This is a genomic window from Amycolatopsis sp. NPDC049253 (assembly GCF_040678995.1).
Taxonomy (GTDB): Bacteria; Actinomycetota; Actinomycetes; order Mycobacteriales; family Pseudonocardiaceae; genus Amycolatopsis.
Map to the genome: position 1 here is coordinate 1 of NZ_JBFAQX010000042.1, position 57671 is coordinate 57671.

The window sequence follows — 57671 nt, forward strand, 5'->3', positions numbered from 1 at the left end:
GCGGCCCCACTCCTGCGGCGTCCAGGCCTCAGAGCGGTCTACGTGTTCAGCCTGCCTTGAATACTCTCGGGCAAGCTCGATGGGGTCGTTCCACAATGTCGGCGAAATCAGCAGCCAGAACCTCGCCAACGCTCGATTTGTTCCAGTGCCGACTCACGAACGATCTCATCATCAGATTTCGAGAGTCCATCCAACGCACGCCGAGACTTCTCGCCCGGGATTTCACCAATGGCCCAAATTGCCTTACGCGCCAACGCTCGACTTTCATCCCAGTTCAAGTATTCTGGAATATGGTTTGCGAGATAAATCAACACTGCAAGGGTGGTCGGATCCCGCAGGCCAGATAGAGCCTCGACCACATCCTCATGACTCTTGTGCCAGTCACTGAAACCGAGGCTCACCAAGAGAGGAATATGGACGCCGGAAATGTCAAACTGGAAGGCCACAATAAGAGCCAGTGCTACATCATCGGACGAATGAGCATCGACGGCCTCCTGAAGCAGGCTTGCACTCAAATCCGCCCCGTTTGAACTTTGCGCGAAACGCAGAAACTCTTCCCTGGTAATAGTCGGCTTGCCACGCGGGCTGTGAACTAGCCGCGCAATCAAATCGCGCATTTCCCGAACCCGCGTCACCTGTCGATCACCTCGTACCCCGAGATGCCATTATTAAAGATCTCAAGGGCTCCACTTCTCCCTAGGCCAATATTAACCACGCCGCGTTCACTCTTGAACAAGGCAACATCTTTCCGATTCCATCCCGTAAAGCTGGTCGGCATATTCGGGTAAATGTCATCCAGGTACGGTTGGTTCGGCGCTTTTACGCCGACTTCCTCCAACGCCTCAATGGTCCCTGGGGCCAAGCTGAACTTAACAAGGTTCCCCTCATACCGTGCAGAATACTCTCGACTCGGACTAATAAACGTCTCAGACGAAGCCGGAACTCTCCCCGTTTTTTGGAGGATGGCAAGGTGCTTATCCGTCATGGTCCGATGGTACGTCTCAGTCTCTGCTCCACCGCTACTGGTCCCATCGTCGGCCTGGGGTTCGCCACTGCCCTGGGCCGACGGGAGGCCGCCTGGCCAGGTGTCGGGGTTGCCGGGTTGTGCGTGGGGGTCGTAGGTGGTGGGTTGTTCGCTGGGGTTGTCGTCAACGACGAGGTTGGTGGTGATGGGCGAGTCGGATGCGCCGGTGGCGGGGGTTTTGGTTCCGTTTTGGGGAATGATGCCGGGGCCGGTGACTTGGCCACTGGGTCGGGGGTTGTCCGGTGTCTGGTAGACCCGTGCGGCAATGATTTCGTCGTGAGTCGGCACGTGGGGGGCGCTGCGAACGATCAGGAGCGGTCCACTTCGCCGGCTTTTCCCTGGGCGGTTGCTGCCGTGGTGGCCAGGGCTCACGTACCGGTCAGGCCCGGGATCGTTCGGCGAATAGCTCGGCGTGTTGTAGTAGTCCCACGGGTCATAACTGGCCAGGTACGGGCCATATTTGGGCAGATACGGACCGAACTGTCGATAAGTGCGAGGCGCTGGGGCCGGTCGGTCAGCGTTCCTATCGGCGAACGCGGTTGCCGCATCGATGAGCCCGCATCCGATGCCGGTCGCGATGGCGGCCGCGACTCCGCCACCCGCCGGGTCGCCTAATTCACCCAGCGCGAAAGCGTCACCTGCGGTGGCGAATATGTCCTCTGAACAAGCGCTAAGGATTCCATGGCCGCTGGGGTCGTAGCCGGTGAGGGGGTTGTCGTTGGCGTAGGCGTAAGGGTTGGCGGCGGCGGTGCCGGTGATGGTGCTGATGGTGTCGTGGCTGGTGAAGTCGCCCTGGGTGGGGTCGTACCAGCGTGACGCGGTGCCGACGAGCTGTGTGGCTGGGTCGGTCCAGCCGCCTTGGTAGCCGAGGTCGACTTGGGTTCCCGCGGTGGCGGCGGGGTTGCCGTAGGGGTCGTAGGCGCGGGATCCGGTCAGGGAGCTGCCGGTGGGGTTGAACAGTGCGGTGACGTCGCCGTGCAGGTCGGTGAACGTGCTGGCCGCGCTGCCGCCGGCACTGACGGCGAGGAGGTTGCCGTTGGGGTCGCGGCTGAAGGTTTGGGTGCCGTCGCCGACGGGGGTGGTGTCGGTGCCGTCGTAGGTGAGGGTGTTGGTGCCGGCGCTGGTGAGGCGGCCGAGCGCGTCGTGGGTGTAGGACGTGCTGCCGTTGAAGGCAGTCATCTGGTCGAAGGCGTCGTAGGTGTAGGTCTGGGTGGTGGTGCCGGTGGCGGTGGTGGTCTGTGCGCCGCGGGCGTCGTAGGTGTTGGTGCTGGTGGTGGTGCCGTTGGTGGCGGTGGTGAGCTGGTCGCGGGCGTTGTAGGTGTAGGCGCCGGCTTGGGTGCGGTTGCCCGCGTTGTCGTAGGCGTAGGTGGTGCTCGTGCTGCCGTTGGCCCAGGAGGTCAGGCGGTTGGCCTGGTCGTAGGTGTAGGTGTTGGCGGCGGCTCCGGCGGTGCCGGTCGTCGTTTTGGTGGTGACGTTGCCGTTGGAGTCGTAGCCGTAGGTGGTGGAGGCTTCGGTGGCCCCGCCTGGGGCGGCGATGGTTTGGCTGGCCAGTTGGTGGGCGTTGTCGTAGGTGTCGGTTTGGGTGGCGTTTCCGGCCAGGTGGCAGCAGCGATCGACGCAACATGGCATGCCCGGAGCCCTGAACCTAGGCACGACGTCCCGATGTGCGCTGCCGCGACCATTTGCCTGCTGAGGCCGGACGACGCGGCGGCGATGGCGACCGTCGTGCGTGACCTGACCCCGTCTGCGTTCATGCCCAACGCCCGGCGGGCCTGGAGTTCGGTCTTGCGCGCCCGGCCCGATCTGGTTCACCTGGTGCACCCGTTGGTGGACTGGATGTTCGATGACCCCGCGGAACGACTGGTCGAACGGTTCAAAGCATCCGTGGACGCCGCCATCGCTGCTGGTCAGCTCACGTTGACCGGGACCGAGCACCGGTACGACACGGACCTGCTCGGGCACCTGCTGACCAGGCTGAAGTCAAACACTGCGCTCCGTGGCAACGCGCAGATCTACACGCCTCCGGACCTCGCCCTCGCCGCAGCCGCCCTGGTCATCGACCGGGTCGAGCCGGGCCAGAGCTTCTGTGATCCCGTCGTCGGCACCGGCGGGCTGCTCCGAGCCGCTGCCCAGGTCATTCGCCGCCACGGCCACGACCCGGCCGACATGGTCTGGTTCGGCGCGGACATCGACCGCTTGGCCATCGCGGCGACCGCGGTCAACAGCGTGGTCTGGGACCTCGGCCCGTCGGTCATCCTGTACTGCGGGGACACGCTCGCCACCAAACTGGGCACGCGAGGCCCTCGGTGCACGACACGACGTACTCCGCATCGCCCGTGACATCGAGGCGATCAACTTCCTGAACCAGCTCTAGCCCGGAGCGTGGCGATCCCTGCGATCGGCGCCGCCCGCTGCTAACTTCCGCATTGTGACCGACCGGCGGACCGAAGCAGAGGGACAGCCCAGCAGCCCGCGGGAGACCCTCCGCTACGCCGACATGGTCGAAATCGGCACCTGGTTCGACCTTGGCCACCGTGTCATCTCGACCTGGCGCAAGCGCTACGCCGACACCCACCCGTTCCCCGAGCCCGACGTCATGGTCGGGCGCACGCCAGGCTGGGCCCGCAGCCGCCGCCCCGAGATTGAAGCCTGGGAGCACGACCGCCCCGGGCAGGGCGCCGGCGGTGGGCGGCCCCGGAAACTCGGCTCAAGCTGAAGCTTCGCTGTTCGAGTGCTGATGCTGAGCTCGTAACCTCTTCCGTGTCAGGGAAGTGCGGTCTGCGGTTCGACCTGGTGAAACGTCTCCTGTCGCAGGTCGTGGGTTCGGGTCCCTCCCGGAAGGGCGGGTTCGGCCCGGTCGCCTCGGGTTGCAGTCGCCGAGAAATCGCCAGGTTGTGACGACGCGGCGGGACGGTGCGTGGCCTGGGAGTACTTCCAGGCCACGCGCAGACTCCGCGTACCCTCCGGCCCCGCCCACGGCTGGCTGGTCGCCGAGGCGACCGCTTCGCGCGCCCGTCCATAGCGCCCGGCGGGATGGACGCACGGCCGCCGCGGGTCAGGAACGGGCGAGGAGCCCGGCGATCGTCGTCTTTAGAATCTCTCCGTACATGACGCGGAAATCGACGCGCGCGCGCTCGAGGCGCGGGTCTGAGGTGGCTTCGGCGATGGCCGGGGTCGGGCAGCTGAAGGGCCAGAGGCCCACGAGTGACACGACGGCGTACTCCGTCAAAGTGAGCGCGTCGTTCTCGGTGAGCGCGGGTACGCGGTCCCGGATCAGTGTTGCCAGCCTGGTCCGGTGTTCGAGGTCGATGAGCTTGTAGACCCGCACGGTTTCGGCGCTGACGTTGCGTTCCAGCACGTTCGGCAGCAGGCTCCACAGCTGGCAGAGGACCGGCCGCGCCGCGAGTGACCCGGCCCACGCGGCCATCGCCTGCTCGGGCTCGCACGGCGGTGCCGGCAGTTCCTCGCTGAGCGCGTCGAGCCAGGCCAGGCGTTGCCGGTTCAGGAGTTCGAGGAAGACGCCCTCGCGGGTCTCGAAGTATCGGACCACGTGGGTCTTCGACACGTTGAGTTGCCGTCCGAGCTCGCGGAGGCTGATCTCCTCCGCGGGGAGGTCGGCCAGAAGGACCTCGGCGGCATCGAGGATCTCCTGCCGCCGCAGCTCCCGCTGTTCGGGTCGTCTTGCCCGCTGAAAGGCCGGAACCTCCACGTCGTCCATCAAATCTCCTCGTACTCCGGTAGGGCCGGTTCCCCAGGATAGCGGTCCACTGAACACTTGTTAGGTGTCCAATGGACCGGTACCGTGACCATAATAGCAGTCCGCTGGACACGTACAGAGGGAGAAGTTTCCGGTGATCAGGTTTTCCGAGCTCTACGTGGGAGGGCGGTGGGTCGCGCCGGCCACCGACGCCGTACTGGAAGTGCGCTCGCCGCACGACGGCGCGCTGGTGGGGATCGCGCCCCATGCGGCGCCGGCCGACGTCGACGCGGCGGTCGTGGCCGCCCGGGCCGCGTTCGACGAGGGTCCGTGGCCGTGGCTCGACCCGAGGGAGCGGCGCGCGGTTCTCGAGCGTTTCACGCGGCTGTACGCCGCCCACGCGGAAGAGTTGGCGGCGCTGGTCACGGCCGAGAACGGCACTCCGTCGTGGTTCACCCGCTGGACGTCGGCAACGGGTGTGCTGGCGCAGACCGAGGCCTACCTGCGCGCGGCGGCGGCGCTCGACTGGGAGGAGCAGGTCGCCGTTTCGGAAGGCGGCCGCACGCTGGTGCGCCGGGAGCCGGTCGGGGTGGTCGCCGCGGTGATCCCGTGGAACGCGCCGCAGCAATCGGCGCTGGTCAAGATGGTCCCCGCCCTGCTCGTGGGCTGCACGGTGATCCTCAAGGCCTCCCCTGAGACGGGGTTGGACGCGCTCGTCCTGGCGCGGATCTTCGATGAGGCGGGGTTCCCCGAGGGGGTGATCAGCGTTCTGCCCGCGGGCCGGGAGACCAGCGAGTACCTGGTCGCGCACTCCGATGTGGACAAGGTCGCGTTCACTGGATCGACCGCGGCCGGAAGGCGGATCGCCGCCATCGCGGGAGAACAGCTCAAGCGGGTGAGCTTGGAACTGGGCGGGAAGTCCGCCGCGATCGTCCTCGGGGACGCCGACCTGCCGGCGGTCGTGGCGGGTCTCAAGGGTCTGTCGTTCGGCAACAACGCGGAGAATTGCGTGGCCCACACCCGCGTCCTCGCCCCGAGGAGCCGCTATGAAGAGGTCGTGGGCGCGCTCGCGCACATGGTGGCCGGATTGCGCGTCGGTGATCCCGCCGACCCCGAGACGTTCATCGGCCCCATGGTGCGAGCCGATCAGCAGCGCCGGGTCCGCTCGTACATCGAACTCGGCATCGCCGAAGGTGCCCGGCTCGTCGTGGGTGGCCCGGAAGTGCCGGCCGGGCTCGAGAGCGGTCACTACGTGCGCCCGACGTTGTTCGCCGACGTGGACAGCAGCATGCGCATCGCCCGAGAGGAGATCTTCGGCCCCGTGCTGGTCGTGATCCCCTTCGACGACGAGGAGGACGCCGTCCGCATCGCCAACGACTCCGAGTACGGCCTCGGCGGCGGGGTGTGGACGAAAGACTCCGAGCACGGGCTCGCCCTTGCCCGCCGGATCCGTGCGGGATGGCTCTCCGTGAACGGCGCCACCCCCACCTACGACGGTGCTTTCGGCGGGTTCAAGAACAGTGGCCTCGGCCGTGAGTTCGGTGCTACCGGTCTTGCGCAGTACGTCGAGTACAAAACCATCGCCGTCTGAGCGGCAGTGCGGGGTTGCCTCGCAGCTGCCTCAACCCTCTACTTATGCTCTAATGATAGTCCTAGTTAGCGACGCGTGGGGGAGGCGAGGTGGTCGCCCCGTGAACGAGGTGTTGCTCTTCGGGCTTCCGTGTGCGCTGTGTGGGCGACCGGCTGTCGCTTTCGCATCGACCGTGGGCACGCTGCACCGCGGTTCGGTGTGCCAGGCGAACGAAGCCGCCCCGGTAGTCGCCGCGCCGGGCGGTCGAGGAAGGGTGGCGGCGCTGCCGTGGCCGCGGTCGGAACCCCGCTGGTCTGGACACACTCTCAATATAGGTCAATGATAGGAGCAATGGTCCGAAGGACCGCGCCTGCTTGACTTGAACGGGAGCGACGATGCTCAACGAGAAGCGGCTCGACAAGAAACCGAGAGGGCTGCTCGCCGGTCTCCTCGTGGCCGTGCTGGCGTCGGTCTCGGCCTGCGCCGGCGCGGACGAGGGACCCGCGGCCACGATCCGGATCGCCGTGCAGCAGCAGAACTTCTCGACGATTCCGTTGACGCTCGCCCAGGACCTGGGCTTCATGCGAGACGAGGGCCTGACGCTCGACACCACGGTCGGCCAGGCGACCAGCACGATGACCGCGGGCCTGCTGGGGGGTTCGTTCGACCTGCAGATCGGCGGTGCCGAATTGCTGGTCGCGCGAGCTCAAGGCGCGCCGCTCGTCGCGATCGCGGGGATGTGCAACGCCCCGGTCTGGAGTGTGGTCGCGAAGCCCGGGATCACCAGCCTCGGCGACCTCCGGGGCAAGACCATCGCGACATCCGGACCCGATTCGGTGTCCACAGTGGCGTTCGTGGCCACCATGAAACACCTCGGCGTGCAGCCGGACTCCTACCACCAGATCACGGCCGGCGGGACCGCGGAGCGCTACACCGCGGTGCGCAACGGTCAGGCGGACGCCACGATCTTGTCCTCGCCGCTGGAGTTCCAGGCCGGTGAGCAGGGGCTGAAGAACCTCGGTTCGCTGACCGACGCGTTGCCGCTGTTCGTCGCGGGGTTCGTGGCGACGACCGAGGCGTACGCGGCGAAAAACGCTGCCGGACTGGAAAAGTTCTCCCGGGCGTGGGTCCGCACCCTGCGCTGGATGCACGATCCGGCCAACGCGAGTGACCTCGTGACCCGCGTGGCGCGGATCCTCAAAACCCCGGAACCGGTGATCCGGCAGGCCTATCAGTACTGGCTGACCGGTCCCCGGGCCTCGGCGTTGTTCCCGGTCGACGGGAAGATCGACCCGGCGGCCCTCGCCGGCTCGGCGCGGGCGTTCGTCGACAACGGCTCGCTGAAACCCGGCCAGGCCGACCTGACCGGGTTCATCGTGAACGACTACCTCGACCAGGCGGCGAAAAACTGATGGCGGCCGCGGAAACGTTGAGCGAGGCGCCGCGTGCCGCGGCGCGCCGGCGCTCACGCGGCCGGCGGACCGGGACGTGGGTCGGGGTGGTCTCGGTGCTCGGCGGGCTCGCGCTGTGGGAGACCGTGGTGAGCCTCTCCGGGGTCAGCTCTCTGATCCTGCCCGCTCCGTCGAAGATCGTCGAGGCGTTCGGCGAACTCGCCGCGAGCGGCGATCTGTGGCTGGATCTGGGCACCAGCCTGCGGCAGTTCGGTGCTGGCTTCGCCATCGCCGGTGTACTGGGTGTGGTGTTCGGCCTGGTGATGGGCCAGGCCCGGTACGTGCGGTACGCGTCGGAGCCGTGGGTACTGGCTCTCTACGCGACGCCGAGCATCGGGCTCGCCCCGCTGTTCATCATCTGGCTCGGGTTCGGCTTCCAGGCCAAGGCGTTCATCGTGGCGCTGATGGCGTTCTTCCCGGTCGTGATCAACACGCTGTCGGGAGTGGAAAGCCTGGCGAGGGAGTGGCTCGACGTCGCGACCTCGTTCAAAGCCGGTCCCGTCGAACGCTTCCTGAAGGTGGCATTTCCCGGTGCGCTTCCGTACATCTTCACCGGCCTGCGCCTCGCGGTGGGGCGAGGCCTGGTCGGCATTGTCGTGGCGGATTTCTTCGGGGCGCAGCAAGGGCTGGGTTTCCTGATCCTGCAAGGGGCTCAGCGGTTCCGCACGACCGATGTGTTCGTCGGCACGATCCTGCTGGCCGCGCTCGGTGTCATCCTGACTGCTCTGCTGCGCCTGGCGGAGCGCAAGACCTGCCCGTGGAGGCTCGATGTGCGCTGAAGTCGTCGTTCGGCCGAGTGCCGGTGAGCCGCGGGCGTCCCTCGGCGGAGCCGGCTTGACGCTGGCCGCAGTCGGCAAGGACTTTCCGGACCGCTCCGGGACGCCCGGCGGCGGCCTCGTCGCGCTCGATGGCGTGGACCTCACCGTGCGGCCGGGCGAGTTCATCGCAGTGGTCGGCCCGTCGGGGTGCGGGAAGACGACCCTGCTGCGGCTCATCGCCGGGATGACCGGACCGACCCGCGGATCGATCGTGGTCGGAGCCGGCGAAGTACGCGACGCGCGCACCGGCTTCGTGTTCCAGCACGCGAGCCTTTACCCGTGGCGAACGGTGCTCCAGAACGTGGCGTTCGGCCTGGAGCTGCGCGCGCGGGAGCCTCGGCGGAGCCGGCGGACGCGCGGTGCTGTGCGGGCGAGAGCGCGTGAACTGGTCGAGCTGGTCGGGCTGGCCGGCTTCGAAAGCTACTTCCCGCACCAGATCTCCGGCGGCATGCAGCAGCGGGCGAATCTGGCGCGAGCGCTGGCCATCGCGCCGGAGCTGCTGCTCATGGACGAGCCGTTCAGTGCGCTCGACGCGCAAACGCGCGAAGAGCTGCAGATCGAGCTGCAACGCATCGCGGTCGAGGCGAACACCACGACCGTCTTCGTGACCCACGACATCGGCGAGGCCCTCTACCTCGCCGACCGGGTGGTCGTGCTCACCGGCAGGCCCGGCCGGATCAAAGAGGTGCTCGAATGTCCGACGGCGCGGCCGCGATCACTGGCGTACCAGGTCTCGGAGGAGTTCCTCGGCCTCCGTGACCGCGCATGGTCGCTCGTCCACCGGGACTGAACTCGCGCGCCGCGAGCCTGGTCGCGCGCAACCTTGGCCCGTCCGCCGCTCGTCCACGAGGCTGAAGTCGTGTGCCACGGTCCGCCGCGGACAACCTTGACTTACTTGCTCCTATGATTAACCTATACGAAGACAGGCGAAGAAGCCGTGGTCGGCCGGGTCGCGGCCGCCGTGATCCGGGTAAGGGAGGACGCTGATGCTGCAGTCGGACGTCAACGAGCGGTACAGCCGCGTGGGGCCGGGCACGCCGACCGGCGCGTTGTACCGGCGCTACTGGCTTCCGGTGGCGACCGAGACCGAGATCGCGGAGAACCCGGTGAAGCGGGTGCGGTTGCTGGGGGAGGACCTGGTCTTGTTCCGCACCGACGCGGGCGAGCTGGGGCTCGTCGCCGAGCGGTGCCCGCATCGCGGCGCGTCACTCGGCTACGGCTTCCCCGACGGCGCGGGGTTGCGGTGTCCTTACCACGGCTGGAAGTTCTCGCCGCAGGGCGAATGCCTCGAGCAGCCCAACCAGATCCCGCCCTCGGCGCAGTTGCGGACTCGTGCCCGGACGACCGGCTACCCGGTCCGCGCGCTCGGCGGCTTGGTGTTCGCGTACCTGGGAGAAGGGGAGCCGCCGGCGCTGCCGCGGCTAGACCTGTTCGCGCTGCAGGAAGGGCGGACCCGCTTCCGCGACATCGGCTACGCGATGATTCCGTGCAACTGGCTGCAGATCATGGAGAACTCGTTCGACCCGACGCATGTCGAATGGCTGCATGGCCGGTTATTCAACTACCACCTCGAGCGGGCCGGCGAAGAACCGACGGTGCTCGGCGGGCATCACATCAAGATCGGGTTCGACCTGGTCGACTACGGCATCATCAAGCGCCGGCTGCGTGAAGGCCAGACCGAGGACGACGAGGACTGGAAGGTCGGCCACCCGGTCTACTTCCCCAACGTCCTCAAGGTCGGCGGTTACGGCCTCAGCTCGTTCCAGATCCGTGTTCCCGTCGACGACACGCACACACTGCACTTCTGGTACTGCTGGTACGACGTGCCCGACGAGTTCGCGCACCTGGTCGACGAGATCCGAGCGCTCCCGGACACCTACGAGGTGACGCTGCAGGACACGGACGGCACCTTCCTCATGGACACGATCGACTCCCAGGACGCGATGGTGTGGGTCACCCAGGGCGGGCTCACGACCCGCGCCGACGAGCATCTCAGCTCGTCGGACCAGGGCATCGCCTTGTACCGCAACCTGCTGCGCAGCCAGCTGCAGGAGAACGAGACCGGCGGCACCGTCATGAACGTCCGGGCCGAGGGGCGGGAAGACGAGATCATCGAGCTCCCGCAGGAGAAGAAGGAACTCGGCATCGGCGGCGGCGGACGCAATCCGCTGGCTTCCTTCCTGCGTACGCAAGGCGTGTACAGCGCGCGGCTGAGCGCGCTTTCGCAGCGCATCGACGCCGCGCTGCGGAAGGCCGGTTGAGCCGGCCGTGTCCCGGAACAACGCCGCCGCACCCCACTCCGCGCCCGAGGGTGGCTGTCCGGACGGCCATCGCGCCGCGGCGACCGGCACCTGTCCGGCGTGCGGTGAGTGGCTGCCCACGGCGTGGTGCCGAAACCCCGCGTGCGGCTGGCGATCCTCGGCCGGGGAAGGAACCCTCGACGAAGTCGTCCTGCACCACCACACCACCGGGCACTCCGTCCGCGTGCTGATCGACTGACGTTCCGGGTGCCGCCCGAGCGACCCCGGATTCCCGTGACCCCGGTGCCTGACCCGGTCACGCCATTCCACAGAGGAGCACAGCCCATGCCACGGAAGATCGTCGATGTGCACGGCCACCTCGTCGCCCCAGCCGAGTTGTACGCGTACCGGGAGTTCCTCATCGGTAGCCGTGGGCACTACGGGCGACGGCTGAAGGGGTTCTCCGAATCGCGCGAAGGCCTCGGGCACGGCCGGACCGGCGTCATCCCGCCGGAAGAGCTCAAACACTTCGCCGAAGAGCACATCGCCTGGCTCGATCGGGTCGGCACCGATGTCCAGCTGGTTTCGGCCCGGCCGTACAGCCTGATGCACTCGGAGAAACCCGCTCGCATCGTGCACTGGTGGGCCCAGGCGGTGAACGACGCCATCGCGACCCAGGTGGGGTTCTACCCGCAGCGATTGCAGGGCATCTGCAACCTGCCGCTGGTGTGGAACGAGCCGGTCTCCGTCGTGTTCGAGGAGCTCGAACGCTGCGTGACCGAGCTGGGTTTCGTCGGTGTGCTCGTGAACCCGGACCCCAGTGAGGGCCGGGCGCCGATGGACGTGCCCGGGCTCGGCGACGAGTACTGGTACCCGCTGTACGAGAAGCTCGTCGAGTACGAACTGCCGATGCTGGTGCACTCGTGCGGGTGCGTGTCGCTGCGGGAAAACCAAAGCCTGCATTTCATCTCCGAGGAGAGCACCGCGGTCATGTCCCTGGTGCAGTCCGACGTGTTCGACGTCTTCCCGGACCTGAAGGTCGTGGTGCCCCACGGGGGCGGCGCGATCCCGTACCAGGTCGGCCGGTTCCGCGGCACGTACTGGCAGGGCACCGAGCGCGGAGGGACGTTCGAACAGGCGATCCGGCGGCTCTACTACGACACCTGCCTCTACAGCGAGGAAGCTCTGGCACTCCTGGTCAAGGTGATCGGCAGCGACCGGGTGGTGTTCGGCACGGAACGGCCCGGCGACGGGTCGCACAAGAAGACCCCGACCGAGGGCTGGGCGGACGACATCGCGGGGGTGCTGCGCGGCATCGAGGGCCACTCGGAGCGCGACCTGGACCTGATGCTGGGCGACACCGCGCTGGACATCTACCCGCGGCTGCGCAAGAACCTCGAAGCGGCGGGCTGAGATGACCTCCGAACTTCTCCGAGCGGCACAAGGCAACGCGGAACGCGACGCGATCGTCGGCCTGGCTCGCGACTTCGCGCGGGAACGCGTCGCGCCACGGGTGCGGGAGTACGACGCGGCGGAAAAGCTGCCCGACGATCTTCTGCGGGAAATGGCCGAACTCGGCTTCTTCGGTGGTGTGGTGCCTCTCGAGTGGGGCGGGCTGGGGCTCGACCACGTGACGTTCGCCCGGGTCATCGAGGAGGTCTCCCGGGTGGATCACTGCCTGGGGGTGCTGATGAGCATGCCCTCGGCGCTGGTCGGCTCGGGCTTGCTGGAATTCGGCACGGTCGAACAGAAACGGCAGTGGCTCGTGCCGCTGGCCGAGGGCCGGCTCTTCGGCGGAGCCGGGGTGACCGAGCCGCGATCGGGCAGCGACGTCGCCGGCACCCAGACCCGGTACGTCCGCTCCGGCGACGGCGGGTTCGTGCTGACCGGCGCGAAAGCCTGGATCACCAACCTCGACCGGGCTTCGTTCTTCGTCACCTTCGCCACGCGGGACCCGGCGCTCGGGCGGCGCGGGCTCTCGGCGTTCATCGTGCCCGCCGACGCGCCCGGGGTGGTCAAGAACCCGGTGCACAACAAGCTGGGGTTCCGCCCGCTGTGCAGCGGTGACCTCGTGTTCGACGAGGTCGCGCTTCCCCCGGAAGCTCTGCTGGGTGCCGAGGGAGAGGGGTTCGCGGTCGCCATGAACGCAGTCGAGCGGGGCCGGCTCTCGGTGGCTTCGCGCGCGGTCGGCCTGGCTCAGTCCTGTTTGGACGCCTCCGTGCGGTACGCCCGGGACCGCATCGTGTTCGGGAAGCCGATCGGTGATTTCCAGATGGTGCAGCAGAAGATCGCGAACATGGCCGTGTCGGTCCGCGCGGCCCGGCTGCTGACCGAGCAGTGCGCGCTGGCCATGCAGCGGGGCGAGCGGGCGCGGGTCGAGGCGAGCATGGCCAAGATGTACGCCAGTGACGTCGCGCAGGCGGCGGCGACCGATGCCGTGCAGATCCACGGTGCGTATGGGGTTTCCGAGGAGTACGGCGTCGCGCGCGCCTACCGCGACGCCAAGGTCTTCCAGATCGTCGAAGGCGCGAACGACATCCACCGGGTGCTGATCGCCCGCGACGCGCTGGGCACGGCGCGGGAGCCGCGGAGATGACCGCGCAGACGACGGGCATCACCGCGGACACGGACGCGGTTCTCGCCGGTGTCCGCGCCGAGGTCCGCCGGCGCCGGCCGGGTGGTGTCGGCGAAGGCTCGGCCCGGGAACTGCTCGCACCGCTCGGGCTGCCGTTCGTTTCCGCCGAGGAGGTGGACTCGGCCGACGAGGCCGTGGCCGCGGCACGACGCAGCGGTTTCCCGGTCGTGCTCAAAGCGGTCTCGGACGCCGTGCTGCACAAGTCCGACGCCGGCCTGGTCGAGCTGGACCTCGGCACGGCCGAGGCGGTCCGCGAAGCGCACGGCCGGCTCGTCGGCCGGATCGCGGCGACCGGCGCGGCCGATGCTCGCGTGGTGGTGCAGCCGATGGTGGGTGCTGGCACGGATCTCATCCTCGGCTGGGTCCGCGATCCGGCGTTCGGCCCGGTGTTCGTCGCCGGCCTGGGCGGGGTCACTGTCGAGCTGTTCCGCGATGTCGCCCGCCGGATCGCTCCGGTCACGGCCGCAGAAGCACACGGCCTGCTCCGGTCGCTCACGTGCTGGCCGCTGCTGGCCGGCTTTCGCGGCGCTCCGGCCGTGGACACCGCGGAGTTCTGCGCGCTGGTGGCCCGGGTGAGCGCGCTGGCGCTGGCTGTGCCGGAACTGGCCGAACTGGACCTCAACCCGGTGCGGATCTCGGCCGACGGCCGGTGCACCGTGCTCGACGCGCGTGCGGTGATCGAGCAGTCCGCCGAAGTGGCTTCGCGGCGGAGCGGGTTCGACCTCGGCGCGCTGGTCCGGCCGGGGTGCGTCGCCGTGGTGGGTGCCTCGCGCGACGCGAGCCGACCCGGCGGGCGGGTCCTGGCCGCACTGCGGGAGCACGGTTTCGCGGGACACCTGCACCCGGTCAACCCGGCCGGTGGCGAGATCGCCGGGTTGCCCGCCGTCTCGTCGCTGGCCGAGCTGGGCCACGTGCCCGATCTGGTGTGCGTGGCGCTGCGGGCCGAGGCGAGTGTCGAAGCCGTCGGCGAATGCGTCCGGTCAGGCGTACCGGCGGTCATCGTGTACGCGTCCGGGTTCGGCGAAGCCGGTGCGGCGGGAAAAGCGCTCGACACGCGCCTGCTCGCCGAGGTCGCCGGATCCGGCACGATCGTCTGCGGTCCCAACACGATCGGCGTCGTGAGCTCGCACCACCGGATGGCGGCGACGTTCAGCCAGGCGGTGCACGGGCTGCCGCTGCGCGTTTCGGGGACGTGCCTCGTCGCCCAGAGCGGCGCCGTGGCGGGGAGCCTCGTGTCGCGCGAGCTCGCCGACGGCTACGGCATCGGCGACTGGGTGACCGTGGGCAATCAGTTGCAGCTCGACGTGGCCGACTACCTCGAGTACTACGCCGGCCTCGAGACGACGCGGTCCGTCGCGGTGTTCCTGGAAGGCGTGCCCGACGGGCGGCGCTTCCGCCGGGCGCTGGCAGCGGCGCGCGAACGCGGCGTGCCGGTCGCGGTCTTCAAAACGGGGGTGACGGAGGCCGGAAGCCGTGCCGTGTCGTCGCATTCGGGCGCGCTCGCCGGCAGCGGAGAGGCCTACCGCGCGGTGCTCGCTCAGGAGGGTGCGGTCCAGGTCGCGGAGATGACGAACCTGCTCGAAATCGCCTGGACGCTCGGGCACACCCCGAGACCGGCCGGTCGCCGGGTCGCCGTGGTCACCACCTCGGGTGGCGCGGGCAGCGCGACCGCCGACCTGGTGGAAGGGGCGGCGCTGGTCCCGGCCGTGTTCGGGGAGCGGACCCGGTCGCGGCTCGCCGAGGTCCTGCCGGGGTTCGCGAACGTGGACAACCCGTTGGACGTCACGGCCGAGGGCGCGTTCGCCGAAGGAGTGGTGCGCCGCGTCGTGGAACTCGTGGCCGCCGACGACGGTGTCGATCTCGTCTGCGTCGTGCTCACGAGCATCACGGGCCCGGACGCCGTACGAGTTGCCCGCCAGATAGCCGAGGCGGCCGACGGCGGCGGGAAACCGGTGCTCGTGTCCTGGCTCGTCGCGCGCTCGCTGGCCGAGGACGGCATGTCCGTGCTCGCCGAACGGGGCCTGCGCGTGTTCACCGAACCGGCCCGGATGGTGGCGGCCGCGGCCGCGCTCGCTTCGTGTCCGGCGTCAACCCACCCGAGGAGTGCGTGTGCCTGATTCCCCTGTTGTCGAAGAACTTCGCGCGCTCGTCGCGCTGTCGTGCCGGATCCTCGCGTGGACGGGCTGCGTCCGGGAGATCACCGGGCACGTCAGCGTCCGGGTGCCCGGCACCGACCAGGTCCTGGTGCGCTGCCGGCCGCGGCCGGATCCGGGCGTGCGGTTCACGATCGTCGACGACGTGCACCTCGTCGGGCTCGACTCCACCGGCGACGAACTGCCGGACGGCTACGCGCTGCCGGGGGAGTGGGCGATCCACACGGAGCTCTACCGGGACCGCCCGGACGTCGGCGCGGTGGTGCACGGGCACCCGGAGGCCTCCCTGAAGTGCGGGATCCTCGGGCTGCCCCTGGAACCGGTGATCGGCGCCTACGACCCCGGGGCGATGGAACTGGCGGTGCGAGGAGTGCCGACGTACCCGCGGGCGGTGCTCATCAGTGACCGGACTCTCGGCACCGAACTGGCCGCGGCCATGAGCGGATCCGACGCGTGCCTGCTGTCCGGGCACGGCGTGGTCGCCGTCGGCGAAGACGTCCAGCAGGCGACCGTCCGGGCGATCAAACTCGAAACCCTGGCCGAGCTGACCCTGAGCCTGCACTCGATCCCCGGCGCCACACCGAAACTGCTCAGCGTCGACGACATCGCCGCCGTGTCGGGTTTCGTCGACAGCCGCAAGGCCGCGCGCACGTACGCGCACTGGACGTGGGACTTCTACCGCCATTCACTCGGCGCCGCCGCCGACGTCACCCGACGCGATTGACCCGAAGAAGGAGACAGATGTGGCTCAGGTAGTGGGGGGCGCTGCGGTATCGCACAGCCCGCAGTTGTCCATCGACCCAGGCGGTTGGCGCGCGCACGGCGATCTCGAACTGCCGCGGCTTCCGGCGCTGGGGCTGACACCCAGCCGCCGCACGGAGGACGAGCTCGAGATCGAACTCGATCCGGTGGTGCTCGAGGACCGGTACAAGGCCTGCCAGCGGGCACTCGAGCGCACCCGCGACGTCCTGCTCGGGCTGCGGCCGGACATCCTGCTCGTGATCGGCGACGACCAGCGAGAGCTGTTCCACGACGACATCATGCCGCTGGTCTCGGTCTTCCGCGGCGAGTCGCTCGAGGACCGACCGCCGGGGTCGGCCGTTTATCCGTCCACCATGGAATCGGCGTACCGGTACTACCACGCCGAAGACGTGGACGTTTACGACACGAGCGCGGAGCTCGGCCTGCACCTGGTGGAGCGACTCGTGGAATCGGGGTTCGACGTCGCGCAGTTCTCGGAACAGCCGCGAGACCGGACGCTCGGGCACGCGTTCACCTTCGTGTACCGCCGGCTGCTGGAAGGGCTGCCGCGGCTGCCGCTCGTGCCGGTCTTCCTCAACACCTACTACCCCCCGAACCAGCCGACTCCGGCCCGTTGCGTCCAGTTCGGCCGGGCGCTGCGCGCGGCGATCGAAACCTGGCCGGTGAACCGGCGGGTCGCGCTCGTCGCGTCGGGCGGGCTGACTCACCCGATCATCGACGAGAAGCTCGACCGCCGGTTGCTGGACGCGCTCGAAACCCACGATGCCGAGGCGCTGGCGAGCCTGCCGGCCGACGGCCTGCGGGAGGGCAGTTCCGAGATCCGCAACTGGATCGCGGTCGGCGCCGCCCTGCCCGACGCGCGCGCCACGGTGGTCGACTACATCCCGGCCTACCGGTCGACGGCGGGCACCGGGTGCGGAATGGGCTTCTTCACCTGGACTGTGTCATGACTTCCGTGCGCGACAGGTTGCTCGGGCTGGACACGTGCGCGGTGTCCGACGCGCTCGACGCCCTCGGCCGGCCCGGAGCGGTGGCCGGCGTTCTGCCCGTGTGGGAAGGCTCGCGGCTCGCGGGCCGGGTCGTGACGATGCGGACGGTGCCGGCCGACGGACGGGTGAGCCGCAGCCACCTGGGCACGACGGCGATCGAACGGGCCGGCGAAGGCGAGATCGTGGTCGTCGAGCAGGCGGCCGGCCCGCCGTACCCCTCGGCGACGTGGGGCGGGCTGCTCGCCAAGGCCGCCGCGCTGAAGAGGCTCGGTGGGATCGTCGTCGACGGGGCTTGCCGGGACGTGGACGAAATCCGCGAGCTGGGACTGCCCGTCTCCGCCCGCGAAGCGATCCCGTTCACCGCAAGGGGCCGGATCGTCGAGGACGCGGTGGGCGTCCCCGTGGTGATCGGCGGTGTGACCGTCCACGAAGGGGACTACGTGCTCGCGGACGGCAGCGGTGCCGTGTTCGTTCGTGCCGAAGACGTGGGCGCCGTGCTCACGGTTGCCGAACGGTTGGCGGCCCGCGAATCGCTGATGGCCGCGGACCTGCGCGCCGGCCGGCTTCCGTCGGAGGTGCTCGGGAAGGACTACGAGGAGATGCTCGATGAGTGACGATTGGCTCGAGCGGGTTCGCCCGCTGGGCACGGCGGGGTTGTCCGACGCGCTCGACAAGCTCGGCCTGCCAGGCGCGGTGCCCGGGATCGTGCCCTTCGACCCGGCGTTCACGGTGTGCGGCCGGGTGTTCACCGGACAGTACGAGCCCGTCGACGGGCTCGGCGGCACAGTCGGCGACTACATCGACGACGTGGCACCGGGGGAGATCGTGGTGCTGAGCAACGACGGGCGGCTCGACTGCACAGTGTGGGGCGACATCCTCACCGCGGTCGCCGCCGCACGGGGCATCGGGGGCACGGTGATCGAAGGGGTCTGCCGGGACGTGGCGGACAGCCTCGCCATCGGGTACCCGGTGTTCGCGCGTGGCCGCAGCATGCAGACGGGCAAGGACCGGGTCCGGCTTGCCGGCACCGGCCGGCCGGTCCGGCTGGGTTCGGTGCTCGTGCACCCCGGCGACGTGATCCGGGGCGACGCGGACGGCGTCGTGGTGCTCGCCGCGGAGCAGGTGGAACGAGTCCTGGACGTCGCCGAGGCGATCGAGGACGCCGAAGGCCGGATCCGGGCCGCTGTGGCGGAAGGCGAACGACTCGACCGGGCGCGGGCCCGGATGGGTTACCACGCCCTCCAGACCAGGGCGGGTGCCCGATGACCGTTTCCACCACCGGCCTCGGTGAGTTCGGCACCGCGACGCTTCACGAGTCGGGTGCCACTCCGCTGCCGCCTCAGCTGAGGCCGCTCGACCCGGCGTGGCGGGTCGCGGGGTGCGCCTTCACCGTCCGGCTCACCCCGGGCAACAACATCTGGCTGCATCGAGCGCTCTACGCCGCCGCGCCCGGCGACGTGCTGGTCGTCTCGACGGGCGGTGCTCCCGAATTCGGCTACTGGGGCGACATCCTCACCGCCGCGGCGATGCACCGCCGGCTCGGTGGTCTCGTGCTCGACGGCTGCGTCCGCGACTCGGCGGAGCTGCTGCGGCTGGGGTTCCCGATCTTCGCCCGCGGACTGTGCGTGCGCGGCACGGGGAAGGACGCGACGGGCGGCGATCTCGACATCGATATCACCCTCAGCTCGGCTGTGGTCCGCCCCGGCGATCTGGTCGTCGGTGACGCCGACGGCGTGGTTGTGCTCGCTCGGGAGCACGCCACGGCGGTGGGCTTGCGGGCCGAACAGCGGGACCGGAAGGAAGCCGCCGTCCGGGAACGGATCGCCGCCGGCGAGTCGACGCTCGAGATCTTCGGGTTCCGATGAGCGCGCGCGGGCTCGGCATCGTCGGCTGGGGCGCCGCGGGAAGGCTGATGGCCGAGGCCGTCTCCCGGACCTCGCGGTTCCACCTCGCTGGTGTCGCGGACGCAGACCCGGCGACGAGGGAGCGCGCGGCCCAGGAAACCGGCCGTCCCGCATACGCGAACGCCGAAGCGCTGGCGGCGGCCGAAGACGTGGAGATCGTGTACGTGGCGACGCCCACGGCTTCGCACGTGTCGGACATCCGCGCCGCGGCTGAGCACGGCCGACACGTCATCTCGGAGAAGCCGCTCGCTGCGACGTTCGAGGACGCTCGGCGAGCGGTCGAGTCGACCGAGCGGGCCGGCGTCTCGCTCCTCGTGGGCGCGACCCACAGCTACAACGCGCCCGTCGAGATCCTGCGCGGCGTCGTCGAGAGCGGGCGGCTGGGCGAGTTGGTGTCGGTGTCGTCGGTCTGCCACACCGACTGGCGCCTGCGCTCCCGCTCCGTCGTCGACCTGGACGCGTCGCTCGGCAACGGGGTGGTCCTGCGCCAGGGGGCGCACCAGATCGATGTCCTGCGCTACGTGTGCGGCGGCCTCGCGGAGACGGTGACCGGCACAACGTTCGGCGGGTCCGGCGGCCGGGAGCTCGGTTTCACCGCGCAGCTCGCGTTCGCCGGCGGCGCCCAGGCGAGCGCGTACTACTCCGGCGCGGGCGGCTTCGACAGCCGCTTGCTCACCGGGGGCGTCGGGGAGCTCGGCACTCTCGATGTGGTGCCGACCCCCGAGCTCGCGAGGTTCTTCCCCCCACCGTCGAGCGGGCCGGTGTCGCCGGTGTTCGGGACGCTCGTCGCCACCTTCACCGCCGGCGGTGCCTGGGTCGCTCCGAGCGGGGTGCTTCTGGTGACGCCCGAGAGGGTCTTCGAAGAAGCCGTCGGCGGGCGGCTTTCGGGTTGGGACGCCGTGCTGTGCGAGGCGGACGCCGTCCTCGCGGGCCGGCCCGCGGTCCACTCCGGACGGTGGGGGCTGGCGACACTCGAGGCGTCCCTGGCGGTCCACGAGTCCGACCGGGCCGGACGGCGCGTCGAGCTGGTCCATCAAGTCGGCGTCGGCCGGCCATCGCAGCAGTCATGAGGAGAGAGAAATGATCATCGATGCGCACGCGCACCTGAATGCGCCGCCGGAACTCTACGCGTACCAGGCCGCTCTCATGTCTTCGCGAGGTGCCCACGGGCGGGGGAGCGCCGGGGTCGGCGACGCCGCGTTGAAGGAGTGGGGTGAGCGCACGCTCGCCACGATGGACGGCGTGGGCACGGACGTGCAGCTGATCTCGCCTCGGCCGTTCCATTGCGGGCACACGATGCGCCCGGAGAAGGTCGTGCACTGGTGGACGAGCGCGGTCAACGACGTGATCGCGCGCCAGGTCGCGCTGTTCCCCGGCCGCCTCGCCGGCGTCGCCGGGCTGCCGCAGGCGTATGGGCAGCGCTCGGAGGACTGGGTCGCGGCGCTGGACGATGCGGTGACCAGGCTCGGCATGGTGGGCTGCGTTCTCAACCCGGACCCCTCGGAAGGCACCGGGCAGGTGCCGACACTCGGTGATCCGTTCTGGTACCCGCTGTACGAAAAGCTCGTGGAACTCGACGTGCCGGCGCTGATCCACTCGGGCAGCTGCCTCAACGACCGCGAGACCTACAGCGAGCACTTCGTGACCGAAGAGAGCATCGCGATCCTGACCCTGCTGAACTCCGAGGTGTTCCTCCGCTATCCGACGCTCAAGATCGTGGTGGCCCACGGCGGCGGATCCGTGCCATACCAGATCGGCCGGTGGCGAGCCGCCCGCGCCCATCCCAAGCTGCGGGAAGGCCACGTGCTCAAGGACGAGACGTTCGACGACAGCCTGCGCCGGCTGTGGTTCGACACAGTGCTGCACAACCCGGCTTCCCTCGAGTTGCTCATCAAGACGGTCGGGCCGGAACGCTGCCTCTTCGGCACCGAACGGCCGGGGAGCGGCACCGCCCCCGATCCCGTGACCGGGCACGACTTCGACGACATCCGGCCGGTGGTCGAAGGCTTCGGCTTCCTCGACGACACCCAGAAGGCGGCGATCCTGGGCGGCAACGCACGGTCGTTGTTCCGTCTGCCACTCTGACACCGGTCCTGCCCCGCGATGACGGGGACACCTCCGCCCTCGGCACCCCGCCGAGGGCGGAGGTCGGGGTCCGGCGCGGCTACCGCTCCATCACTGTCGGTAGTCTATTATCATTACCCTCTAGTGCACGCCGTTGTCCGGCCGATGAGGGGTGGGTCCACCGTGGTTGCTGGCTCTCCGGACGACGAGACGACAGCACCTCGGGCCCCGCGCCGCCGGCCGGACACCCGTCGCCCCCAGAAGGTGTCGCTGGCGATCGCCCAGCAGATCGTCGACGACATCACCGACGACAAGCTCGCGCCCGGCACGAAACTCGCCACCGAGCGCGACATGATGGCGCGCTTCGAAACCGGCCGCGGAACGCTGCGTGAGGCCCTGCGGTTCCTGGAGATGAACGGCGCGATCAGGGTGAAGGCCGGCCCGCAGGGCGGCCCGATCGTCTCCGAGCCCGACGCGCACGACCTCGCCGGCGTGCTGGGCCTGTTCCTCCAGGTGAAGGCGATGCCGTTCAAAGCGCTCGTCTCCGCCCGTGAGGTGCTCGAGCCGGAAGTCGCCGCGCTGGCTGCCGAGGCGAAGGACGAAGAGCTTTTCGCGGACATCGCCGATTCGATCGCGGGGATGCGTGAGCACCTCGGCGACGAACAGAACTTCCTGGCGGAGAACGACCGCTTCCACGCCGCCGTCGCCGCCGCGGCGGGCAACGAGCTGTTCGCCCTGCTCATCACCTCGCTGCACTTGATCACCGACGGCATGCCGCTGGGCGTGAGCTACCCGCCGGCGCGCCGTGAATCCGTGCTGCAGGCGCACGAGGCGGTGTACGAGGCCATCAGCACCGGAGATGCCGAAGGCGCCCGCTGGGCGATGCGCCGGCACATGCGGGAGTTCCGCCGGTACGTTGCCGAAAAGTTCCCGATGGTCTACGAGCGACCGGTGCGCTGGCGCGACATCGCGCCGTGAACCCGGGTCTCCCGCGCGCCGCCCGATCTCGTTTTCCGTTCGGCCAGGCTGACTGAACCCGTCGGCGGACACACGCCCTCGAATCCGGGGGGGGGGGGGGCTTTGTCACGCGCTCGTGGTGCTCGGCCGCGTTGTGTCCGTTTCCGTTGAATCAGCCTGCGCTCCTATATATGCTATTCATAGGAGCAACGGAGGAGAGGCGGTCCCGATGAGCGCAGTGCAGGCCGAAGTAGCCCGGCCGGCTTGGCGGCGATCGTGACACCGGTCGGCGACGAATTCACGGTTCGGGTGACCGGAAGCCGGTGGGAAGCCGCGAACGTGGTGTCCCTGCGGCTCGAGCGTCCGGACGGTGGTGGGTTGCCGTCGTGGGAACCGGGAGCGCACGTCGAGCTCACCTTGCCGTCCGGGCGGATCCGCCAGTACTCCCTGTGCGGACCGCGGGACGACCCGCACGGCTACACGATCGCGGTGCTGCGCGAGCCGTCCAGCCGAGGCGGGTCCGCGGAGATCCACGACACCGGGCTGGTCGGCCGGGAGCTGCAAATCCGCGGGCCACGCAACAACTTCTCGCTCCGGCCGGCGGGATCGTACGTGCTCGTCGCCGGGGGGATCGGGATCACGCCGATCTTGAGCATGGCTCGCGAGCTGGCTGCGCGCGGCGCGGACTGGCGCCTGCACTACGGCGGCCGGTCGCTGGAGTCCATGTCCTTCCTGCCGGCCCTCGACGCGCTGGCGTGCGCGGTCGGAGCGCCGGCGGAAGTCCGGGCCGAAGACGAATCGGGAATGCTGCCGATCACGGAGATCGTCTCGACCGCGCCGGCCGGTGCGGCGATCTACGCGTGCGGACCCGGCGGACTGTTGGACGCGCTGAAGTCGGCCGCCGCTTCCTGTCGCCCGGATCTCGAAGTCCACTTCGAACTGTTCACGGCGCCGGTTCCGGGTGAGGGCGGGGAAACCGAGGCGAGCCGCCACGAGCAGCCGTTCACCGTCGTGCTCGCGCAGACCGGTGAAACCGTGCGGGTGACCGACGGCACGACGATCCTCGGGGCCGTGCGCGACGTCGTGCCTGAAGTCCCGTACTCGTGCGAGGAGGGCTTCTGCGGTACGTGTGTCACCAAGGTGATCGGCGGGTCCCCGGTGCATCGGGACACGGTCCTGAGTGCCGAGGACCACGCGGCCGGCGCCACGATGACGATCTGCGTCGGCAGTTGCTCCTCGGCGGAACTGGTTCTGGACCTGTGACGAGGGGGTGCGCGGTGCCCCGCCGGGGGCACCGCGCCCGCGTCACAGCAGGTGCGGCGCCTTGCTGCCGTCGGCCAGGACCGTGCGGGGGAGCAGGTCGACGAGCTCGGCGAGGGGCCACGGGCCCGTTGTCTCGTCGCGAAACACCGTGCGCATCTCGACCGGGTGGCTGTACACCCCGATCTTGCCGCCGCCCGCGCGGAACACCCGCCCGGTGACGTCCGCGGCCGCGTCCGTCGCCAGGTAGACGACGACGGGCGCGACGAGTTCCGGTGCGGACCGGTCCTCTTTGGCTTTCAGCCGGCGTTCGCTCATCAGCCCTTCGGCGACGAGGGCCGCGTCTCGGGTCGCGGCGTCGGCGGTCATCCGCGTCGAGGCGAACGGTGCGACGGCGTTGACCGTGATGCCGTCGTTCTGCAGTTCGAACGCCAGCTCGTAGGTGAGGCTGGCGACCCCGCCCTTGGACGTTGCGTACTCGGCGTTGCCGATCGGCGCGGCCCACTGGTTGGACACGGTGTTGACGATGCGGCCACCACCCGTGCGGCGCAGGACCGGGATCGCGTGCCGGCACATCGCGAACGTGCCTTTCAGGTTCACGGCGACGGTGACGTCGAAGTCGGCCTCCGTCGCCTCTTCGATCTTGTGCTGGCGAACGATTCCGGCATTGTTCACGACGATGTCGAGCCGTGCGAAGCGGTCGACGGCAGTGGCCACCACCCGGGCGGCGCCCGCCCAGTCGGCGACCGATTCGTGGCTGGCGAAGGCTTCCCCGCCGCGGTGGCGGATCTCGTCGGCCACCTCGTCCGCCGGGCTCGCCGAGCGGCCGGTGCCGTCCGGGTCGACGCCGACGTCGTTCACCACGACCTTGGCGCCGGCAGCGGCGAGAGCCAGCGCTTCCGCTCGGCCGATGCCGCGACCGGCGCCCGTGACGATCGCAACCCGCCCGGCCAAGGGCTTTTCACCCGACATGGTTTCCTCCTCGTGTCCGGCCCTCGCCCCGATCCGGGCACTTGGGCTGTTTGCCCCGTGAACGGGTGCACGTGTGAGCTACAATCATTAGCATAGTTATCCGGCAGTGCCGGGTGCGCAAGCAGAGGGGTGGATGCCGTGACAGCGGAAGGGGCCGACCGGGCCGGATCGCGGGCTCAGTCACGGACACCCCGGCGCCGCCCGGAAAACCGGCGCCCGCAGAAGGTGGCGTTGGCGATCGCGCAGCAGATCGTCGACGACATCACCGAGGGCGAGCTGGCTCCGGGCACGAAACTGGCGAGCGAGCGGGACATGCTGACGAGGTTCGGGGCGGGCCGGGGCACGCTGCGGGAGTCGTTGCGGTTCCTGGAGATGAACGGTGTCATCACCGTCAAGGCGGGACCGCACGGCGGCCCCATCGTTTCCGAGCCGGCCGCCACCGACCTCGCCGGGGTGCTGGGCCTTTTCCTGCAGCTGCGCGGTCTCCCGTTCCGGGCCCTCGTCGCGGCCCGTGAGGTGCTCGAACCCGAGCTGGCGTCGCTGGCCGCGGCGTCCGCGTCGCCCGAAGTCGTGGCCGCGATCGCCGACTCGATCGAAGGGATGCAGGAGTTCCTCGACGACGAACGGAACTTCATCGCGGAGAACGACAGGTTCCACTCGGCCGTCGCGGCGGCCGCGGGCAACGAGCTGTTCGGACTGCTGATCTCGTCCCTGCACGCGATCACCGACGGCATGCCGCTGGGGGTCAGCTACCCGCCCGCGCGGCGCGCGGCGGTCCTGCGGGCACACCAGATGGTGTACGAGGCGATCCGCGCGGGCGACGCGGAAGGGGCGCGATGGGCGATGCGCCGGCACATGCGCGAGTTTCACCAGTACGTCGAAGACAAGTTCCCCGTGGTCTACGAGCGTCCGGTCCGGTGGCGCGACATCGCGCCGTGACGCGAGACCGCTCCCGGCCCGCCTCGCCGGGCGGATCGGGAGCGGGTACCCGGCGGGACGACGCCGGTTCAAGCGCAGGCGGAGCGACCTGCCACGCGCCCGAGGGTGATCCCCGCGGCGAGGTGGAGGCCGCCGATCCCGATCGCCGCGCTGATCCCGGCGGAGCAGTCGCCGGCGGCGTAGAGTCCGGCGATCGGCCGCGCGCGGACGTCCAGTACCTCCATGTCCGGCGACACGCGGCTGCCGCCAGCGCTGATGTTCGTGCCGACGACCATCGGGACGACGGTGTACGGCGGCGTGGTGATCCCGGTGCGAGGTCGCGGGAAAACGACCCGGCCGAACTCCGGATCGGCCGGTACGCCGCTCTCGACCGTCTCGTTCCACCGCCGGATGGTGTCCGCGAGCACCGCCGGGTCTGCGTCGATCGCGCGGGCGACCCCGGCGAGCGATTCGAAGGTCTTCTTGGGGGCCGGGACGTCCGCGAGCAGCTGGGCCTTGCCCTGGGCGGTGCGGGCGTCGCAGAGGTAGTAGCCGATCGCACCCGGAAGGCGGCGCAGAGCGCGCAGCCGCAGGGCTTCGGGGCCGGTCTCGTCGTGAAAGCGGACACCGTCCTCGGTGACGGCGATGCACTCTTCGATCAGTCTCGACGCGATGAGCACGACCTCGGGCACCATGTGCATGTTGACCAGCGCGGCTCCGGCCTGCTCGAGCATGAGGTGGCCGTCTCCGAGGTTGGTGTCGAGACCGGGGTAGGGCGAGTCCGGGTCGGCGTCCGGCCGATGGCGCGCTCGCAGCGCGCTGCTCGCTTGGTAGCCGCCGGTGGTCACGATCACCCCGCGTGCGGCGCGGACCTCCGTTGCGGTGCCGCCGGGGCCTTCGATCAGGGCACCGGTGACCGCGCCGCCCGCGCGAACCAGCTCCCGCGCTCGCCGGCGCACGAGCACGGTGACACCGAGGCGCTCGAGGTGGTCGGCGAAAACGTCGCGGAACTGGGCGGGAGCCGTCATCACGACCGTGCGGTCGACCGAGTGCTGCAGCGGGCGCGACACGATCCGGTCGAACCAGAAACCGAGGTCGCGCAGGTATTCGAAGCCGGCGCCGCTCTCGCGCGTGAACCGTTCGGCGACCGCGGTGTCGAACTCGGGGTCGAAGAGCTCACGCCGGTGCTCGACCTCGGCCAGGAGGTCCGCGAGGTACGCGTCAGGGGAGTCGGCGATGCCGAGTTTCCGCTGCGCCGAGGTGCCGGCGAACGCGAGGTAGCCGGTCGAGAACGCGGCGTTTCCCCCGATCTCGCCGGTGGCTTCGACGATCGTCACCGAGGCGCCGCCGGCGGCCGCCGTCTGGGCCGCGGCCAGGCCGCTCGGGCCGGCGCCGATCACCAGGACGTCGGTGTGCAGCACGTCTTTTTCGCCCACAGGAGGGCACCTCCTCGTCACATGCCTGCCCCGGGGGAAGGCGAGTCGGACCGCGGTCGGCGGGGCATCGCCCGCTCGAACCGCAGCATTAATAGGATAATAGTTATCAGGGTCGACAAGCAGTGTCCAGGAGCGCGGTCTCCGGCTCGACCGTCGGGAAGCGGGCCCTGGTAGCTGTTTTGCCTGGTCATCGACGGCGAACACTGGCCATTGGTCGAGCGTGGGCGCCTCCGCTGCGGTGCGTGTGGGCTATGACTGCAGGGGGCGTCCTGAAGACTCGGTCTTGTTCTCGCGCCAATCTAGGATAATGATAGTTGCAAGTGACCGGGCGGTGCTCCGAGCCGGTCGACCAGCCGCCACCTTGACAATGACGACAGGAGGCACGTGATGCGTGTGGGGTTCATCGGGCTCGGCAACATGGGGCTGGGAATGGCCCGGAACCTGGTCAAGGCGGGTTTCGAGACTGCAGTGCGGGATCTGCGCCAGGCCGCGGTCGATGAGCTGGTGGCAGCTGGCGCCACCGCGGCCGCGTCGGGTGCGGAGGCGGCGCGGGACGCCGATCTGGTCTGTGTTGCGGTGTTCACCTCCGAGCAGATCCGGCACGTGGTGGTAGGCGGCGAGGATGAGCCGGGTGTCCTCGCGGCCGCGCGGCCGGGCAGCGTGATCGCGTTGCACAGCACGATCGAGCCCGCCGTCGTGGCCGAAGTGGCCGAAGCGGCCGCCGGGCGCGGTGTCCGGGTGATCGACGTGGCGATGACCGGGGGCGGCGACGTCGCGGCGGCCGAGGGCACGCTGACCTTCCTGGTCGGCGGTGACGAGGCGGCGGTGGGACTCGCCCGCCCGGCGCTGGAGGCGATGTCCCGCTCGATCCACCACGTCGGCGGCCTCGGGTCCGGGGTGACGGCCAAGATCGTGAGCAACTTCCTCCTCGACGGCACGATCGCGCTCGTGCGGGAAGCGCTGCGGATCGCCGACTCCGGCGGGATCCCCGAACCGCGCATCCTCGAGATCATCGGCGACGGCGGCGTCGGGTCGAGCTGGGTCAGCAACAACTGGGCGCGCATCCGCACCCAGGAGGCCGAGCACTGGGACGGCGCCCGCGGTGTCGTCGCGATGTGGCACAAGGACGTGAACCTCGCGCACAGCCTGGCGCGGGCGAACGGTGTGCACGCGCCCGTGCTGGGGTTCCTCGTCTCCGACATAGCGCCGGAGATCACCGACCGCGGGCTCACGGTGTGAGGCGCGTGGTGGAGGGACGACCGGCTGGGCCGCGCCCGGCGAATGCGAACACCGGGGACGAGCGCCCCGCGTTCTTCGCCGATTTCGTCGACGAGCTCAGGGCCCGCACACAGATCCAGGACGCGCTCTACCGGCACAGCCGCGGCATCGACCGCGACGACCACCACGGAGCCCGCGCGTCCGCCTACCACCCCGACGCGACCGTCGACAGTGGATTCGGGCCGCAACCCGTGGCGAACCTGCTCGCCGCGCGGAAACGGCAGCACGAGCACACGCGGCACGCGATGCACAGCGTCACGAACGTGCTGATCGAGTTCGTGTCTGCGCGGGTGGCGTTCGTGGAGAGCCACGTGACCGCGGTCGAGTGGGAGGGCCAGGGCTACGACTTCGCTTCCCGGGGCATCGCCGAACCGGGTCGGATCGGCGCGCGCATCGTCTCTTGGTGCCGGTACGCGGACGTCTTCGAGGCCCGCGGCGGGGTCTGGCGGATCCTCGAGCGCACGGTGATCTTCGGCGACACCGCCTGGTGGCCGCTCGACGCGGCGCCGGTGCTCCCACGGGACTTTCTGGTGCAGGAACACGGAAGCACGGACCCGGTGTACGCCCGCCGGGCGCGGGCGTTCGCCCTCGCCCAGGTGAAGGCGGCCGGGCCCGCCACGGCCGAACGCTGCGTTCGGCTCGATCGGCACAACGCGGGTGGAGACGAGAATGACTGACGCACGTACCGGCTTCTTCATCGACGGCCAGTTCGTCGACCACGCTTCGAGCGGGGACACGGCGGAGCTGATTTCCCCGGCCACGGAAGAGGTCGTGTTCGAGGTTCCGGTGGCCGGCGCGGCCGAGCTGGACGCCGCGGTCGGCGCGGCGCGGCGCGCGTTCGACGACGGCCCGTGGCCCCGAATGTCGGTCAAGGAGCGCGGCGAGGTGCTGCTCGCCGCGTGTGACCTGATCGAGGGCGAGCTGGAAACGGCCGCCCATGTGCAGGCCGACGAAATGGGCGCACCCGTGTCCCTGGGGCGGATGTCGGGCCGCTCGGCGGTGGACATGGTCCGCGAGCTGTGCGCGAACGTGGCCGGCTACGGCGAGGTCGAGTCCCGTTCGGGCGCCTGGGACTACGAGATCCGCAGCGAGCCCTACGGGGTCGTCGCGGCGATCTCGCCGTGGAACGGACCGTTTGCGGCGACGATCATGAAGGGTGCCGTCGCGCTCCTGGCGGGGTGCACCGTGGTGGACAAGCCCCCGGTCGAATCGCCGGTGAGCAGCCTGCTCTTCGCCGAGGCGCTGAGCGCCGCGGGCCTTCCGCCCGGTGCGTTCAACCTCGTGGCGGGCGGCGGAGAGCTGGGCGAACGGCTGGTCTCGAGCCGCGCGGTCGACCTGGTGTCGTTCACCGGCGGCACGGCGGTGGGCAAGCAGGTCGGGCGGATCTGCGGTGAGCAGCTCAAACGGGTGGTCCTGGAGCTGGGTGGCAAGTCGGCCGGGGTGGTGCTGCCCGACGGCGACGTCGCCACAGCCGTGCGGGCGGTGGCGGCCGGCGTGTTCTACAACTCCGGACAAGTGTGCAGCAGTCTCACGCGGCTACTCGTGCCGCGCGATCTGGCCGACGCCGCGGTGGCCGGGCTCGCCGAGATCGCCGGCCGGCTGCGGCTGGGGGATCCCCACGACGAGACCACGCAGCTCGGTCCGCTGGCCACCCGGCGCCACCGGGACCGCGTGGAGCGGTACGTCGCCCTCGGGGTGGAGGAAGGTGCGCAGCTGGTGTGCGGTGGCAGCCGCCCGGCAGACCTGCCGCGGGGCTGGTTCCTCGAACCGACGGTGTTCACCCGGGTTTCGAACTCGATGTGCCTGGCCCAGGAGGAGATCTTCGGGCCGGTCGCGTCGGTCATCACCTACACCGACGAGGCCGAAGCCGCCGCCATCGCGAACGATTCGCCCTACGGCCTGAACGCGGCGGTCTTCTCCGCGGACGAGGGCCGGGCCCTCGAATTCGCCCGCCGGCTGCGCACCGGTGCGGTCACGATCAACGACTTCGCGCAGAACTTCAGCGCACCCCGCTGGCACATCAAGGACTCGGGGATCGGCGTCCGGACCGGCCGGGAAGGCTACGAAACCCACCGGCTGGCCAAGCTCTACAACCTGCGCTCGTCCGCGCGGGCCGCGCGCAACGCCGAGATCGTGACCTGATGGCCACCCGGGAAAGCGCCGCGGACGCCGGCGGAGAGCTCGCTGGCCGGCAGGTCGTGGTCACCGGCGCGGCCCGGGGACTCGGCCGGGCCTACGCCGAGCACCTCGCGAAATCCGGTGCCGACGTGTTGGTGAACGACATCGATCGCGACGAAGTGGCTGCAGTCGCCGACGAGCTCGCGCGGTGGGGGACGAAGATCGCGGTCGACTCGTCCTCAGTGGACTCGTGGGAGGGCGCGCGCTCGATCGTCGACACGTGCCTCGGGCAGCTGGGTGGGATCAGCGGGCTGGTCAACAACGCCGGGATCGCCCACTTCGCCTCCGTGTTCGAGGACGAGCCGGCCGCGGTCGAGCGGCTGTTGCGGGTCAACGTCCTGGGCACGTTCTTCGTGGGCATGCACGCCATGCGCGCGATGCGGGCCACCGGGGGCTCGGTCGTGAACATCACGTCGGGCGCGCAGGCCGGCGGTGCGCGGATCGGCGCGTACGCGGCCAGCAAGGGCGCGGTGTCTTCGGCCACCTACTCCTGGGCCCTCGAGGGGATCCCGGCCGGGATCAGAGTCAACGCGGTGGCTCCCGAGGCGGCCACGCGGATGAACCGGCTTCCGGCCGGGCCGATCCCGGACCGGTCCGCGCCGCACGCCCAGCCCGAGCACGTCGCTCCGCTGGTCACCTACCTGATCTCCGACCGGGCCCGGCGAATCACCGGACAGGTGGTGCGGCTGGCCGGGACCTCGCTAACGGTGATGAGCCATCCCGCGCTCACCGTGGTGCTCGACGCTCCCGTGTGGACGGTCGAGGCCGTGGAGCGAGCACTCGCCGGACCGCTGGCCGAGCAGCTGCAGCCGCTCGGCCACGCCCACCGGACGTACGACTTTCCGTTGGGGTAGACAAGAACGGAGGTTTCACCACCGCAGGCCGCGCACCGCGCGAAGCCGGCTTCGCCGGCCCTGGTGCGCTGGCCCGTGGTCGGGGGTCCGCCGGACCGGCTCGTCCTCAGTGGCGCCCGGGTGCCCGCCACACTTCCCGAATCCCATTCCGCTGAGTCATCAGCGACGCACAAGCCAGTCGGGCAGCCGATGTTCGCGGGCTTGAAGGAGGAAAAATGCACGACGCCCGATCGTTGTCGCCGGTTCGCCGGCTCGGTGTCCTCGTCGCGGCGACCGCGCTGGTCGCCGCGGGCTGCGGCAGCGCGGCCGGTCGCTCCGACAGCTCCGCGGAGTCCTACCACATCCTCGCCGTCCTGGCGCTGAGCGGCGCCTTCCAGTCGCTCGGCAAGGGCACTGTCGACGCGCTGAACGTGTCGGCCGACCTCGTGAACAAGAGCGGGGGAGTCGGCGGCCGGAAGATCGAGCTCGAGTTCGTCGACGACCAGGGTGACCCGACCAAGGCAGTGTCGATCCTGCAGGCGAAGATCGACGAACGCAAGCCGGACGCCGCGATCGCCGGCTCGACGAGCAACGAGTCGCTCGCGATGCTGCCGATCCTCAACCGAAACAAGATCATCAACCTCGGAACGAACAGCTCGACCCAGCTCAACGACCCGGCGAAATACCCGTATACGTTCCGTCCGGTCGACCCGAACGAGAACATCGCGAAGGCCACCGCGCAGCTGTTCGTGGCCAAGGGGTACAAGAAGATCGGGATCTTCACTCCCAACACCGCGAGCGGGGACAGCGGGAAGGCCGCTTTCACCGCCGCCGTGCGGAAGGCCGGGCTCACGACGGTCACAGCGTCATACGGTTCGTCCGATGTAGACGTAACGGCGCCGCTCGCGCAGCTGCAGACGGGCCATCCGGACGCGGTGATCTTCCTGGCCCTGGGTGACGCCGCGCCCGGTGTTGTCCTTTCGAGCCGGCTGAAGGCGGGGATGACCGCGGTGCCCTTCTACGGCGACCAGAGCGTGACGGTCGACGTGACCAAGCTCGTCCCGCCTGCCGCACTGCCGGGCGCGTACGTCTCGACCTATAGCACGTCGATCAAGCCGGCGGGCGGCAATCCCCGGCCACTGGCCGAGTTCATCGACGCGGTCAAGGCCCGCGGGCCGATCGTGAGCACGATCCTCGCCTACACGCTCGCCGCAGACTGCCTGCGGTTGCTGCAGGCCGGCGCGAAGGCCGCGGGCAGCACCGACGCCGACAAGATGAAGTCCGCGATCGAAAACCTGCCGGACCAGCCGGCCGGGACGTGGCTCACGTACTCGCGGATGAAGTTCAGTCCGCAGAACCACTTCAACATCGGCACGGTCCCGGCGGACTACGGGTCGACACCGATCGGGCACTGGACCGATGGCCAGTTCGTCACGGCCGCGCGCTGAGGACCGGGTGGCGGCCACCGGCGCACGAGCCGGTGGCCGCGCCGAGACGCAGCCCACGGCGGCTGCCACAGCACGGAGTGGAAAATGTTGACTATCTGGTCAGGCCTCGCGGTCGGCGCGATCTACGTGCTGGTCGCGATCGGCTTCAACATCATGTTCGTCGCGTCCGACACGTTCAATTTCGCCCAACCGCAGTACCTGATGCTCGGGACGTTCGTGTCCTACACGATCGTCGTCTCGCTGGGTATGCCGCTGGTCGTGGCGCTGGTCGTGGGTGGCGTGATGGGGTTCGCGGTCGGGGTGCTGGAGGACTGGACCGCGATCCGGCCGCTCAGCGGCACCGGTGTGCACGGTGAGCTCGTGACCACCGTCGGCTGGTCGGTGATCATGCAGGGCTGTGTGCTCCTGCTGTGGGGCTCCGCGCCCCACCGGATCCCTGGCGCTGGTTCCGACTCGGTCGTGACGCTGCTCGGGGGCCGGCTGTCGGTCAACGACCTGGTGCTGATCGCTCTCGCCGTCGGGCTTTCGTTCGGCACACATTACTGGTTCACGCACTCGAAGCTCGGGATCGCCGGTCTGGCCGCGTCGGAGGACCGGCAGGCCGCGATGATCCGGGGGATCAACGTGAACCGGTTGTCTACCGGTGCGTGCGCGGTCGCGGGAGCGCTGCTCGGCTCGCTGGGAGCGGTCGTGGGGCCGAAGACCTTCGCCGTGTTCACGCTCGGCTCGATCCTCGTGCTGAAGGCGTTCGTCGCCTTGGCGGTCGGTGGCTTCGGCTCGTTCAAGGGGGCGCTGATCGGCGGGTTCGTGGTCGGGGTGGTGGAGGCTCTCGTGGGCCGTTACCTCGGCACGGAGTTCGCGAACCTGGCGGTGTTCGGTGTGCTCATCGGAGTTCTTCTCCTGCGCCCGCAGGGGTTGTTCGGCCAACGCCGGGAAAGGGTGGTGTGAGCGAACATGATCGCGTCCGGAACCTCTCGATCGTGGGCCGGCGTGGTGCGCCGGCTGCCTCGCTGGCCGGTGGCACTCGCCGCCGGTGTGCTCGCCTTGGCGGCACCCTGGCTGGGCTTCGGGTCCGATGTGCTGCGGCAGGTCGTCCTCGTCGCGATCCTCGCACTGGTGATCAGCGGGCTCAACCTGAGCTGGGGCTACGCCGGTGAGCTCGCGCTCGGCCAGGTGGCCATGTACGCCGTCGGCGCCTACGTCGGGGCCGTCCTCACGATGCACGACATCGACCTCGCGCTGGCCCTGCCCGCCTCGGCTGCGGCGGCCGTGGTCGTGGGGGTGATCAGCGGGGCGCCAGGCATTCGCCTCGGCGGGTGGGGGCTCGCGATGTCGTCGTTTTTCCTGGTCCTGCTGGTGCCCGACGCGGCGGAGATCTTCGAGCCGGAGACGGGCGGCCTCAACGGCCTCTCCGGGATCCCGCAGGCGAAGCTCTTCGGGACCGAGCTCGGCGAAACCGGGTTCTACCTGCTCGTGATCGGGTGCCTCGTGGTGTGGCTCGCGGTGATGCGCAACATCGTGACCTCGCGGCAAGGCGGGCTGCTCCGCGTGCTGCGGCAGAGCGGTGTGCTTGCGGCCTCGCTCGGAATCGGCGTCTCCTCGGCGAAACTCAAGGCCTACGCGCTCGGCGCGATCCCGGCGGGCGTGGCGGGCTGTCTGTTTGCCCTGCTTGACGGGTTCATCGCGCCGGACTACTTCGGGCTCACCCTGATGATTGCCATCATCGCCGGGTCGGTGCTCGGCGGGTCCGAGAGCGTGTACGGCTGCGTGGTCGGGGCGGCGTTGCTGCAGCTAGGCCCGATGCAGGTGACCGCCTTCGAGAAGTATGCGTTGGTCGCGTTCGGCGCGTTCCTCGTCGTGGGCGGAGTTTTCTTCTCCGGCGGGATCACCGGCCTGATCAGCCGCGGGCTGCGGCTGCTGTCCCGGCGGCGGGCCGTCGCGGCCGCGGGCGACCGGCGGCCGGCCGTACCGTCCGAAATGGACCCCATCCCGGGCGAGCTGCTCGAGGTCCGGGCCCTGGTCAAGGACTTCGGCGGGTCGCGGGCCGTTGACGACCTCTCGCTGATCGCCCCCGCCGGCCAGGTCACCGGCCTCATCGGCGCCAACGGGTCCGGGAAGACGACCCTGCTGAACATCATCTCCGGGTTCTACACACCGACGTCGGGCATCGTGGCGATCGGCGGCTCGGAGCTGGCCGGTAGCGGGCCGCACCAGCGGGCTCGGCGAGGCGTCGCGAGGACCTTCCAGACCCCGCTGATCCCCGCTTCGTCGACCGTGGCGGAGGTGGTCGCGTCCGCCCGGCTGCGGCGCCACCATTGCGGCTTGATCGCGACGATTCTGCGGTTGCCGGCTTACCGGCGGATCCGCCGAGCCGATCGGGCGGCGAGCGTTCGCGCGCTCGGGGTGCTGGGGATCGCGCATCTCGCGGACGAACCGGCGTCGTCCCTCGCCCTGGGCACCCGCCGGCTGGTCGAAGTCGCGCGGGCGCTGGCCGCGGAGCCCGCCGTGCTGCTGCTCGACGAACCAGCCTCGGGACTGGACGAACAGGAGGTGGCCGACCTCGCCGGCGTGATCCGCCGGTTGCGGGACGCGGGCGCGACGGTGTTGCTCGTGGAGCACAACTTTGCGTTGATGTGCGCGGTCTCGGATCGGATCCACGTGCTCGAGTCCGGGCGGTTGATCGCGAAGGGGACGCCGGAAGAAGTCCAGCACGATCCGGCGGTGATCGAGAGCTACCTCGGCCAGCTGGCCGACGTCGCGCCCGAGACCGGACCGGACGCACTCGAGGTCGCGGTGTCCGGAAACCGCGCCGATTCTTCTCCGGGAGCCGGCAATGACTGATGAGCTGCTCGAGGTGCGGGCCCTCGGATCGGGCTACGGCGATCTGCGGGTTCTGCGGGAGGTGTCGCTGACCGTGCGAGCCGGCGCGGTGACCGTGGTTCTCGGCCGCAATGGCGCCGGCAAGACGACCCTGCTGTCGACGATCGCGGGCCTGCTGCGGCCGTTCTGCGGCAATGTCGTATTACGGGGAACGGACATCACGAAGGTGCCGCCATCCGAGCGGGCTCGCCGGGGAATCGCGCTGGTGCAGGAGAACAAGCGGGTGTTCAAACGACGGACGGTCGAGCAGAACCTTCAGCTGGGCGGGTACTCGATGCCCCGCCGGAAGGTCTCGGAGGCGATCTCGGCCGCCTACGACCGGTTCCCCGTCCTTGGTGAGAAGCGGGCGCAGCGGGCCGGTGAGCTGAGCGGCGGTCAGCAGCAAATGCTCGCCATCGCGCAGGCACTCATGCCCGGCCCGGCGTTACTGATGCTCGATGAACCGTCGGCCGGGCTCGCGCCGGTGATCGTCGACGACGTGCTCGCGACGGTGACCGCGCTGAAGAACGAAGGGCTGGGCATCCTCCTCGTCGAGCAGCTCGTCGACAAGGCGATGTCGGTCGCCGACGACCTCGTGGTCGTGGAACACGGCCGGATGCAGCACCTGCCGGGAAACGGCCGCGGCGCCGACCGCGACCACGTGCGGGCCATCTACCTCGGGTCGATGACCGCGGCCGACCGGCAGTGATCACCGGCGCTCGCCCCGCTTGCCGTCGTCCGGCAGGCGGGGCGAGGGCCGTCCAAGGGGTCGTGCTCGGTCAGGCGCGGGCTGCCGCGTCCGCTCGTCGAACGAGGTCGGCGACTTCGCCGGGAGCGGTGAACACCACGCCGTCCTCGTCGCCGACCACCAGGTCGCCGGTGGACACGATGGCGGAGCCGACGGTGACCGGGGCGCGCAAGCCGCCGGTCGAGGCGTCCTTGCCGGCGCCGCGCAGGCATCGCCCGCGCGAGAAGATCGGGAAGCCGAGCTGGCACAGATCGGCCGAATCCCGCACGGCGCCGTCGATGACCAGACCGCCGAGCTCACGTTCGAGGGCAGCGTGGGTGAGGGTGTCGCCCCAGTACCCGTACTCGCGTGGCGAATCGGTCGACACGACCAGCACGTCACCCGGTTCGGCGGCGTACAGGGCGCGGTGGAGCCAGATGTTGTTGCCTCCCGCGAGCGCCACGGTGAAGGCCCGCCCGCTCACCCGCCAGGCCGCGTTGAGGGCCTGTACCCGGGATGGCAACGGCAGGGCGCCCGCTTCGCGCAGAATCTTCGTACCGAAGGGAAGCAAGGCGGCTGCGGGGCTCGTCATCGCGTGGTACCCGCCGTTCGCGACCGTCGTGCCGGGCGGCACGGGAGTTCGGTTGTCCTGCGGGGCCTGGTCGCGTTCCGCGGCGGCCTGGATGGCGCTGTCACGAGCGCGCGCCGGCCACGGGCTCCGGTGCGTCCCGGACCAGGCCGGGAAGGACCTCGGCGGCGAACCACGCCATCGCTTCGAGCTGTGCGGCCAGACCGGGGCTGGGCAGGTCGACGACGAAATCGGTAGCACCGGCTTCGAGCCATTCCTCGACGACGTCGAGGCAGTTCGTGGCGGCCGCCGGACCGGGCGTGAACCGGGGAGGCGGCGCTTCCCCGCGCGCCGCGCGGCCGCCCAGCGGAGCCACCGGTACCACCACCCGAAAGTCCGCGGGCACCGGTTCTCCGCGCTCGGCCACCGCCCGCTCGAGCAGATTCGTGGCCTGCGCGGGCGTGAGCGCCCAGGGCGCCCACGCCGAACCGAGATCGAGCGCTCGCCGCAGGCCGACGTAGCGGTCACCGCCCACCCAGACCGGGGGACCGGGCCGTTGCACCGGCCGCGGCCGGCACACCAGGTCGGTGAAGTCCGCGTGTTCGCCGTGAAAGCTCGTCGGCTCGCCGCTCCAGAGCGCCACCACGGCCCGCAGGTACTCGTCCGCCACCGAACCCCGCGTTCGGAAGTCGATGCCGGCGGCAGCCGCTTCGTAATCGCGCCGGCCGACGCCGAACCCGGCGATCACCCTGCCGCCGCTGAGCACGTCGAGCGTCGCGAACGCCTTCGCGGTGATCAGCGGGCTGCGCAACGGAATCTGGTAGACGTGAGTGGCGAACCTGATGCGCTCGGTCAGTGCCGCGAGGTACCCGATCGTCGCGATGGGGTCGTAGAAGCGAGCGCCGCCGTAGAAGGCCGCTTCACTGGACGAGAGCACCGCGTGGTCGCACACCGTTACGAAGTCGTATCCCAGGTGCTCGGCGGCGGTCACCACGGCGGCAAGTTCCCGGGGACCGGCCGCGTTCTCCCACGGCTGCAGGTTTATCGGCTGGACGATCGGGGAGAACAAGCCGAACGTCGGCCGCCCTCCCGCGGTGCCTTGCTGCAGCATCGGTTGCCCTCCCGCGACGACGGATCCCGTCTCGAGCGAGCAGGGGGCACAGGGGCCGGCGCGACGGGGGGTAGTGGCACTCGACGCGGCGCCGGACGGGGGTCGCTGTGCTTTCACTGCGGGTGACCGGGCCGACCCGGTGAACCAGCTCAGGACGGGCTTATTGTGCTAATCATAGGAGCAAGACGGTCGGTGTCAAGCATGCTCACGCCGGGCATCTCAGTCGGTTCTTGCGTCAGTCCGTCGCGGGAGGCCGGCCGGTCGGCACGTGGCGGCCCCGCGCGAGCCGGCGAGCGTCGCCGGGCTGCAGACCGAGTTCCGCCAGGGCGTCGGAAGCCCGGCGGTACACGGCCAGCGCCGAGCTTTCACTGCCCACGGCTCGCTCGACATCCGCGAGGACCCGGTACGCCGGATCCGAGTACCGGTTCGACTCCAGGATCTGCTCGCACACCGCGCGGGCGAGCTCCGGTTCGCCGAGCTCCAGGTGGAGCATCGCCAGCTCGATCCTCGCTTCCTCGTGCACGAGCGTGAGGTGGGCCCGGCGCTCCTCGACCCACGGCAGGCAACTCCCCTCCAGGTACAACCCTTCGACCGGTGCGAGCCCGTCGAGCAGGCGCCGGCGACGTTCCGGTCCGGGCAGGGCACTCGCTTCGGCAAGGAGCCGTTCGGACTCGACGTCACGCGCGATGAGGCCCAGCGCGGGGGACACCAGGACGAGCGAGCCCTGTCGTTCCAAGACGATCCCCGTCCGAAGGCGGAGCTTGTGCGCGACCTGGCGGAAGTGGTTGCCGCCGCTGCGCTGGTCGGCGTCGGGGAACAACCGCCGCTGAAGCTCGAACCGATCGATCCCCTTGGGGTGCAACGCGAGGCACGCCAGCAGTTCGAGCAGCTTCGTCCGGCCGACGTTGGCGCGGACGCCATCGACGTACAGATCCCGCCCGCGGCCGAACGGCTGCAGCTCGAAGCGCCGCGTGCTCGGCTCAGGCCGATGCGGTCCGTCGGCGGTGCGGTCCGAGGACGGGGCGACGACCAGCCGGCTCCAGCGGGTATCGCCGCGGTCCCGCGCCGCCTCTCGCCGGCGGATCTCGGGGAACAGGCGCACAGCCTGGATGAGCGCCCAGAAACTGCCCATGTCCGTCGCGACGCGGTAGGCGAGTTCGGCGTTCTCGTGTGCGGCTTCGTCGTCACCCGCGCGAGCGGTCGCCTCGGAGAGCCCGGCCGCGGCCAGGGAGAGCAGGAGCTCGCGCCGGCACCGGGTCATCGACGCGACGGCGTCCCGCAACATGAGGCGCGCCTCGGCGACCCGGTCCACGCGCAGGTAGGCGAGGCCGAGGAAACACTGCGTCATCTCGATGTAGGCCGTCTGCCCCGTGCGGGACATGGCGTCCAGCACCGGGCGCAGCTGCGCGATCGCCGGTTCGGGTCCGTCGGTCAGCAGGAGCAGGTACCCGGCGAACGTCTCGTACACGGGCTCGAGCGAGAAACCCGATCGATGGCTGTCCGCGAGCGCGAGGCGCAGGTTCTCGCGGGCGCCGGAGTGGTTCTGCCGGGTGAGGTCCATCATCGCCTCGATGAACCTCGCGTGCGGGCGGTCTCTCGTCTCCGGGGGGATCCGCAGCCACATCCGGTCGGCCTCGGCGGTGTCCTGGCGGAACGCGGCTGCCAGGATCACGTGCGGGTTGAGGATCGGGCCGTTCGCGTCGGCGGGGCCCATCCGCGCCAGCTCGCCCAGCCGGCCCTGCAGGAACAGTCCCCAGCTGAGGCCCCGCTCCACGAACGCGAGACCCTGGACGTCCGGCGGCGTGACTTCGCGGGTCGAGACCGTGGTGTCGATCATGTAGCGCACCACGTCGGCGCTCGCGTCGCCTTCGTATTTGTCCAGGAGCCCCAGTGCTTCGTGCGGGTGGGCGTGCATCGCCCACGCGGCTACCGCGAGCACGCCCGGATCGTGCTCGACGGCACCACGAAGCCGGCCTTCCCGGTCCATCCGCCGGATGAGCCGGCGGGCTGGTTCGAGCTCCCGCAGGTCGTGGACCGCGCGGACGGACGCACCGATGAGAGCCGGGTCTTCGAAGACGCGGTCCTCGCCCAGCGCGTCCAGCCAGCGCTTCACGACCGGCCAGTCGGCCCGTGAGTACAACGCGGGCAACGCCTCGACCGCGCTGCGCTGGGCTTCGTCGAAATCTCCCAGTGCCAGCCACAGCTCGGTCGCCTCGTCGAACTGCCGCACGGTGGCGAGGTAACGCGCATAGGCCGCGCGCAGCTCCCGAAGCCGTTCTGGCTGGGTGTCTTCGAGCTGGCGAAGCAGGTAAGTCCGGAACAGGGAATGGCAGACGATCGCGTCCGCGGTGCGGCTCGTGGCGGGCAGGTGCCGTGCGGACAGCCCAGACCAGAGCCGGTTGCCCTCGGCTCCGCACAGTGCGACCGCGACATCCCTGGTGACCGCGTCGGTCACCGAGGTGTCGAGGAGGAACCGCTGTTCGGCTTCGGGGAGGGGGTCGAGCACCTGGCGGCCGAAATACGTCGAGAGGTCACGCAGATTCGGTTCCTCGCCCACTCCGAACCGCGAGGCGAAAGCCACTCCGGCGGCCCAGCCACCGGTCTGCTCGAAGATTTGCTCCACCGATTCGGGGCCCGCGCCCGACGACTCGACGAATGCCGCGACCTCCTGCTTGCTCAGGTTCAGCGTCGCGTCGCCGAGCTGGGCGATCTGGCCGTGCACATACCGTTTCTGCAGCGGCCACGGAAGTTCGTCGCGCGCCAGGAGCAGGACTCGCACCGGCTCGGCGATGTACTCGAGAAAAGTGTCCACAGCGGACGCGGCGTCGGCCGAGCCGGCGATGTGGTGGCAGTCGTCGATGACCAGCAGGCAGTCGTGCTCACCCAGCGTCGAGGCGAGGATGGCCGCGGCTTCGTCCGGCGTCCCGTTGCCCTGCAAGGTGCTGAACATCGTGGCCGCCGCGCCCTCGGCGAGGTCTCCGAGCGCCGAGGCGAGGTCGAACACCAGAGCCGATGCCGAGACATCGGACTTGTCGAGCGTGAGCCAGGCGAGCGGAAGCCCGCTCGCCGCCGCGTAGAGCTGCGCCTGCACGGTTTTGCCGGAGCCGGGCGCCGCGACGATCTCGACGACCGAGTAGGTCTCGAACAGGTCCGAGAGCAGGCGGTCGAGGCGCGGTCGCCCGAGCGAACCCGTCGGGACGCCGGGAGGCGCGATTCGGTGCCGGTGCGGCCGTGGTGCCGGCTCGACGGACTCCGGAGTCATGTTCGACGCCTCCTCTCTTGTGCGGTCGCCGGCGCACCCGCGGCGGCGTTCGGAGAACCAATCTCGCCGAACGGCGCGCCGGTGGCAAGCCCGAACCGCCGAGGGCGCCGCCGAACCGAACGCCCGGGCGCGGGTGGCGATAACGACCGCGGTAACGGCGGCTTCCGAGACTGGTGTCCGAACACGCGGAACAACGGCGATCACGCGGATTCCGGCACCGGCCGGGCGGGATCACCGATCGACGAAGGTGAGGTGAGGCTGGTGTCCGTTCACGACGCTGAGCCGTCACAGTGGGAGATTCCCCGCCCTGGCGCCCCGGCGGACGCGAGGCCGTTCGCCGGGTTCGGAGAACTGTTCGCCGACGTGTGCCTCGCGGCCGCGGCCGTCGAACGCCCCGCGGTGACCGCCTTGACCGACGACCGCACCTCGCTGTCCTTCCGGCAGGCCGAGGACGCGGTCACCGCGGTCGCGGTGGGACTGTGGACGCTCGGTATCCACCAGGGTGATGTCGTTTCGTGGCAGCTGCCCGCGTGGCACGAGGCCCACCTGCTGCACCTCGCGGTGATCCGGATCGGCGCGATCAGCAACCCGATCGACCTCCGCTGCCGCGGTGCGGAGCTCGAAGACGCGCTCGTCCGGGCTCGCTCTCGTCTTGTGGTCGTGCCCGAGGAGTTCGACGGCTTCCGGCATTCGGACGAGGTCACCCGGTCCCGGGCCGTCCTGCCCGAGCTGAGGCACGTCGTGGTCGCCCGGCCCGGCCGTGACCGGGTCGCCCGTTCGTTCGATTCGCTCCGCCGCCACGCCGGCGTGCGCCACGAGACCGTGCCGCGGACGCCCGACGATCCCGCGCTGCTCGTGTTCACGGCGGGAACAGGTGGCCGGTCGAAAGCCGTGGTGCACACCCACCGTTCGCTGGCGAGCGCGGGCCGGGGTGTCATCGACCGGTTCCGCCTGACCGCGGGCCGGCCGGTGTTCGCCGGTGCCTCATCGGGCGATGCCACCGGATTCGTCTACGGAGTGCAGGTGCCCGCGATGCTTTCGGCGTCTGTCGTCCTCGGCCAGACACGACGACCGCGGGCGAGCCGGCGCCTGATCGCCCGGCACCGGTGCGGACTTGTCGTGGCGGAACCCGGCTTGGTGCGCGCGTTCGCCGAACCCCCCACCGTGGACGCCGATTTTTCGGCACTGCACGCGCTGGTTTGCGTGACAGGCACCGTCACCGCCGCGGAACTCCGTGCCGCCGCGCAGAACCTGGCGCGACCGGTCGCGCGTGCCTTCGGCTTGGCGGAGTACCCCGCGCTGGCGATCGGCGCACCGGGTCAGGGGCACGGCCACACGACGTATCACCTGCTGCCGGGCGCGACGGCGGTTCTCGTCGACCACCCGGCGGTCGCTGCGAGCCGGGCGGCCGGAACGGGAGAACTCTCGGTGTCCGGTCCGGCGTTGTTCGCCGGTTACCTCGCCGGCCCGGACAGTGCTCGACCGGCCACTTCGGACGGTTGGTTCCGCACGGGCGACGTGGTCGTCGACCACGGGCGTGACGGGTTCGCCGTCCACGGCAAGGCTGCCGACCGCGTCCGGCGTGGAGACGAGGAGCTCGAGGTGACCGCGCTGGAAGACGTGGCGCGCGAGCACCGCGGGATCCGGGACGTCGCGCTGGTGGGGATGCCCTGCCCGGCTCTGCGGCAGCGCGTGTGCGCCTTCGTGGTGCCCGCTCCCGGTTGCCGCCCGACGCTGCCCGAGCTCGCCGATTTCCTGCTCCGACAAGGCGTCGCGCGCCGAATGCTGCCCGAGCGGCTGGAGGTCGTCGCTCGGCTGCCGCGCACACCGGCCGGGGAGATCCGGCGGTTCCGCCTGCGTGAACTCATCACGACGCGCCTGATCGAGGAGTTCTTCGCGTCCCTCTAGCGGCCGTGACGGCCGGAAACACGAATGTCGACCAGTCCGGGATCTTCGCCCTCGCGGCGGTCCCGCGGTGCACCGGAGGTGAACAGTTGTCCCTGTCAGCTGAGGAAAACAGCCAGGCCCCCTGGCGAGTGTCGTCCGACACGCACATCGTCGAGCCGCCCGATCTGTTCCTCACCAGGATGAGCAAGCAGTACGTCGATTACGCCCCACGCCTGGAAAGGGTCGACGGCGTCGAGATGTGGGTCGCCGAAGGTCAGCCAGGCCTGCCCGCCTTCGTCGCATCACGGGCGGGCGACCGGTTCGAGCCGCTGGAAACCCGGCCCAACCGGGCCAGCCCGTCGACCTATGGCGACTGCACGTTCGCCGATGACGTGCGCGAGGGCGGGTTCAACCCGCGGGTGTGGCTCGACGACAACGAAGCGGACGGCGTCTACGGCGGCGCCGTGTTCGCGAGCCTCACCTTTCTCTTCTACTCGATGATCAGCGACACGGCCGTGCTCAACGACATCTTCCGCGCCTACAACGACTGGGCACTCGATTTCGCCTCGGAGGATCGGGACCGGATCAAGCCGATCACGATGCTCAACCTGGACGACATCGACCACGCGATCGCCGAGATGACCCGCATGCGCGAGCGAGGCGCGGTCGGCGCGTGCATCCCCGTCAGCAGCCCGGACGGCTACGACCACGTGCGCTACGAGCGGTTCTGGGCCGCCGCGCAGGATCTGAACGTGCCGCTGAACATGCACGTGGCGTCGATCCGGTCCACGTCGGGATTCGGGTTCGTGACGCACTCGAGCCGGCAGCCGCACATCGACGGGCCCTACACGACCCCCGGCATGGTGAACACCCCCGACATGCACGTGCGGACCTCCCTGGTGGAGATGATCATGTCCGGCGTCTTCCGGCGGTACCCGGGTCTGCAGGTGGTGTCGGTCGAGAACGAGGGTTCGTGGCTGCCCTACTTCATGCAGCGCATGGATTGGCACTACAAGTACAACCTCCGCTCGACCGACAAGGGCTACCGCCTCGAGGGAGACCTGCTGCCGAGCGACTACGTGCGCTCGAACGTGATGATCTCGTTCACCGAGGACGCCGCCCTGATGCGCATGCGCGACGAGGTCGGGATCGACCGGCTGATGTGGGGCAGTGACTACCCACACGCGGAAAGCACCTTCCCGCTGAGCGGATCGCTGCTCGACGAGCAGTTCGTGGACGTGCCTGCCGACGAGCAGCGCGCGATGGTGCAGGAAAACTGCGCCAAGCTGTACGGGTTCGACGTCGCCAAGCTCGAGGCCGGCACCGCGGTCGTCGAGGCGCGCTAGCCCGTCCGGGACCAGGTGCGAGCCGCGGACGCGGCTCGCACCTGCGGCTCCGGGCCGCCGCTCGACAGACGGGCGGCGGCCCGGAGCCGCGACGACCGATCGTTGCGAGGACGAGGACTGTGAACGATTCCGACTGGGCGATCCTTTTCCTGAGGGTCGTGACGGGCCTGACTGTGGCGGCTCACGGCTACGGCAAGATCTTCCTCGGCGGCCGGCTGGCGGGCACCGCCCGCTGGTTCGACGGCATCGGGATGCGCCCGGGCCGGTGGCACGCCCGGGCGGCCGCGGGCACGGAGGTCGGCGGGGGTTTGTTGCTCGCCGCGGGACTGATGACCAGCCTGGCGGCCGCGGGGATCGTCGCGTTGATGGCGGTGGCGGCGTGGACGGTCCACCGGCACAACGGTTTCTTCATCGTGGCGTCCGGCTGGGAGTACAACGCCGTGCTCGCGGTGAACGCGGTCGTGGTGGCCGTGGCCGGTGCCGGCAGGCTTTCGCTCGACCACGCCCTCACCCGGGGAACGGGATTTCTGGCCGGCTGGCCCGGGTTGCTGATCGCCGCGGCCGGGGGAGTACTGGCGGCGGTGGTGCACCTCGGTGCGTTCTACCGGCCTCCGGTCGCCACCGCCGAGCCGGCTGAGCCGTCGGAGGTTCAGTAGTCCCGGCCCGCCGGGTTCGCCGTCAGGACGCGTATTGGCCGCCGTGGATCGCGGCGGGGTCGAAGAGCCGGCTCAGCTCGGCGACGTCGTCGGCGCTCAGCGGGACGGCTGTCGCGCCGAGATTTTCCCGGACGTACGCGACACGTTTCGTGCCGGGAATCGGTGCGACGTCCATCGACTGGGCCAGCAGCCAAGCGAGCGCGACCTGGCCCGAAGTGGCGCCGCGCCGGTCGGCGAATTCCCGCAGCGCGGCCACCGGCTCGAGGTTCCGGACCAGGTTCTCGCGCTGGAACTTCGGCACGGTGGACCGGAAGTCGGCGGCGTCGAATTCCGTGCCGCTCACGACCTTGCCGGTCAGCGCGGCGCGGCCCAGCGGGCTGTAGGGCACCAGCGTGATCCCCAGGCGCCGGCACACCGGCAGGACTTCGGCCTCCAACGCCCGCTCCCACAGCGAGTACTCGCTTTGCAGCGCCGAAACCGGGGCCACGGCGGCGGCTCTGCGCAGGATCTCCGCCGGGACGTGGCTCAGCCCGATCGCGCGGATCTTGCCGGCCGTGACGAGGTCGGCCATGGCCCCGACGGTCTCCTCGACCGGCACACCAGGATCGAGCCGGTGGTAGTAGTAGACGTCGATCCGGTCCGTCCCCAGCCGGGTGAGGCTCGCGTCGCACGCGGACGCGACGTATTCGGGGCGGCCGTCGAACGTCATCCCGCGCTCGCCCGGCTTCGCGGAGAACTTCGTCCCGATCACCACTTCGTCGCGCCGGCCGCGGACCGCTTCGCCGAGCAACCGCTCGTTGTGGCCGAAGCCGCGGTTCGGCTGTCCCGGCACCGGTGTGGCGGCGCCGTAGACATCGGAAGTGTCGAAGAAGTCGGCCCCGAGGTCGATCGCCGCGTGAATGGTGGCGATCGACTCGGTGCGGTCGGCCGCGCCGTAGAACTGCGACATTCCCATGCAGCCGAGCCCGATCGGGTGTACCCGCAGGCCGGAACCTCCCAGCGGGACCGTGGCCCTGGCTCCGGCGGGCGGGCGTGGCGTGAAGCGGCTCACGGCCGGACCATCCTGGCGACCTCGGTGTCGGCGAAGTCGCCGAGCCCGTCGAAATCGGTGGAAATGCTCACGTGGCGCCACTTCTCGTCCTCCGCGGCGCGGACCGCACTGATCCGAGGGGCGAGCCAGGTCGAATCGGAACCGATCAGCAACCGCACCGGAGGTTCGGGCTCGTGGGTCATCGCCACCACCACCTCGGCGATCTTCGTCGGATCCCCGCGTTGTACGTCCGGGTTGCGGTTGTAGGTGGCGGCGAACCGGCCCACGGTCGAGCGGTACTCCTCCCGGATGTCCTCCATCGGGATCGGGGTCTGCGCCCACGCCGTGCGCACTCCACCCAGCTCGACGAGGGTGACGTGGACACCCACGGGAGCGAGTTCCTTCGCGAGGATCTCCGAGAACCCGCCGACGGCCCATTTCGAGGTCTGGTAGGCGCCGATACCCGGCTGTGCCCGTCGTCCGCCGATCGTGGAGATCTGGAAGACGTGTCCGGACCGCTGGGAACGCAGGACCGGGAGCGCGGCACGGCTGACGTTGACGACGCCGAAGAGGTTGATCTCGATGTGCCGCCGGAACTCCTCTTCCGGCATGTCCTCGATGGACCCCACGCCGCGGTGGCCGGCGTTGTTGACGACGACGTCGAGGGAGCCGAGCTCTTCGATCGTCGCGGCCACCGTGGCCGCCGCCGCGGAACTGTCGGTGACGTCGAGCACGCGGGTGCGCACCCGGTCCCCGTACTCCCGGGTCACGGCGTCGAGCGCGCCGAGGTCCAAGTCGGTGGCCATCACCCGGTCACCGCCCCGGACTGCGGCTCGGGTCAGCTCCTGACCCAGCCCTCCGGCGGCACCCGTCACCAGCCACGTCCTCGGCATCTGCACTCCGATCCGCTCGATTCGGTGGGCACCGTCGTGCCCGGTGTGACACCTATCGCGTGCGCGTTACCGCCCCCGTTACTCGCGTGCACCGCGGCTCGGCTAACGGCCTCGGTAACGGCCCAGTCCGATCCTTTCGACCGGCGAGACCACCGGACCGCGGCGATGCGGGCGCGAGCCCGAGGAAGAGGGTGGCGAGTTGGCGGCATCGGTCGAGAGCTCCGGACGGTCCCGCCGTTCGCTCGCCGTGGCCATCGTTCTCGCAGTGCCCGCGCTGCTCCTTCGCGTCACCGGGGTGACGCCGAGCGCGTTGCCGGGGCTCCTCGTGTTCGGCACCGCGGTGGTGGCGTCGTCGTTCGTGCTGGCCTGGGCCGCCGAAGGCGCGCAAGTGGACGTGTCCGGCGGCTTGGCGATCGCGGCGCTGGCCGTGGTGGTCGTGCTGCCGGAGTACGCCGTGGACTTCTACTTCGCCTACGCCGCGGGCGGGAAGCCGGAGTTCGTCGCCTACGCGGCGGCGAACATGACGGGGTCGAACCGGCTGCTGCTGGGGCTCGGGTGGCCGGCGGTCCTCGTCGCGGCGGCCGTCTTGGCCCGCCGAAGGACGCGCCGCGATGGCCGCCCCGGCGCCCGGCGGGGAGCGGCGGTCGTGCTGGAACCCGCACGCCGGGTCGATCTCGGGTTCCTGCTGTTCGCCTCCGGTGTCGCGCTCCTGATCGTCTTAACCGGGGAGATCTCGGTACCGGTCGGGCTCGTTCTGGCCGCGCTGTTCGGCTGGTACCTCTGGAAAGTCTCGCGCGGTGGTGTCGAAGAACCGGAACTGACGGGTACCGCCGCCCACCTCGGTTCGCTTCCCCGCCGCCGCAGGCGGGCCGCGGTCACGGGTTTGTTCCTCTTCGCCGCCTCGGTCGTGGCTGCGTCCGCGGATCCGTTCGCGCAGGCGCTCCTGGGTACCGGCGAACGGTGGGGGATCGACCGGTTCCTGCTCGTGCAATGGCTGGCCCCGCTGGCTTCGGAGGCCCCCGAGTTCATCATCGCGATCCTGTTCGCCTTGCGAGGCCGGAGTTCCGCCGCGATGGGCACGCTGATCTCGAGCAAGGTTACCCAGTGGACGTTGCTCGTCGGCAGCCTGCCGCTGGCCTATCTCGTCGGCGGTGGTGGCTTCGCGCTCCGGCTCGATCCGCGTCAGCTCGAGGAACTGCTGCTCACCGCGGCCCAGACGGCGCTCGGCGTCGGCACGCTGCTGACGTGCGCGTTCCGCGCCCGGGCGGCGGCGCTCGTGCTCGTGCTCCTCGCCGTGCAGTTCGTCGTTCCCGGGCAGCGCGCTCGGCTCGTCCTTTGCGGCGTGTACGGCATTTCGGCCCTCGTCGCCTTCGTGGCCGGCCGCCGCCGCGTCCTGCCAACGCTGGCTGCACCCTTTCGCAAGGACGCTTCCGCCGATGCCCGGTGATGCGGGCCGATCAGGCCGAAACGGGTCGCAGCGTCCACGTGACGACGTAGTAGAGCACGCCGTACGGGTCGTCGACGTAGTGCACCTCGGTGCCCGCCACGGCGCGGCCCGCGTGGTGTACGGCCGCGCCGAGGACGTGCAACGCCGGGCGGCCCTGCATTAGCAGTTCCTCGGCCAGCGCGGAATCGAGGCGTCGCAGTGCTTCGGGCTCTCCCCGTTCGAGTGCCTGCACGACCGATGCGTCGAACGCCTCGGCGCGCTCGTCGAAGTACCCGGGCGCCTTCGGCGTGCGGCTGGCGCTGCCGTCGGCCATGACCAGCAGTGCGACCCGTTCGTCACCGGTGGCGACTTCGGCTCCCGCGAGGTCGCACGAAGCCGCGTCGGCGTTCGCGGCGATCGCCTGCCACTCGACGCGGCCGGTCCACCCGGCTTCGGACAGCAGTCGCCGCGCGACGTGCAGGCTCCCGGGGGTTTCCTCGGCCTCGGCCGGGAGTTCTCCGACGCGCCAGGTGCCGCTCGCGCGTCCGACGACGACGACGGTGTCGGGTGAGTCGCACAGCAGCCGATCCAGCGCCGTCCCGCACGCGGTCCGCAGTGCGGGAACCGAGTCGTGCCCGCCGCCGAGTTCCCGCAACAACAACGGGGGATGGGGACACACCGCCGCCGAAACCAACGCGCGGGTCACGCCAGCCCCCGCACGGTGCGCGCCGGGGCCCGGGTGCCTTTGATCGTGGCCACCATGTCGAGGACCCGCCGGGTCTCGGGCACCTGGTGTACCCGGAAGACGCTGGCCCCGAGCCACGCGCACACCGCCGTGGCGGCCAGGGTCCCCTCGAGCCGCTCGCCGACGGGCAGGTCGAGCGCTTCGCCGACGAAGTCCTTGTTGGACAGCGACACGAGCACTGGCCGGCCGGTGGCGACCAGTTCGCCGAGCCGACGGGTCACCTCGAGCGAGTGCCAGGTGTTCTTCCCGAAGTCGTGCGCCGGGTCCAACAGCAGGCTTTCCGGCCGCACACCGAGGTGTTCCGCGCGCTCGGCCTGGGCAGTCGTCCGGGCGAGCACGTCGGCGATCACATCCGGGTAGTCGACGCGGTGGGGTCTGGTGCGCGGGCTGACGCCGCCCGCGTGCGCGCACACGAGCGCGACGTCGAACTCGGCCGCGACCCGCGCGAGTTCCGGGTCGAACCCGCCCCAGGCGTCGTTGAGGAGGTCGGCGCCGGCCTCACAGGCGAGCCGGCCGACCTCGGCACGCCAGGTGTCCACGCTGATGACCACATCGGGGTAAGTGGCCCGCACGTTCGCGACGAAGCCGACGACCCGATCGATCTCCTCGGCGGTCGTCACCTCTGTCCCCGGCGCCGCTTTGACCCCGCCGATGTCGACGATCTCCGCGCCTTCCGCGATCACCTGGTGCACGCGGTCGTACGCGGCTCGTTCGTCCCACGTCGCACCCTTGTCGTAGAACGAATCCGGGGTGCGGTTCACGATGGCCATCGTGAGGAGCCGGGTGGCGGGGAACTCGTGCTTACCGAGTCGAATCATGCTCGGCGAGTCCTCTCGGTCGGCGACAGTCCTGTGTGGTCGGTGCGGCCGGACGGCGGGATGCCGGCCGGCGCCGCGCGACCGGTTCGCTCGTGCGTTCGTGTGGCACACCCCACCATAACGGTCCGGCGGACACTTGTCATGTGTCCACTGGACCGCTATGGTGGACGTTGTGAGTGACCGGTGGACACGTAATGAGGTCGCCGACTGTATGCACAAGGAGAGTTACTGTGAGTAAAGTCATTGTCGTGACCGGCACCGCGAGCGGGCTGGGGAAGGCCACCGTGGAGAAGTTCTCGGCCGAAGGCTGGGACGTCGTCGCCACCGTGCGCAAGGAAGCCGACCTGAAGGTGCACGACGGGAACCCTCGGGTGCGCACGCTGCTGCTCGACGTGGACGACGAGGGCGCGGCGGCCGGGTTTGCCGAGGCGGCGCTGGCGGCGTTCGGGCGGGTGGACGCGTTGGTCAACAACGCGGGTTCTTATCAGATGGGACCGCTCGAGGCGTCGACGATGGAGCAGGTGCACGGCCAGTTCCAAACGAACGTGTTCGGGTTGATCGCCGTCACCAAGGCGTTTCTCCCGACGTTCCGGGCGCAGCGGTCCGGAGTCGTCGTGAACATCTCGTCCTTGACCGCGGAGCAGGGTTACCCCTACAACGCGGCCTATGCGGCGTCGAAGGCGGCGGTGGCGACGTTGAGCGAGGCGTTGTCCATGGAGCTGGCCGAGTTCGGGATCGTGGTGCGCGCCATCATGCCTGGCCAGCACGCGACGCGGATCTTCACGAAGATCGACGCGGCGGCGGAAGTGCCGGAGGACTACCAGGCCGGCATCGCGTCGTTCTTCGGTGCTACGCCGATGACCGGCTCGTCGCCGTCCGTGACCGCCGATGCCGTCTATCGCGCTGTCCTCGATCCCGCGCCGGAGCAGGTCCGCGTCTACACGGGGCCCGACTCGGAGGCGATCCCGCACGCCAAGCGGATCCTCGGCCCGCAGGAGTACTGGCGCGAGTTCCGGGAAGCCGCGGTGGGCCGGCCGAGCGCGCTGTTCAGGACTCTGGTCCCGGCGCCCGGGTCGGAACCGCTTCAGCGCGACGTCTGATCGGGGCACAATCCGCCCCGGCTGCCTTTTCCCGATTCAGCACCTTCGACCGTCATCTTTTTCTCACCACACATTCCCGAGGAGTTCCGCCATGTCAGGTCCGTTCATCTTCGTCGCCACCAACAAGGTCCTCGACGGCAAGATCGAGGACGAACAGCGTCGCGTCCCGGGCTGGATCCGGTTCATCCAGGACAACGAGCCGCGCACCATCGGTTTCCACGAGTACCGCAGCGCGGACGGCACCGAGGTGGAGTACATCCAGATCCACCCGGACACCGACTCGTTCGAGCACCACGTGCGCGTGCTCAGCGACCTCGTCAACCCGTCCTGGAAGGAAACCCTCGAAGGCACGACCGCCATTCGCATGTACGGCCGCCCGACCCAGGCGATCCTCGACATGCTGGAGGCGCTCGCGGGCGCGGGAATTCCGGTGACCGTGTTCGACGAGCACCTGGGCGGGTTCACCCGGCTGCAGGGCTGACAAACGGGTTACGGGTGTCACCTCGCTCGTCGGCCGCACCGGTTCTCGCCGGCGCGGCCGGGACGTCGGTGTGGTCAAGCGCGAGTCCAGGAAAGCGGGCTGACCTCGATCGCGCACCCGACCCCGTCGGGCACCACTTCGGTCAGCAGCACCCGGCCCGTTTCGGGGTCCAAATAGGACCGCTCGACCAGGGTGCCGGTCAGCGCCCGCGTGATGGTCGGGCACCCGTCGGTCCACGGGTCGGGCGCCACGGCAAGGACCGCACCGCTTTCGGCGGCGACCGCGTGGTGTCCGCGTTGCTCCACCCCCGGGTAGAGCGGGCGCGCCGCGAGGTCCGCGGGTGGCGTGGTTCCGGCGGACCCGGGACGCCGCGCCGGTGCGGCGGCCGACAATCGGCCGCGACGCAACCCTTCGCGACGGGCGGCGGTGGCGCCGATATCGGGCTCCCGGCCGGACAGCACGACGCCGTACATCTGCTCGGCTTCCGCGGCTGTGAACCGCCCGTGCCGGACGTCGAGCGCCACCCGGGTGGGTTCACGGTCGAGCGGATCGCCGTAGCCGCCACCGGAACCCAGCCGGAACTCGAGTGCGTCGCCTTCGCCGACAACGACACCGCTGCTCTTGCCTGCGAGGTCTTCGGCCGGCCTGTCCTCATGGTGCAGGAGGAATTCGCTGGTGGCGCCGGGGCTGCCGCCGGCGACGCCGGCGAGCGGGAACTCCTCCCGGATGGCCAGGAGCGAACCGCTGAACGACTTCGTGCCGTGCGGGCGGAACTGCATGTGACATCCGGCGCCGCCGCGGTTTCGCCCTGCGCCGTAGGCGCCGGCTCGCATGCGTTTGAAATCCACCAGCAGTGGGTGCCACCACTCGAGCATTTCGACGTCGATGGCTTCGAGAATCGGTTTGCGGGCGACCATGAACGTCCAGAGGTCGGTCCCGTCGCGATCGTGGCCGGCGGAGTTCCCGGCGAGGGAGCCGTCCATCATCATCCAGCCGTTCGGCGTTCCGTTCGGCGTCAGGTACGACCAGATCTGCAGGGCCATGGCCGAAACCGCGAGTGGGCCGCACAACAGGTGGCTCGCCTCGACCGGATCCGACGCCGTCAACGCCAGCATGAGGCACTGCTGTGCCGCCGTCGTCGCGTTGATGGCGACGTCGATGTGTGCCGAGGCGATCGGCGCGGGTGGCTCCGAGTTCACGATCGTCCCGGGTGGGCAGCGGACCGTGATCGGGCCGAACATGCCCTGGGTGAGGGGAAGGTCGAACGCCAGGACATCGGTGCTGTCGCCGACGAGGATGGCTTCGATGATGTGCGGCTTGGAGTTGAAGAAGTGGTCGGTCTGCGGCGGGGCGCCGGCGAAGTCGAACTCCAGCTCGTCATCGGCGACAGTGAGCTTGCACGGGACCGGGTATAACTCACCGTGCCATTCCGTCCAGCTGGTGTAGCGGTACACGCCGTCGGCCAGTGCCGAGATCCGTCGCCGCATCTCGCGGTCGGCGAGCGCCTTCAGCTCGCCGACGCCATGCAGGAAGGACTCGACACCCATTCCGGTGGCGATTTCGAGCAGCTTGTCCCGCGCGACGGAAACTCCGGCGATGAGGCTGCGCATGTCCATTTCGACGACGTCGGGTACCCGGACGTTGTTGAGAACGACGGCCCAGATCTCACTCTGCTCCACCCCCGCCCGGGAGAGGTGCACCGGAGGAAGCCGGAGCGCTTCCTGGTAACAGTCGACGGCCTCGGGGGACCACGAGCCGAACACCATCCCGCCCATGTCGAGCATGTGGCCGGAATTCACCACCCAGGCGATCAGCTCCTCGCCGTGGAACACGGGGAGCTGGATCAAGACGTCCTGCGCGTGCAGCCCGCCGCCGTGGTGCGGGTCATTGGCGAAAAAGAGGTCACCCGGCTGCAGGGTTTCGCCGTGTGCCTCGAGCGTCGCTCGCACGGCGTGGCTGCAGACTCCGAAGTGGTGGGTCAGCGCGCCGCCGGCGACGATCAGGTCGCCGTTGGCTTCAAGCAGCGTGCTCGAATAGTCGCGGGATTCGGAGATCACCGGGCTGATCGCCGTCCGCTCGATGGTGATCGCACCCTCCTCGGCCGTCGCCTGCAGGCGCGACCGGAGGATTCCGAGCGCCACGGGATCCAGGCCGATGTGCCGGTGCTCGCTCGTCGTCACAGGGAAATCCTCACGTCGATGGTCCGGTAGGAGTCCAGGTGGGCCGTGCAACCCGGCGGGAGCCAGACGGTCGTGTCTCTGGCGTCGACCACAGCCGGCCCGGTGATCGTGTGTCCGGGCCGGAGGTCTTCACCACGCACCACCGGCGTCTGCCGCGGCCTCGTGGTGGAGCCGCCGAGGATCGGCCGTCGCGAGTGGACCGGCGCCGGGCCGGACTGGCCGGCGGGCTGAGCGGTCAGGCGGGCACGGGTGGTCGCGCCGACCCCGGTCGCCTTGAGCGCCGCGATTTCGACCGGTGCGCCGGACACCAGCGCGCCTTCGCCGTAGCGCGCCGAGTACTCCGCGATGAACCGGTCGCGGACGGCGAGCTGGCTGGCGGTGTCGAGGCCGCCGGAGAACTCCACCGGCAGTTCGTAGCGCTGCTTGGCGAACCGCAGTTCGGCGCCGACCGTGATCGAGGTGGCCGCGGCGGGCACGCCGTCGGCGGCGAGGTCGGCGCTGACCGCGGCCACCAGATCGTCGACCACGGCGCCGAGCTCGCGTGGGTCTCCCTGAATGGCGAAGCCGACCGACTGCGTGCGCTCTCGGCGCACGTCGGACGTGGCGGCGCCGAAGGCCGAGAAGACGGATGCCAGCTCAGGCACCAGCACCCGCCCGATGTGCAGTTCCCTGGCGATCGACACGCTGAACAACGAACCGCAACCGCCCATGCTGATGAGGGTGAACGTGCGCGGGTCGAAGCCGCGTTCGGCGAACCGGGCGCGCAGGGCTCGGACCATCCCGGCTTCGGCGACTTCGCGGATGCCGTGTGCCGTTCGCTCCGCGTCGAGGCCGATGTTCTCCCCGAGCCGGGCGCACGCCGCCACCGCGGCTTCGCGGTCCAGCTCGATCTCACCGCCGAGGAAGCGGGCGGGGTCGAGGTAGCCGAGCACCACGAGCGCGTCCGTGACCGTCGCTTCGGTGCCACCGCGGCCGTAACAGGCGGGGCCGGGCTGCGCGCCCGCGGATTTCGGGCCGACGCGGAGGATACCGAGCGGGTCGATCCAGCCGACCGATCCGCCGCCGGACCCGACGGAGTCGATGTCGATCATCGGTAGCGCGGTCCAGACACCCATGAGGTCACCGCGAGTCCGCCGGCTCGGCTCTCCGCGGGTGATGAGGGAGACGTCGAACGAGGTGCCGCCGACGTCGCCGGTCACCGCATCCGTGACACCGGTTGCTTCGCAGACGGCGAGCGCGGCGACGACCCCCGCGGCGGGTCCTGATTCCGCGAGCGTGGCGGGTACGCGGCGCCCTTCGGCGATCGAGATCACCCCGCCGCCCGAGTGCACGAGCATCGGCGGATGGGGCAGGCCGAGCTCGGCGAGCTCGCGGGCGAGGGCTTCGACCCCGTTAAGCGCGCCCGAGGTGTAGGCGTTGAGGAGCGCGTACTGCGTCCGGTCGTACTCGCGAATCACCGGCAGGAGCGCCGCCCCCGACATCACCGGCAGGTCCGTGAACTTGAGGGCCAAGGCTTCGGCCGCCGCGCGTTCGTGGCTGTCGTTCACGTGCGACCAGAGGAACGAGACCACGAGCGCTTCCACGGCGTATTCCGTCACCAGCCGCTCGGCGGCCACCAGCAGAGCGGGCACGTCGAGTTCCCGCACCACGCGACCGAGCCGGTCGAGGCGTTCGGGCACACCGGCGATGCACTCGGGATCGACGAGGGACTCGGGCGGCACCAGCCATCCGTCGTGCGCGGACCGGATCCCGCGAGCGATGGGCACCAGGTCTTCGAATCCTTCGGTCGTGAGCAGCCCCACACGCCGGCCGGTGCGCGAGGCGATGGCGTTGGTGACCGCGGTCGTCCCGAGTCCGAATCGGACAACCCGGGGCAGCAGCTCTTCGAGCGTCGTGCCGGCTCGTTCCGCCACGAGCCGGCGCCCGGTGAGAACCCCGCGACCGAGCTCGCCGTGGGTGCTCGCCGCCTTCGCCCGCCAGATCCGGGTGTCGTCGGCCAGCACGACGTCGGTGAAGGTGCCGCCGACGTCGACTCCGATGCAGGCGGCGCCGATCGGATCGGATGTGTGCGTCATCTGGACCTCGCTGATCAGTGGAGGTGGTCGTGCGGCAGGCCGGCTTGCCCGCCGCCGAACGCGGGCGGTTCCGTCCGGCGCAGCTGGAGGAAGTCCTCGCGGGTGATCTCATCGGCGCGCCGGGTCAGCTCGACGAAGTCGTCGGTGGCGACGAACCACCGGCCCGAGAGGGCGTCGGCCCGTCCCGACGCGAGGTACACGGCGGCTTCGCCGGCAAGGCTCGCCGGCGAGTAGGTGAGCGTCTTCAGCAAGCCGCCGAGCCAGCGCGAGCCCTCGGGCGAACTCCGGATGTCGTGGTGCATCCGGGTGTCCACGGAACCCGGATCCAGAGCGAACACCGCGATGCCGTGGCCGGCGGTCTCGGCCGCCAGGCTGTCGGTCAGGCGGACCAGGCCCGCTTTCGCGGCGGCGTAGGAGCTGTTGTGCGGGAACGGTTCTCCCGCCGTGCTGGACACGATGTTCACGATCCGACCACAGCCGGCCCGCACCATGCCCGGGAGCACCGCCGCGCTGCAGACGACCGGGCCGCGGAGGTTCACGGTGACGTCGCTCCACCACGCTTCGGCATCGGTCTCCCACAACCGGCCGAACGCCGTGTTGCACCCCGCGTTGTTCACGAGCAGGTCGATCTCGCCCCACTCACCCCGGACCTTCGCCACGGCGTCGGCCACGGCCGCCGCTTCGGTCACGTCCGCGGTCACCGCCATCGCTCGTCCACCCGCCGACCGGATGAGGCGGGCCGTGGTCGTGACCGTCGCCTCGGAGCGCCCGAGGACGGCGACCGCGGCCCCGGCTCTCGAGAGCGCTTCGGCGATCGCCCGCCCGATTCCGCGCCCGCTGCCGGTCACGATGGCCACGTGACCACTCAGGACAGTGCCGGGGTCGACGGGGGTGCGGTGTGTGCGTGGGTCGCGGGCGATCACAGTTCGGTGGCGGTGGGCAAGTTGGCTCCGGGCGGCTCGGAAAACGGGTAGTCGCCGTCGATCCAGGCGAGTTCCCAACGCCGTCCGGTGACGCGCCAGCCTTCCGGGCGCTTGTGCCACTGGTCGTGGTAGGTCCCGACCAGGCTGTACAGACGAACGTTCCCATCGGCGTCGAGCACACCCTGGGGGTTGTACACCTTGGACTTCGTCGTCGCGTGAGTCCGGTCCGGTGCGAACCGGATCAGCACGTTCGCGTAGATGTGGAAGTCGTGCGGGAGGTTGTGGTGGTTCTTGAAATACGCCTTCATGGTCGGCCAGTCGCGGGTGCCGCCGCCGAGTTTCGTGAAGTCGAAGGTGGTGTCCGGAGCGAACACCTCGTCGAGCGCGTCGAAGTCCTTTTCGTCGAATGCGTGGACGTACAGGGCGATGCGGTCCTGGATCTCCAGCCGATCCGCGATCTCGTCAAGGGCGTAGGACATGTTCCGGTACCTCCGGGTGGGTGTGCTGACGGCGTCGGGTGGGCCTCAGCCGATCCGCCAGATCTTCGTGAAGAGCGCGGCGTAGTCGGCGGGGTAGATCGGCGGGTCCTGGGCGCCCGCGGGAACGGTGTCCCGGGTCAGGATGGTGGGCGTGCCGGCCACCTCGTTGTGCGGCTTGCCGGATTCCTTCGCCCGCAGGATTCCGTCGAGCAGGAACCACCCGGTGATCTCGGAGTTCTCCTGCGACAGCCACCACGCCGCTGATCCGGCGACCACGGCCTGGATCGCCGTCGAGTCCGGCTGGGCGCCGAACACCTTGACGTCGGTCATCCCGGCGGCTTGCAGTGCCGCGGGAACACCGACGCCGAGCGAGCCGATGAGAGCGTAGACGTACTTCGCCGAGGGGTCGGCTTGCAGCGTCGACACGATGGAGCCGGTGGCGGCGGGCGTGCCGACTTCGCTGTTCTGCAGGGTCTTCACGGTGACACCGCACTTCGGGCAGTGCGCCTGCAGAGTTT

General features: G+C 70.0%; 52 protein-coding genes (1 of these 52 running past the window's edge). 35 read left to right on the forward strand and 17 right to left on the reverse strand.

The genetic code is table 11. From position 1 onward, the window contains the following. Positions 1-107: 107 nt before the first annotated feature. The gene (locus AB0K15_RS44295; RefSeq protein WP_364066216.1) at positions 108-635 is read right to left on the reverse strand and encodes a HEAT repeat domain-containing protein; all 528 of its coding nucleotides are present in this window, start codon (positions 633-635) and stop codon (positions 108-110) included. Further along, positions 632-2653: an RHS repeat-associated core domain-containing protein gene (locus tag AB0K15_RS44300; RefSeq protein WP_364066219.1), complete on the reverse strand. Its 2022-nt coding sequence runs from the start codon at positions 2651-2653 to the stop codon at positions 632-634. Before AB0K15_RS44300 ends, AB0K15_RS44295 begins: the two co-directional genes overlap by 4 nt. Positions 2654-2737: 84 nt before the next feature. On the opposite strand from AB0K15_RS44300, the gene AB0K15_RS44305 reads away from it, so the two are divergent. Both AB0K15_RS44305 and AB0K15_RS44310 read left to right on the forward strand, forming a co-directional pair. Continuing rightward, complete coding sequence (locus AB0K15_RS44305; RefSeq protein ID WP_364066222.1) at positions 2738-3364, forward strand: N-6 DNA methylase; 627 nt, start codon at positions 2738-2740, stop codon at positions 3362-3364. Between the two features lie 88 nt (positions 3365-3452). Continuing rightward, positions 3453-3740 (forward strand): hypothetical protein, encoded by a 288-nt coding sequence (locus AB0K15_RS44310; protein WP_364066225.1) that lies wholly within the window; start codon positions 3453-3455, stop codon positions 3738-3740. 339 nt (positions 3741-4079) lie between these two features. Here the strand turns inward: AB0K15_RS44310 and AB0K15_RS44315 are convergent, their stop codons facing one another. After that, positions 4080-4742, reverse strand: coding sequence for a TetR family transcriptional regulator (locus AB0K15_RS44315; RefSeq protein WP_364066228.1), 663 nt, complete (start codon positions 4740-4742; stop codon positions 4080-4082). Positions 4743-4875: 133 nt separating this feature from the next. On the opposite strand from AB0K15_RS44315, the gene AB0K15_RS44320 reads away from it, so the two are divergent. The 18 genes from AB0K15_RS44320 to AB0K15_RS44405 all read left to right on the forward strand — a co-directional run bounded on the left by AB0K15_RS44320 (position 4876) and on the right by AB0K15_RS44405 (position 23527). Continuing rightward, the gene (locus tag AB0K15_RS44320) at positions 4876-6312 is read left to right on the forward strand and encodes an aldehyde dehydrogenase (RefSeq protein ID WP_364066231.1); all 1437 of its coding nucleotides are present in this window, start codon (positions 4876-4878) and stop codon (positions 6310-6312) included. A gap of 374 nt (positions 6313-6686) precedes the next feature. After that, complete coding sequence (locus tag AB0K15_RS44325) at positions 6687-7703, forward strand: ABC transporter substrate-binding protein (RefSeq protein WP_364066234.1); 1017 nt, start codon at positions 6687-6689, stop codon at positions 7701-7703. Next, positions 7703-8521 (forward strand): ABC transporter permease, encoded by an 819-nt coding sequence (locus tag AB0K15_RS44330; RefSeq protein WP_364066237.1) that lies wholly within the window; start codon positions 7703-7705, stop codon positions 8519-8521. Before AB0K15_RS44325 ends, AB0K15_RS44330 begins: the two co-directional genes overlap by 1 nt. Positions 8522-8576: 55 nt before the next feature. After that, entirely contained in the window at positions 8577-9350 is a 774-nt protein-coding gene (locus tag AB0K15_RS44335; RefSeq protein ID WP_364066240.1) for an ABC transporter ATP-binding protein, read from the forward strand. 196 nt (positions 9351-9546) lie between these two features. Beyond that, positions 9547-10821, forward strand: coding sequence for an aromatic ring-hydroxylating dioxygenase subunit alpha (locus tag AB0K15_RS44340; protein ID WP_364066243.1), 1275 nt, complete (start codon positions 9547-9549; stop codon positions 10819-10821). A gap of 7 nt (positions 10822-10828) precedes the next feature. Next, entirely contained in the window at positions 10829-11059 is a 231-nt protein-coding gene (locus tag AB0K15_RS44345) for a hypothetical protein (protein ID WP_364066247.1), read from the forward strand. Positions 11060-11145: 86 nt separating this feature from the next. Beyond that, entirely contained in the window at positions 11146-12213 is a 1068-nt protein-coding gene (locus tag AB0K15_RS44350; RefSeq protein WP_364066253.1) for an amidohydrolase family protein, read from the forward strand. A 1-nt stretch (position 12214) separates the two neighbouring features. Further along, the gene (locus tag AB0K15_RS44355; RefSeq protein WP_364066257.1) at positions 12215-13396 is read left to right on the forward strand and encodes an acyl-CoA dehydrogenase family protein; all 1182 of its coding nucleotides are present in this window, start codon (positions 12215-12217) and stop codon (positions 13394-13396) included. After that, positions 13393-15552 (forward strand): acetate--CoA ligase family protein, encoded by a 2160-nt coding sequence (locus AB0K15_RS44360; RefSeq protein ID WP_364066260.1) that lies wholly within the window; start codon positions 13393-13395, stop codon positions 15550-15552. The genes AB0K15_RS44355 and AB0K15_RS44360 overlap by 4 nt, the downstream gene beginning before the upstream one ends. Continuing rightward, on the forward strand, positions 15545-16312 hold the full coding sequence (locus tag AB0K15_RS44365) for a class II aldolase/adducin family protein (protein WP_364066270.1): 768 nt from the start codon (positions 15545-15547) through the stop codon (positions 16310-16312). Before AB0K15_RS44360 ends, AB0K15_RS44365 begins: the two co-directional genes overlap by 8 nt. Before the next feature lie 64 nt (positions 16313-16376). Continuing rightward, the gene (locus AB0K15_RS44370; RefSeq protein WP_364066279.1) at positions 16377-17300 is read left to right on the forward strand and encodes a hypothetical protein; all 924 of its coding nucleotides are present in this window, start codon (positions 16377-16379) and stop codon (positions 17298-17300) included. Continuing rightward, positions 17297-17953: a 4-carboxy-4-hydroxy-2-oxoadipate aldolase/oxaloacetate decarboxylase gene (locus AB0K15_RS44375; protein WP_364066286.1), complete on the forward strand. Its 657-nt coding sequence runs from the start codon at positions 17297-17299 to the stop codon at positions 17951-17953. Before AB0K15_RS44370 ends, AB0K15_RS44375 begins: the two co-directional genes overlap by 4 nt. Continuing rightward, positions 17946-18605 carry an RraA family protein gene (locus AB0K15_RS44380; protein WP_364066294.1) on the forward strand — a complete coding sequence of 220 codons (660 nt, stop codon included), beginning with the start codon at positions 17946-17948 and terminating at the stop codon, positions 18603-18605. The genes AB0K15_RS44375 and AB0K15_RS44380 overlap by 8 nt, the downstream gene beginning before the upstream one ends. Continuing rightward, positions 18602-19204: a hypothetical protein gene (locus tag AB0K15_RS44385; RefSeq protein WP_364066301.1), complete on the forward strand. Its 603-nt coding sequence runs from the start codon at positions 18602-18604 to the stop codon at positions 19202-19204. The genes AB0K15_RS44380 and AB0K15_RS44385 overlap by 4 nt, the downstream gene beginning before the upstream one ends. Continuing rightward, entirely contained in the window at positions 19201-20313 is a 1113-nt protein-coding gene (locus AB0K15_RS44390; protein WP_364066305.1) for a Gfo/Idh/MocA family oxidoreductase, read from the forward strand. The genes AB0K15_RS44385 and AB0K15_RS44390 overlap by 4 nt, the downstream gene beginning before the upstream one ends. A 10-nt stretch (positions 20314-20323) precedes the next feature. After that, entirely contained in the window at positions 20324-21328 is a 1005-nt protein-coding gene (locus AB0K15_RS44395) for an amidohydrolase family protein (protein WP_364066313.1), read from the forward strand. 162 nt (positions 21329-21490) lie between these two features. Beyond that, positions 21491-22285: an FCD domain-containing protein gene (locus AB0K15_RS44400; RefSeq protein WP_364066322.1), complete on the forward strand. Its 795-nt coding sequence runs from the start codon at positions 21491-21493 to the stop codon at positions 22283-22285. 288 nt (positions 22286-22573) lie between these two features. Beyond that, positions 22574-23527, forward strand: coding sequence for a PDR/VanB family oxidoreductase (locus tag AB0K15_RS44405; protein WP_364066330.1), 954 nt, complete (start codon positions 22574-22576; stop codon positions 23525-23527). A 42-nt stretch (positions 23528-23569) separates the two neighbouring features. On the opposite strand, the gene AB0K15_RS44410 is transcribed toward AB0K15_RS44405, so the two are convergent. Continuing rightward, entirely contained in the window at positions 23570-24496 is a 927-nt protein-coding gene (locus tag AB0K15_RS44410; protein ID WP_364066337.1) for an SDR family NAD(P)-dependent oxidoreductase, read from the reverse strand. A 231-nt stretch (positions 24497-24727) separates the two neighbouring features. Between AB0K15_RS44410 and AB0K15_RS44415 the strand changes: the two genes are divergently transcribed. After that, positions 24728-25435: an FCD domain-containing protein gene (locus AB0K15_RS44415; RefSeq protein WP_364066345.1), complete on the forward strand. Its 708-nt coding sequence runs from the start codon at positions 24728-24730 to the stop codon at positions 25433-25435. Between the two features lie 68 nt (positions 25436-25503). On the opposite strand, the gene AB0K15_RS44420 is transcribed toward AB0K15_RS44415, so the two are convergent. Continuing rightward, the gene (locus AB0K15_RS44420) at positions 25504-26850 is read right to left on the reverse strand and encodes an FAD-dependent oxidoreductase (protein ID WP_364066352.1); all 1347 of its coding nucleotides are present in this window, start codon (positions 26848-26850) and stop codon (positions 25504-25506) included. A gap of 387 nt (positions 26851-27237) precedes the next feature. Between AB0K15_RS44420 and AB0K15_RS44425 the strand changes: the two genes are divergently transcribed. From AB0K15_RS44425 to AB0K15_RS44460, 8 genes are all read left to right on the forward strand, one after another. Further along, positions 27238-28089: an NAD(P)-dependent oxidoreductase gene (locus AB0K15_RS44425; protein ID WP_364066360.1), complete on the forward strand. Its 852-nt coding sequence runs from the start codon at positions 27238-27240 to the stop codon at positions 28087-28089. A gap of 5 nt (positions 28090-28094) precedes the next feature. Beyond that, on the forward strand, positions 28095-28805 hold the full coding sequence (locus tag AB0K15_RS44430) for a nuclear transport factor 2 family protein (protein ID WP_364066366.1): 711 nt from the start codon (positions 28095-28097) through the stop codon (positions 28803-28805). Further along, positions 28798-30270 carry an aldehyde dehydrogenase family protein gene (locus AB0K15_RS44435; RefSeq protein ID WP_364066372.1) on the forward strand — a complete coding sequence of 491 codons (1473 nt, stop codon included), beginning with the start codon at positions 28798-28800 and terminating at the stop codon, positions 30268-30270. Before AB0K15_RS44430 ends, AB0K15_RS44435 begins: the two co-directional genes overlap by 8 nt. Then, positions 30270-31160 (forward strand): SDR family oxidoreductase, encoded by an 891-nt coding sequence (locus AB0K15_RS44440; RefSeq protein ID WP_364066379.1) that lies wholly within the window; start codon positions 30270-30272, stop codon positions 31158-31160. Before AB0K15_RS44435 ends, AB0K15_RS44440 begins: the two co-directional genes overlap by 1 nt. Before the next feature lie 215 nt (positions 31161-31375). Then, positions 31376-32587 (forward strand): ABC transporter substrate-binding protein, encoded by a 1212-nt coding sequence (locus AB0K15_RS44445; RefSeq protein ID WP_364066386.1) that lies wholly within the window; start codon positions 31376-31378, stop codon positions 32585-32587. A gap of 84 nt (positions 32588-32671) precedes the next feature. Next, on the forward strand, positions 32672-33535 hold the full coding sequence (locus AB0K15_RS44450) for a branched-chain amino acid ABC transporter permease (RefSeq protein WP_364066393.1): 864 nt from the start codon (positions 32672-32674) through the stop codon (positions 33533-33535). A gap of 6 nt (positions 33536-33541) precedes the next feature. Next, on the forward strand, positions 33542-35428 hold the full coding sequence (locus AB0K15_RS44455; RefSeq protein WP_364066398.1) for a branched-chain amino acid ABC transporter ATP-binding protein/permease: 1887 nt from the start codon (positions 33542-33544) through the stop codon (positions 35426-35428). Beyond that, positions 35421-36155, forward strand: a complete 735-nt coding sequence (locus AB0K15_RS44460; RefSeq protein ID WP_364066402.1) for an ABC transporter ATP-binding protein — start codon at positions 35421-35423, stop codon at positions 36153-36155. Before AB0K15_RS44455 ends, AB0K15_RS44460 begins: the two co-directional genes overlap by 8 nt. A 70-nt stretch (positions 36156-36225) precedes the next feature. Here AB0K15_RS44460 and AB0K15_RS44465 read toward each other — a convergent pair whose 3' ends face one another. The 3 genes from AB0K15_RS44465 to AB0K15_RS44475 all read right to left on the reverse strand — a co-directional run bounded on the left by AB0K15_RS44465 (position 36226) and on the right by AB0K15_RS44475 (position 41114). Next, positions 36226-36765 carry an RraA family protein gene (locus AB0K15_RS44465; protein ID WP_364066405.1) on the reverse strand — a complete coding sequence of 180 codons (540 nt, stop codon included), beginning with the start codon at positions 36763-36765 and terminating at the stop codon, positions 36226-36228. A 100-nt stretch (positions 36766-36865) separates the two neighbouring features. Further along, positions 36866-37852 (reverse strand): TIGR03619 family F420-dependent LLM class oxidoreductase, encoded by a 987-nt coding sequence (locus AB0K15_RS44470; RefSeq protein WP_364066408.1) that lies wholly within the window; start codon positions 37850-37852, stop codon positions 36866-36868. Positions 37853-38087: 235 nt separating this feature from the next. Next, on the reverse strand, positions 38088-41114 hold the full coding sequence (locus AB0K15_RS44475) for a BTAD domain-containing putative transcriptional regulator (RefSeq protein ID WP_364066411.1): 3027 nt from the start codon (positions 41112-41114) through the stop codon (positions 38088-38090). Between the two features lie 261 nt (positions 41115-41375). Between AB0K15_RS44475 and AB0K15_RS44480 the strand changes: the two genes are divergently transcribed. The 3 genes from AB0K15_RS44480 (at position 41376) to AB0K15_RS44490 (ending at position 45003) form a co-directional block, all read left to right on the forward strand. Continuing rightward, the gene (locus tag AB0K15_RS44480; protein WP_364066414.1) at positions 41376-43022 is read left to right on the forward strand and encodes an AMP-binding protein; all 1647 of its coding nucleotides are present in this window, start codon (positions 41376-41378) and stop codon (positions 43020-43022) included. An 86-nt stretch (positions 43023-43108) separates the two neighbouring features. Next, positions 43109-44347, forward strand: a complete 1239-nt coding sequence (locus tag AB0K15_RS44485) for an amidohydrolase family protein (RefSeq protein WP_364066417.1) — start codon at positions 43109-43111, stop codon at positions 44345-44347. A 119-nt stretch (positions 44348-44466) separates the two neighbouring features. Beyond that, on the forward strand, positions 44467-45003 hold the full coding sequence (locus AB0K15_RS44490; protein ID WP_364066422.1) for a DoxX family protein: 537 nt from the start codon (positions 44467-44469) through the stop codon (positions 45001-45003). Between the two features lie 22 nt (positions 45004-45025). Here AB0K15_RS44490 and AB0K15_RS44495 read toward each other — a convergent pair whose 3' ends face one another. After that, a complete protein-coding gene (locus AB0K15_RS44495; protein ID WP_364066427.1) occupies positions 45026-46054 on the reverse strand; it encodes an aldo/keto reductase in 1029 nt (342 codons plus the stop codon). After that, the gene (locus tag AB0K15_RS44500) at positions 46051-46926 is read right to left on the reverse strand and encodes an SDR family NAD(P)-dependent oxidoreductase (RefSeq protein ID WP_364066431.1); all 876 of its coding nucleotides are present in this window, start codon (positions 46924-46926) and stop codon (positions 46051-46053) included. Before AB0K15_RS44500 ends, AB0K15_RS44495 begins: the two co-directional genes overlap by 4 nt. A gap of 265 nt (positions 46927-47191) precedes the next feature. Between AB0K15_RS44500 and AB0K15_RS44505 the strand changes: the two genes are divergently transcribed. Next, complete coding sequence (locus AB0K15_RS44505) at positions 47192-48373, forward strand: sodium:proton exchanger (protein ID WP_364066439.1); 1182 nt, start codon at positions 47192-47194, stop codon at positions 48371-48373. Positions 48374-48383: 10 nt separating this feature from the next. Here AB0K15_RS44505 and AB0K15_RS44510 read toward each other — a convergent pair whose 3' ends face one another. Together AB0K15_RS44510 and folP are read right to left on the reverse strand one after the other, a co-directional pair. Further along, complete coding sequence (locus AB0K15_RS44510) at positions 48384-49058, reverse strand: hypothetical protein (RefSeq protein WP_364066442.1); 675 nt, start codon at positions 49056-49058, stop codon at positions 48384-48386. Further along, a complete protein-coding gene (gene folP / locus AB0K15_RS44515; RefSeq protein WP_364066445.1) occupies positions 49055-49915 on the reverse strand; it encodes a dihydropteroate synthase in 861 nt (286 codons plus the stop codon). Before folP ends, AB0K15_RS44510 begins: the two co-directional genes overlap by 4 nt. A gap of 230 nt (positions 49916-50145) precedes the next feature. Between folP and AB0K15_RS44520 the strand changes: the two genes are divergently transcribed. Further along, positions 50146-51015, forward strand: a complete 870-nt coding sequence (locus AB0K15_RS44520; RefSeq protein ID WP_364066448.1) for an SDR family NAD(P)-dependent oxidoreductase — start codon at positions 50146-50148, stop codon at positions 51013-51015. A gap of 91 nt (positions 51016-51106) precedes the next feature. Continuing rightward, positions 51107-51496 (forward strand): hypothetical protein, encoded by a 390-nt coding sequence (locus AB0K15_RS44525; RefSeq protein WP_364066451.1) that lies wholly within the window; start codon positions 51107-51109, stop codon positions 51494-51496. Between the two features lie 74 nt (positions 51497-51570). On the opposite strand, the gene AB0K15_RS44530 is transcribed toward AB0K15_RS44525, so the two are convergent. From AB0K15_RS44530 to AB0K15_RS44550, 5 genes are all read right to left on the reverse strand, one after another. Next, positions 51571-53676, reverse strand: a complete 2106-nt coding sequence (locus tag AB0K15_RS44530) for a hydantoinase B/oxoprolinase family protein (RefSeq protein ID WP_364066454.1) — start codon at positions 53674-53676, stop codon at positions 51571-51573. After that, positions 53673-55751, reverse strand: coding sequence for a hydantoinase/oxoprolinase family protein (locus AB0K15_RS44535; RefSeq protein WP_364066457.1), 2079 nt, complete (start codon positions 55749-55751; stop codon positions 53673-53675). Before AB0K15_RS44535 ends, AB0K15_RS44530 begins: the two co-directional genes overlap by 4 nt. 14 nt (positions 55752-55765) lie before the next feature. After that, the gene (locus AB0K15_RS44540) at positions 55766-56608 is read right to left on the reverse strand and encodes an SDR family oxidoreductase (RefSeq protein WP_364066460.1); all 843 of its coding nucleotides are present in this window, start codon (positions 56606-56608) and stop codon (positions 55766-55768) included. Between the two features lie 62 nt (positions 56609-56670). After that, positions 56671-57153: a nuclear transport factor 2 family protein gene (locus AB0K15_RS44545; RefSeq protein WP_364066463.1), complete on the reverse strand. Its 483-nt coding sequence runs from the start codon at positions 57151-57153 to the stop codon at positions 56671-56673. Positions 57154-57198: 45 nt separating this feature from the next. Further along, positions 57199-57671, reverse strand: partial view of a hypothetical protein gene (locus tag AB0K15_RS44550; RefSeq protein WP_364066466.1) — the final stretch only. Its footprint extends 673 nt past the window's final position; the window shows 473 of its 1146 coding nt (coding positions 674-1146); the start codon falls outside the window, past its right edge; it ends in the stop codon at positions 57199-57201.

What these genes read in the sequence shown, in the direction of transcription:
- AB0K15_RS44525 (WP_364066451.1), top strand. Translation starts at nt 51,107, where the DNA reads ATGTCAGGTCCGTTCATCTTCGTCGCCACCAACAAGGTCCTCGACGGC.
- AB0K15_RS44500 (WP_364066431.1), bottom strand. Translation starts at nt 46,926, where the DNA reads ATGCCGAGGACGTGGCTGGTGACGGGTGCCGCCGGAGGGCTGGGTCAG.
- AB0K15_RS44380 (WP_364066294.1), top strand. Translation starts at nt 17,946, where the DNA reads ATGAGTGACGATTGGCTCGAGCGGGTTCGCCCGCTGGGCACGGCGGGG.
- AB0K15_RS44425 (WP_364066360.1), top strand. Translation starts at nt 27,238, where the DNA reads ATGCGTGTGGGGTTCATCGGGCTCGGCAACATGGGGCTGGGAATGGCC.
- AB0K15_RS44545 (WP_364066463.1), bottom strand. Translation starts at nt 57,153, where the DNA reads ATGTCCTACGCCCTTGACGAGATCGCGGATCGGCTGGAGATCCAGGAC.
- AB0K15_RS44470 (WP_364066408.1), bottom strand. Translation starts at nt 37,852, where the DNA reads ATGCTGCAGCAAGGCACCGCGGGAGGGCGGCCGACGTTCGGCTTGTTC.
- AB0K15_RS44385 (WP_364066301.1), top strand. Translation starts at nt 18,602, where the DNA reads ATGACCGTTTCCACCACCGGCCTCGGTGAGTTCGGCACCGCGACGCTT.
- AB0K15_RS44355 (WP_364066257.1), top strand. Translation starts at nt 12,215, where the DNA reads ATGACCTCCGAACTTCTCCGAGCGGCACAAGGCAACGCGGAACGCGAC.
- AB0K15_RS44330 (WP_364066237.1), top strand. Translation starts at nt 7,703, where the DNA reads ATGGCGGCCGCGGAAACGTTGAGCGAGGCGCCGCGTGCCGCGGCGCGC.
- AB0K15_RS44460 (WP_364066402.1), top strand. Translation starts at nt 35,421, where the DNA reads ATGACTGATGAGCTGCTCGAGGTGCGGGCCCTCGGATCGGGCTACGGC.
- AB0K15_RS44455 (WP_364066398.1), top strand. Translation starts at nt 33,542, where the DNA reads ATGATCGCGTCCGGAACCTCTCGATCGTGGGCCGGCGTGGTGCGCCGG.
- AB0K15_RS44465 (WP_364066405.1), bottom strand. Translation starts at nt 36,765, where the DNA reads ATGACGAGCCCCGCAGCCGCCTTGCTTCCCTTCGGTACGAAGATTCTG.
- AB0K15_RS44535 (WP_364066457.1), bottom strand. Translation starts at nt 55,751, where the DNA reads ATGACGCACACATCCGATCCGATCGGCGCCGCCTGCATCGGAGTCGAC.
- AB0K15_RS44350 (WP_364066253.1), top strand. Translation starts at nt 11,146, where the DNA reads ATGCCACGGAAGATCGTCGATGTGCACGGCCACCTCGTCGCCCCAGCC.
- AB0K15_RS44390 (WP_364066305.1), top strand. Translation starts at nt 19,201, where the DNA reads ATGAGCGCGCGCGGGCTCGGCATCGTCGGCTGGGGCGCCGCGGGAAGG.
- AB0K15_RS44315 (WP_364066228.1), bottom strand. Translation starts at nt 4,742, where the DNA reads ATGGACGACGTGGAGGTTCCGGCCTTTCAGCGGGCAAGACGACCCGAA.
- AB0K15_RS44475 (WP_364066411.1), bottom strand. Translation starts at nt 41,114, where the DNA reads ATGACTCCGGAGTCCGTCGAGCCGGCACCACGGCCGCACCGGCACCGA.
- AB0K15_RS44375 (WP_364066286.1), top strand. Translation starts at nt 17,297, where the DNA reads ATGACTTCCGTGCGCGACAGGTTGCTCGGGCTGGACACGTGCGCGGTG.
- AB0K15_RS44325 (WP_364066234.1), top strand. Translation starts at nt 6,687, where the DNA reads ATGCTCAACGAGAAGCGGCTCGACAAGAAACCGAGAGGGCTGCTCGCC.
- AB0K15_RS44410 (WP_364066337.1), bottom strand. Translation starts at nt 24,496, where the DNA reads ATGTCGGGTGAAAAGCCCTTGGCCGGGCGGGTTGCGATCGTCACGGGC.
- AB0K15_RS44300 (WP_364066219.1), bottom strand. Translation starts at nt 2,653, where the DNA reads ATGCCATGTTGCGTCGATCGCTGCTGCCACCTGGCCGGAAACGCCACC.
- AB0K15_RS44305 (WP_364066222.1), top strand. Translation starts at nt 2,738, where the DNA reads ATGGCGACCGTCGTGCGTGACCTGACCCCGTCTGCGTTCATGCCCAAC.
- AB0K15_RS44440 (WP_364066379.1), top strand. Translation starts at nt 30,270, where the DNA reads ATGGCCACCCGGGAAAGCGCCGCGGACGCCGGCGGAGAGCTCGCTGGC.
- AB0K15_RS44450 (WP_364066393.1), top strand. Translation starts at nt 32,672, where the DNA reads ATGTTGACTATCTGGTCAGGCCTCGCGGTCGGCGCGATCTACGTGCTG.
- AB0K15_RS44395 (WP_364066313.1), top strand. Translation starts at nt 20,324, where the DNA reads ATGATCATCGATGCGCACGCGCACCTGAATGCGCCGCCGGAACTCTAC.
- AB0K15_RS44435 (WP_364066372.1), top strand. Translation starts at nt 28,798, where the DNA reads ATGACTGACGCACGTACCGGCTTCTTCATCGACGGCCAGTTCGTCGAC.
- AB0K15_RS44340 (WP_364066243.1), top strand. Translation starts at nt 9,547, where the DNA reads ATGCTGCAGTCGGACGTCAACGAGCGGTACAGCCGCGTGGGGCCGGGC.
- AB0K15_RS44445 (WP_364066386.1), top strand. Translation starts at nt 31,376, where the DNA reads ATGCACGACGCCCGATCGTTGTCGCCGGTTCGCCGGCTCGGTGTCCTC.
- folP (WP_364066445.1), bottom strand. Translation starts at nt 49,915, where the DNA reads ATGATTCGACTCGGTAAGCACGAGTTCCCCGCCACCCGGCTCCTCACG.
- AB0K15_RS44360 (WP_364066260.1), top strand. Translation starts at nt 13,393, where the DNA reads ATGACCGCGCAGACGACGGGCATCACCGCGGACACGGACGCGGTTCTC.